The 57,671-nt window shown below is 43.5% G+C and carries 46 protein-coding genes and 2 pseudogenes (1 of these 48 cut by a window edge); 28 read left to right on the top strand and 20 right to left on the bottom strand.

All coding sequences use genetic code 11. The features are described from left to right. Together F6K64_RS16370 and F6K64_RS16365 are read right to left on the bottom strand one after the other, a co-directional pair. Positions 1 to 336 carry the 5' end (the start) of an ABC transporter ATP-binding protein gene (locus F6K64_RS16370; RefSeq protein ID WP_044493623.1) on the bottom strand. Its footprint begins 1,062 nt before the window's first position, so the window shows 336 of its 1,398 coding nt (coding positions 1–336); its start codon is at positions 334 to 336; its stop codon lies off the left edge, out of view. Positions 337 to 370: 34 nt separating this feature from the next. Next, on the bottom strand, positions 371 to 1,525 hold the full coding sequence (locus F6K64_RS16365) for a DMT family transporter (RefSeq protein ID WP_287265833.1): 1,155 nt from the start codon (positions 1,523 to 1,525) through the stop codon (positions 371 to 373). A gap of 51 nt (positions 1,526 to 1,576) precedes the next feature. Between F6K64_RS16365 and cobO the strand changes: the two genes are divergently transcribed. Further along, positions 1,577 to 2,278: a cob(I)yrinic acid a,c-diamide adenosyltransferase gene (cobO, locus tag F6K64_RS16360; RefSeq protein ID WP_287265831.1), complete on the top strand. Its 702-nt coding sequence runs from the start codon at positions 1,577 to 1,579 to the stop codon at positions 2,276 to 2,278. 162 nt (positions 2,279 to 2,440) lie between these two features. Here cobO and F6K64_RS16355 read toward each other — a convergent pair whose 3' ends face one another. Then, positions 2,441 to 2,665, bottom strand: a complete 225-nt coding sequence (locus F6K64_RS16355; protein WP_071986901.1) for a ferredoxin family protein — start codon at positions 2,663 to 2,665, stop codon at positions 2,441 to 2,443. Positions 2,666 to 3,636: 971 nt separating this feature from the next. Here F6K64_RS16355 and F6K64_RS16350 point away from each other — a divergent pair. Further along, the gene (locus F6K64_RS16350) at positions 3,637 to 4,638 is read left to right on the top strand and encodes an RNA polymerase sigma factor, RpoD/SigA family (RefSeq protein WP_008186003.1); all 1,002 of its coding nucleotides are present in this window, start codon (positions 3,637 to 3,639) and stop codon (positions 4,636 to 4,638) included. A gap of 710 nt (positions 4,639 to 5,348) precedes the next feature. Continuing rightward, a complete protein-coding gene (locus tag F6K64_RS16345; RefSeq protein ID WP_287251765.1) occupies positions 5,349 to 5,861 on the top strand; it encodes a hypothetical protein in 513 nt (170 codons plus the stop codon). Positions 5,862 to 6,029: 168 nt separating this feature from the next. Here the strand turns inward: F6K64_RS16345 and F6K64_RS16340 are convergent, their stop codons facing one another. Continuing rightward, positions 6,030 to 6,845, bottom strand: coding sequence for a lysophospholipid acyltransferase family protein (locus tag F6K64_RS16340; protein ID WP_008186000.1), 816 nt, complete (start codon positions 6,843 to 6,845; stop codon positions 6,030 to 6,032). A gap of 162 nt (positions 6,846 to 7,007) precedes the next feature. Then, entirely contained in the window at positions 7,008 to 7,238 is a 231-nt protein-coding gene (locus F6K64_RS16335) for a hypothetical protein (protein ID WP_008185999.1), read from the bottom strand. Positions 7,239 to 7,821: 583 nt separating this feature from the next. Between F6K64_RS16335 and F6K64_RS16330 the strand changes: the two genes are divergently transcribed. Then, positions 7,822 to 8,001 carry a hypothetical protein gene (locus F6K64_RS16330; RefSeq protein WP_154659836.1) on the top strand — a complete coding sequence of 60 codons (180 nt, stop codon included), beginning with the start codon at positions 7,822 to 7,824 and terminating at the stop codon, positions 7,999 to 8,001. 88 nt (positions 8,002 to 8,089) lie between these two features. Here the strand turns inward: F6K64_RS16330 and F6K64_RS16325 are convergent, their stop codons facing one another. Beyond that, positions 8,090 to 9,082, bottom strand: a complete 993-nt coding sequence (locus tag F6K64_RS16325; RefSeq protein ID WP_008185998.1) for a hypothetical protein — start codon at positions 9,080 to 9,082, stop codon at positions 8,090 to 8,092. 116 nt (positions 9,083 to 9,198) lie between these two features. Here F6K64_RS16325 and F6K64_RS16320 point away from each other — a divergent pair, with 116 nt between their 5' ends. Next, the gene (locus tag F6K64_RS16320; RefSeq protein WP_008185997.1) at positions 9,199 to 9,363 is read left to right on the top strand and encodes a ribbon-helix-helix domain-containing protein; all 165 of its coding nucleotides are present in this window, start codon (positions 9,199 to 9,201) and stop codon (positions 9,361 to 9,363) included. A gap of 334 nt (positions 9,364 to 9,697) precedes the next feature. Here the strand turns inward: F6K64_RS16320 and F6K64_RS16315 are convergent, their stop codons facing one another. From F6K64_RS16315 to F6K64_RS16305, 3 genes are all read right to left on the bottom strand, one after another. Next, on the bottom strand, positions 9,698 to 10,354 hold the full coding sequence (locus tag F6K64_RS16315) for a Uma2 family endonuclease (protein WP_008185996.1): 657 nt from the start codon (positions 10,352 to 10,354) through the stop codon (positions 9,698 to 9,700). A gap of 131 nt (positions 10,355 to 10,485) precedes the next feature. Further along, entirely contained in the window at positions 10,486 to 10,707 is a 222-nt protein-coding gene (locus F6K64_RS16310) for a hypothetical protein (RefSeq protein ID WP_131827088.1), read from the bottom strand. 433 nt (positions 10,708 to 11,140) lie between these two features. Continuing rightward, positions 11,141 to 11,662, bottom strand: a complete 522-nt coding sequence (locus F6K64_RS16305; protein ID WP_008185992.1) for a DUF29 family protein — start codon at positions 11,660 to 11,662, stop codon at positions 11,141 to 11,143. A 349-nt stretch (positions 11,663 to 12,011) separates the two neighbouring features. On the opposite strand from F6K64_RS16305, the gene F6K64_RS16300 reads away from it, so the two are divergent. Beyond that, positions 12,012 to 12,182, top strand: a complete 171-nt coding sequence (locus tag F6K64_RS16300) for a hypothetical protein (RefSeq protein WP_287265829.1) — start codon at positions 12,012 to 12,014, stop codon at positions 12,180 to 12,182. Between the two features lie 43 nt (positions 12,183 to 12,225). Here the strand turns inward: F6K64_RS16300 and F6K64_RS16295 are convergent. After that, positions 12,226 to 12,528 (bottom strand): annotated as a pseudogene (locus tag F6K64_RS16295) (Uma2 family endonuclease); the annotation flags it as partial. A 476-nt stretch (positions 12,529 to 13,004) separates the two neighbouring features. Here F6K64_RS16295 and F6K64_RS16290 point away from each other — a divergent pair. From F6K64_RS16290 to sir, 5 genes are all read left to right on the top strand, one after another. Then, positions 13,005 to 13,613 (top strand): hypothetical protein, encoded by a 609-nt coding sequence (locus tag F6K64_RS16290; RefSeq protein WP_008185981.1) that lies wholly within the window; start codon positions 13,005 to 13,007, stop codon positions 13,611 to 13,613. A gap of 218 nt (positions 13,614 to 13,831) precedes the next feature. Then, entirely contained in the window at positions 13,832 to 14,209 is a 378-nt protein-coding gene (locus F6K64_RS16285) for a hypothetical protein (protein WP_131827086.1), read from the top strand. 193 nt (positions 14,210 to 14,402) lie between these two features. Beyond that, complete coding sequence (gene recJ, locus F6K64_RS16280; RefSeq protein ID WP_008185979.1) at positions 14,403 to 17,204, top strand: single-stranded-DNA-specific exonuclease RecJ; 2,802 nt, start codon at positions 14,403 to 14,405, stop codon at positions 17,202 to 17,204. Between the two features lie 503 nt (positions 17,205 to 17,707). Beyond that, positions 17,708 to 18,256: an outer membrane beta-barrel protein gene (locus tag F6K64_RS16275; protein WP_008185975.1), complete on the top strand. Its 549-nt coding sequence runs from the start codon at positions 17,708 to 17,710 to the stop codon at positions 18,254 to 18,256. A 367-nt stretch (positions 18,257 to 18,623) separates the two neighbouring features. Continuing rightward, a complete protein-coding gene (gene sir, locus F6K64_RS16270) occupies positions 18,624 to 20,576 on the top strand; it encodes a sulfite reductase, ferredoxin dependent (RefSeq protein WP_008185973.1) in 1,953 nt (650 codons plus the stop codon). Between the two features lie 367 nt (positions 20,577 to 20,943). Here sir and coaE read toward each other — a convergent pair whose 3' ends face one another. Then, on the bottom strand, positions 20,944 to 21,597 hold the full coding sequence (coaE, locus tag F6K64_RS16265; RefSeq protein WP_008185972.1) for a dephospho-CoA kinase: 654 nt from the start codon (positions 21,595 to 21,597) through the stop codon (positions 20,944 to 20,946). Positions 21,598 to 22,372: 775 nt separating this feature from the next. On the opposite strand from coaE, the gene F6K64_RS16260 reads away from it, so the two are divergent. The 8 genes from F6K64_RS16260 (at position 22,373) to F6K64_RS16225 (ending at position 29,323) form a co-directional block, all read left to right on the top strand. Further along, positions 22,373 to 23,560: a phosphotransferase family protein gene (locus F6K64_RS16260; protein WP_287254510.1), complete on the top strand. Its 1,188-nt coding sequence runs from the start codon at positions 22,373 to 22,375 to the stop codon at positions 23,558 to 23,560. A 134-nt stretch (positions 23,561 to 23,694) separates the two neighbouring features. After that, the gene (locus F6K64_RS16255) at positions 23,695 to 23,955 is read left to right on the top strand and encodes a hypothetical protein (protein ID WP_287254502.1); all 261 of its coding nucleotides are present in this window, start codon (positions 23,695 to 23,697) and stop codon (positions 23,953 to 23,955) included. Beyond that, complete coding sequence (locus F6K64_RS16250; protein WP_287254504.1) at positions 23,886 to 25,010, top strand: T3SS effector HopA1 family protein; 1,125 nt, start codon at positions 23,886 to 23,888, stop codon at positions 25,008 to 25,010. Before F6K64_RS16255 ends, F6K64_RS16250 begins: the two co-directional genes overlap by 70 nt. After that, positions 25,007 to 26,059 (top strand): aldo/keto reductase, encoded by a 1,053-nt coding sequence (locus F6K64_RS16245; protein ID WP_287265828.1) that lies wholly within the window; start codon positions 25,007 to 25,009, stop codon positions 26,057 to 26,059. The genes F6K64_RS16250 and F6K64_RS16245 overlap by 4 nt, the downstream gene beginning before the upstream one ends. Positions 26,060 to 26,204: 145 nt before the next feature. Further along, positions 26,205 to 26,972 (top strand): peptidylprolyl isomerase, encoded by a 768-nt coding sequence (locus F6K64_RS16240; RefSeq protein ID WP_287265827.1) that lies wholly within the window; start codon positions 26,205 to 26,207, stop codon positions 26,970 to 26,972. A 138-nt stretch (positions 26,973 to 27,110) separates the two neighbouring features. Then, positions 27,111 to 27,815, top strand: coding sequence for a head GIN domain-containing protein (locus F6K64_RS16235; RefSeq protein WP_287265826.1), 705 nt, complete (start codon positions 27,111 to 27,113; stop codon positions 27,813 to 27,815). A 241-nt stretch (positions 27,816 to 28,056) separates the two neighbouring features. Then, the gene (locus tag F6K64_RS16230) at positions 28,057 to 28,785 is read left to right on the top strand and encodes a calcium-binding protein (RefSeq protein WP_287256585.1); all 729 of its coding nucleotides are present in this window, start codon (positions 28,057 to 28,059) and stop codon (positions 28,783 to 28,785) included. A gap of 328 nt (positions 28,786 to 29,113) precedes the next feature. Next, positions 29,114 to 29,323 (top strand): hypothetical protein, encoded by a 210-nt coding sequence (locus tag F6K64_RS16225; RefSeq protein WP_071986988.1) that lies wholly within the window; start codon positions 29,114 to 29,116, stop codon positions 29,321 to 29,323. 400 nt (positions 29,324 to 29,723) lie between these two features. Here the strand turns inward: F6K64_RS16225 and F6K64_RS16220 are convergent. Further along, positions 29,724 to 29,996 (bottom strand): annotated as a pseudogene (locus F6K64_RS16220) (Txe/YoeB family addiction module toxin). Continuing rightward, complete coding sequence (locus F6K64_RS16215) at positions 29,977 to 30,249, bottom strand: type II toxin-antitoxin system Phd/YefM family antitoxin (protein ID WP_008191289.1); 273 nt, start codon at positions 30,247 to 30,249, stop codon at positions 29,977 to 29,979. The pseudogene F6K64_RS16220 and the gene F6K64_RS16215 overlap by 20 nt, the downstream one beginning before the upstream one ends. A gap of 739 nt (positions 30,250 to 30,988) precedes the next feature. On the opposite strand from F6K64_RS16215, the gene F6K64_RS16210 reads away from it, so the two are divergent. Continuing rightward, the gene (locus F6K64_RS16210) at positions 30,989 to 33,025 is read left to right on the top strand and encodes a pentapeptide repeat-containing protein (RefSeq protein WP_287265824.1); all 2,037 of its coding nucleotides are present in this window, start codon (positions 30,989 to 30,991) and stop codon (positions 33,023 to 33,025) included. Between the two features lie 34 nt (positions 33,026 to 33,059). Then, complete coding sequence (locus tag F6K64_RS16205) at positions 33,060 to 34,091, top strand: hypothetical protein (protein ID WP_287265822.1); 1,032 nt, start codon at positions 33,060 to 33,062, stop codon at positions 34,089 to 34,091. Positions 34,092 to 34,284: 193 nt separating this feature from the next. Here F6K64_RS16205 and F6K64_RS16200 read toward each other — a convergent pair whose 3' ends face one another. From F6K64_RS16200 to F6K64_RS16190, 3 genes are all read right to left on the bottom strand, one after another. Continuing rightward, the gene (locus tag F6K64_RS16200; RefSeq protein WP_287265820.1) at positions 34,285 to 34,896 is read right to left on the bottom strand and encodes a Uma2 family endonuclease; all 612 of its coding nucleotides are present in this window, start codon (positions 34,894 to 34,896) and stop codon (positions 34,285 to 34,287) included. 69 nt (positions 34,897 to 34,965) lie between these two features. Beyond that, positions 34,966 to 35,148 (bottom strand): hypothetical protein, encoded by a 183-nt coding sequence (locus tag F6K64_RS16195; RefSeq protein ID WP_131826829.1) that lies wholly within the window; start codon positions 35,146 to 35,148, stop codon positions 34,966 to 34,968. Positions 35,149 to 35,433: 285 nt separating this feature from the next. Beyond that, positions 35,434 to 37,065 carry an Hsp70 family protein gene (locus F6K64_RS16190; protein ID WP_287265819.1) on the bottom strand — a complete coding sequence of 544 codons (1,632 nt, stop codon included), beginning with the start codon at positions 37,063 to 37,065 and terminating at the stop codon, positions 35,434 to 35,436. Between the two features lie 53 nt (positions 37,066 to 37,118). On the opposite strand from F6K64_RS16190, the gene F6K64_RS16185 reads away from it, so the two are divergent. Further along, positions 37,119 to 37,253 carry a hypothetical protein gene (locus F6K64_RS16185; RefSeq protein ID WP_008191298.1) on the top strand — a complete coding sequence of 45 codons (135 nt, stop codon included), beginning with the start codon at positions 37,119 to 37,121 and terminating at the stop codon, positions 37,251 to 37,253. Here the strand turns inward: F6K64_RS16185 and F6K64_RS16180 are convergent. The 3 genes from F6K64_RS16180 to F6K64_RS16170 form a co-directional block, all read right to left on the bottom strand. Beyond that, a complete protein-coding gene (locus F6K64_RS16180; RefSeq protein ID WP_287265818.1) occupies positions 37,239 to 38,861 on the bottom strand; it encodes a DUF2079 domain-containing protein in 1,623 nt (540 codons plus the stop codon). The genes F6K64_RS16185 and F6K64_RS16180 overlap by 15 nt on opposite strands. A gap of 416 nt (positions 38,862 to 39,277) precedes the next feature. Continuing rightward, positions 39,278 to 40,840 carry an ATP-binding protein gene (locus tag F6K64_RS16175; protein ID WP_287265817.1) on the bottom strand — a complete coding sequence of 521 codons (1,563 nt, stop codon included), beginning with the start codon at positions 40,838 to 40,840 and terminating at the stop codon, positions 39,278 to 39,280. After that, entirely contained in the window at positions 40,840 to 42,435 is a 1,596-nt protein-coding gene (locus F6K64_RS16170) for a sensor histidine kinase (RefSeq protein ID WP_287265816.1), read from the bottom strand. The genes F6K64_RS16175 and F6K64_RS16170 overlap by 1 nt, the downstream gene beginning before the upstream one ends. Before the next feature lie 89 nt (positions 42,436 to 42,524). On the opposite strand from F6K64_RS16170, the gene dxs reads away from it, so the two are divergent. The 6 genes from dxs to F6K64_RS16140 all read left to right on the top strand — a co-directional run bounded on the left by dxs (position 42,525) and on the right by F6K64_RS16140 (position 49,763). After that, positions 42,525 to 44,432: a 1-deoxy-D-xylulose-5-phosphate synthase gene (gene dxs, locus F6K64_RS16165; RefSeq protein WP_287265815.1), complete on the top strand. Its 1,908-nt coding sequence runs from the start codon at positions 42,525 to 42,527 to the stop codon at positions 44,430 to 44,432. A gap of 123 nt (positions 44,433 to 44,555) precedes the next feature. Further along, a complete protein-coding gene (gene mtnA, locus F6K64_RS16160; protein WP_287265813.1) occupies positions 44,556 to 45,617 on the top strand; it encodes an S-methyl-5-thioribose-1-phosphate isomerase in 1,062 nt (353 codons plus the stop codon). Positions 45,618 to 46,228: 611 nt separating this feature from the next. Beyond that, complete coding sequence (locus F6K64_RS16155; protein ID WP_008191311.1) at positions 46,229 to 46,846, top strand: L,D-transpeptidase; 618 nt, start codon at positions 46,229 to 46,231, stop codon at positions 46,844 to 46,846. A gap of 332 nt (positions 46,847 to 47,178) precedes the next feature. Further along, complete coding sequence (locus F6K64_RS16150) at positions 47,179 to 47,919, top strand: cytochrome c biogenesis protein CcdA (protein WP_287251388.1); 741 nt, start codon at positions 47,179 to 47,181, stop codon at positions 47,917 to 47,919. A gap of 11 nt (positions 47,920 to 47,930) precedes the next feature. Next, a complete protein-coding gene (locus tag F6K64_RS16145; protein WP_008191315.1) occupies positions 47,931 to 48,116 on the top strand; it encodes a hypothetical protein in 186 nt (61 codons plus the stop codon). Positions 48,117 to 48,320: 204 nt separating this feature from the next. Further along, complete coding sequence (locus tag F6K64_RS16140; RefSeq protein ID WP_081431820.1) at positions 48,321 to 49,763, top strand: cytochrome c biogenesis protein; 1,443 nt, start codon at positions 48,321 to 48,323, stop codon at positions 49,761 to 49,763. A 51-nt stretch (positions 49,764 to 49,814) separates the two neighbouring features. Here the strand turns inward: F6K64_RS16140 and F6K64_RS16135 are convergent. Further along, a partial coding sequence (locus F6K64_RS16135) for a non-ribosomal peptide synthetase (protein ID WP_287265812.1) occupies positions 49,815 to 57,671 on the bottom strand: 7,857 nt, incomplete at its 5' end.

The following is a 57,671-nucleotide window of genomic DNA, read 5'->3' as shown; positions in this document are numbered from 1 at the left end:
GTCTCGTTCTTTGGGTGGTAAGTCATTAACTTGTCTGTTCCCCACCCAGATTTTGCCCGCAGTCAATTCCTCTAGTCCAGCAATAATCCGCAATAGAGTACTTTTGCCACAGCCTGAAGGACCAACCAGCACCATAAACTCGCCATCGTTGACTTCCAGATTTATGCGCCGCAAGATATTAAGGGTTTTAGGTGTCTGTCCAGACTTTTCTGCTTCAAGGCTTGGTGACTCTTCGTTGTTTGTCACCTTAGGTTCCGTTGTTACTGGTGCAACAACAGTATCCCCTTTCCGGGCGGGAACACTTTTATAAACGTTTTCCAGAATAACCTGTGCCACGTTGGTCAATATCCAATTACGCTTAATTTTTTCTTTACTGTGATCGTTTCCAACTCTGATGCCGCAATTTTTCCATACTTAGGGTTACCACCCCTAACGTTACCAGAAACAATCCGATAATTTCCTGTAACCGTAAACCTTGTTGAATAATCCCCACGGCTAAGACGGTAGTTAACACTGGTGCTGTTGACCCGATAATCGAAGCTGGACGCCCACCAATGAGCCTGATGGCAAGGTTTTGCACCAGATAGCTCACTAACGTTATCACCCCCAACCCCAGACAGCTTAGGTATACAGCCATTCTGTGGGTGGGTTCAACAAAAAAACGCCAGGATTGATCTAGGGGAAATGATAAGCTCAGGCTAGAAAATACCAAAATTAATGTAAAATTAATAAAGCTATAAGGAATAGGGTTGAGCTTTCTAGCACTGACTTGGGTCAAGATAATGTAAACAGCGAAGGTCAAACCCGCACCAGCTGCAGCTAGAACTCCCAATTCAGAAGAGGGCTGCTTAGCTGCAAGACTAGGTAGGGAAATAAGCAACGCTCCACCCACAACACCAACCATGACTAGACCACGAACTAGATGTGGGCTAAATAGATCCCAGGGAAATAGATGTGTACGATTACCAAACAGCAATCCTGTCAAGATTACCGTCACAATCGGATATATAAAAAAAATCGTGATTGCTACCCCTGGTTGAATAAGACCTAATGATAGGTATAATAGCACTTGGGATAAAAATAAAAAGAAGCTACTCGCCACGATCTGGCTAAATAAAGGCAAGTCTCCCGAGTGAGCACAATGCCTAATATCTCGCCATACCGATGGGTAGAGTAACCTAGCCACAAATGCCATTAGCGGTACTACCACCAGCATCTTTAGCCACAGAACCAGTAGGGAGTTGCCAAAACCAGGAGCCGCAAGGCCTCCGACTTGAACATTCTGTAGACCAAAGAGCCAAGATTGATTAAAGATTACATATATGATTATATTCTGAAACGACAAAATTAGGCAAGACAGTAAGGCCAAAAGCACCCCAATGGAGATTTTATTTGGGATTTTCACACGACTTTTATGCGATCGCGTCAGCTGGTGTGGGATAGCTTGATCAGCAGCACTCCTCTGTTTTGGGGATACCATAAGTTTTTTGGTGTTGGCAGAGATAGCAATATAAGCAATAAGCATCTTTGATGCTGTATGCTAAAGAGTCGCTCAAAATGAATTGATCATAAACCCATGAATACCACAATCAAGTCTGCCAGTGATTCCAACCAAGGTGTAGAATCGGTAAACACTCCTGATTCCTCTGGCACTGGGCTAACGCGGACGCAATATCAACAAAAAATGCAGCGACGCAAAGAGATACAGGAACAACGCCTAGCTAAAGCCTCCAAACAAAAAGGGCTGATTGTGGTTAATACCGGCAATGGCAAAGGTAAGACCACCGCTGGCTTAGGCATGGTCTTGCGTACCCTTGGTCATGGCTACCGAGTTGTGATTGTACAATTTATTAAGGGTGCTTGGGAACCCGCCGAAAAAGCTGCCTTAGAGCACTGGACAGTAGCCACGGATAACAATCCCCCTCAATTAGAGTTCCATGCCATGGGCGAAGGCTTTACCTGGGAGACTCAAGATCGAGAGCGAGACATCGAAAAAGCCCAATCCGCCTGGGATGCCGCCTTAGGGTTTATCCGTAACCCTGACATTAAGCTAGTGCTATTGGATGAGATTAACATAGCCTTGAAACTCAACTATCTAACCATTGAGCAGGTTTTGGCTGGACTAGACGAAAAACCGGCTGATTCCCATGTCATCTTAACCGGTAGGGGAGCACCAGCCGCCCTAATTGAACGAGCTGACTTAGTCACAGAGATGACCTTAGTGAAGCATCCTTTAAAAGAACAGGGGATTAAGGCGCAACCTGGTATCGAGTTTTAATAGTGAGTTTTACTATTAAGTTTTTATTAAGTTTTAATTCTGTTAACCAGGGGAGTAGGGGAGAAATTTTTGAACTATTTCTCAACACTCCACAATCCCCAAGTTTTCTGCTTAATGCTTTGCGATAGTTGTCACACCAATAGCGTGGGTGGTCACAAAAAATTATGGCGTTTTCTGCAAATCAGGTCGCTCTTCTGGTATAATAGCTTTCTCCACTGGACAGACTTCCACGCAAATGCCACAGTCAATGCAGCTAGAAAAGTCAATCCAGTACCAGTCACTCCCGAGGGCATTTTTCCCTGGTCCTGGATGAATGCACGCCACTGGGCAACATTCAACGCAATCAGCAATTCCTTGGCAAGTATCGGTAACAATCGTGTGTGGCACAGTGTTTTCTTTAAGCGCTAGTTGGTCGGATGTGGATCTTTCTTAATTCTATAGTTAGCTAAGTTCCCCCTAGCCAACTCCAACCAATTACTTCCAATTATTGAATTACCAGTGGCAGTTCATGCTGCGTGTCTAGACATCACGACCCCTATCAGTTCGGTTATCTCACTTTGGAGTATCTATCTATTTCCTGATTATTGGGTGATTATTTTAATGGAGGATGTACCTGAGGCTTAATCTCCTAAGCCCCACCAAGGTCCTGTCGTCCCACCAATGTAATCTAGTGACTCTGTCCCTATGATATTGCTATTTTTTCGTCAAAGCAAACAATTGTTGAACCTTTTCACCTTGACCGGGGTCTAAATATGTAATACAATGGAGCTATGTTGAAATCATAATGACTTCGAATTAATCTGATTTAACCATTACTAAAGGGGATTAACCTAAAGACCTCAAACCACCTGCGGGAGGCTGGTTGCTGCCAGGTTAGTAGGAAACTACTACAGGAGTAAGGCTCGATCAGCCAAACCTCCGGACGCTGTGTAAGACCAATCTGTAAATACCTTATATATTATATATAAGTATATATCAAGTATAGATACTTATATAGCTACAGGGGGGCAGCGGCAGATGAAACTGGAATCCATCAACCCCACATCTTCGATTGGGTGGCGGGTACAACACCCACGCTTCAAGAGTAATGAGCTTTAGAGCCTGGTCAACTTGTAGGAGTACCTAAGCTGGGGAAAGCCCCAGACAAAACCTAGAAAAACTTGACTTAGTATAGAGCGTCAATGTTACCCTTAAATCTCTTTCTAACGAAGGAGGTAGGTGGTTAATACCTCTTGTAATAAATGTAAGGCAATCCATGGCGCAATAATCTCAAGGGAAAGAGATTGTAGTTACTTGATGGAGTAAACATCCGCAACAGAATCTACTATACTGCTTGTTTTTGGAGTCACCACTCACCCATGCCCACTTCTAAAACCAAAACCAAAACTACCAAGCCGACCAAGCCGACCAAGCCTACCTTCTCAGCAGATATGGTTCGTACCTATCTTCATGAGATCGGTCGCGTACCTCTGCTGACCCATGAGCAAGAAATTGTTTATGGTAAGCAAGTGCAGCAAATGATGGCACTCTTAGGGGAAAAAGCCACCTTGGCACAGGAGCTAGAGCGCGAACCGACAACTGAAGAGTGGGCTTCGTACGTTAATAAGAGCGAAGCAGAACTGAAAAAAGCCATAGACCAAGGTACTCGTGCCAAGCGCAAGATGATTGAAGCGAATCTGCGCCTAGTAGTAGCGATCGCTAAGAAATATCAAAAGCGCAACATGGAATTCTTGGACTTGATCCAGGAAGGTACCTTGGGCTTAGAGCGAGGGGTTGAGAAATTTGACCCAACCAGGGGCTACAAGTTTTCCACCTACGCCTATTGGTGGATTCGGCAAGCGATTACCCGTGCGATCGCTCAGCAAGCTCGTGCAATTCGGCTGCCTATCCACATTACCGAAAAGCTCAACAAAATTAAGAAAGTACAACGGGAACTATCCCAGACCCTAGGTCGCAATGCTACTCCCACCGAGATTGCTAAAGAGTTGGATTTAGAACCAGCTCAGATTAGGGAATATTTGAGCATTGCTCGTCAGCCCATCTCTCTTGACGTTCGGGTCGGAGATAACCAAGACACAGAGCTGTCTGAGCTGCTAGAAGATGATGGTCTAACACCGGTTAACTACACCACTCAGGAGTCCTTGCGGCAAGACCTAAATCTGCTGTTAGCAGAACTTACCCCCCAACAGCGGGAAGTGCTAGCGCTACGCTTTGGGTTAGAGGATGGCAAAGAGCTGTCTCTGGCTAAAGTTGGTAAGCGACTTAACCTCAGTCGTGAACGGGTACGCCAGTTAGAACATCAAGCCTTAGCACAGCTACGGCGTCGCCATGCTAATTTCCGGGAGTACATCGCTAGCTAGCTAATGGTTGACTGTCTTCCAAGCATGAGTGGTAGCCAGAAACGGTTACCACTTATTTTTTTGTAAAGAAATGTAAAAAACACCGAAATCTCTGTTCTGACCTTTGGAGTATTTCTATAGTCAGAGCAAAATTGACATCACTGTATAAGTTCACCGATAAGTTCACAAAATTTTCACATCAAAACGGGAGAGTGAGGAGGTAAAAAAACCTGGGAGAGCCATTTAAGAAGCAATTTCTAAGTTAACCTGGACGAAAAATTATTCCAAGGGTTGAATAAAAGATGAGTCTGGACTCACCTATTTCAGCAAAAGGTCACCCAGCTATTGCTTGAGCAAGGGTCAACCAATAGCTGGGTGAAAGCTGATAGTCAAGCTTCAGCAAAATTTCAGGCTATGACCAGCGCCAACTGTGACAGTTGATAAACCGATCAACAAAGGAACAAACCAAAGCATAGTTTAGGCTTAAATAGGTTTATAACCTTAAGAGTCAACATAACTCTGGTTTAGGAAAAATTAACTTTTTCTGATTGATTATGGCTTCATCAATTGATGGTCTAAACTCTCAGAATTTTTGCTTAGGGTGTCTTACAGTTTTTTTTTCAAAGGGGGTAAGTATGATGCTTAACCAATTAACTGGATCGTTCTTGTCAGCACGTCAACTGCTAAATCTTAGAAAACTACCCCTGACAAGGCTATTGCTAACGATAGGATTGGTAACTACCTCATCAACTATAGCAACAGCAGCACCTCAACGGCCAGATCAAGCCATTGATACTACAGGTAGAGCGTACACTCAAGCAACGAATCCAAATGCATCAATGCCTGATGATGGCATCTACCTCTATGGTGAATCCTCACAACCAGGACAGATTGGTCAAGAATATCTAGTATTTGAAGCGAATCAGGGCAAGGTGCTTGGTGCGGTATATATGCCTCAGTCAGAGTATAGCTGTTTTTACGGCACCCTAGATTCAAAACAAATGAATTTGACGGTTATTGATCCCTACAACCAAACCGCTTTGTCCCATACCATTTCCCGTGAACAGCGCTCACCCATTGCTATAGTTGGTGAACGGCTAAGCCTTGACCATCGCTATAGCGCTATTACTTATCCTTACCACGTTGGACTAGAAGGATATCAAGCAATTAGTTCTATTAGTGATAGTGACCAGGAAATTTTGAGGGTTTGCCGGGATAACTACCAAGCAAGAGTCACCGAGTGATTAATGCTCCCTAGGACTAATACTAGTTGCTAGGTAATTCAAGGAAAGAATTGACCATTAACAACGTTGGATTAGGTATAAGGCTTCCTGTAGGGAGCATTAAATCAAAAATCCAATCTCTAAAATTTAAATGCTATGCTCATTAAACCCTAAAATTGGAACAGTTACTCATAATCCAGCAACCAAACGATTTAGCTCCGATTGCATTTGATTAGAAACTTGCTGGTAACAAGCATTAACATAATCTTGATCGCGAGCAGCAACACGACCATAACGCTCAAAAACAATCGGAGGGCAAACACGAGTTGTAATAGGTATGGGCAAGGGTATATTGGGTAGAGGACCAATCCCCAATCCCCAAGGCAAACCGAGATAAATTGGGAAAACTTGTGGGTCAAGACCAAATAACCAGGGCATCCCCAACTCGTTTAGTTGTCGTGCCTGTTCATAGCAGTCACCTAAGACAATCAGGGTATCATGGGCACCGTTGGATATAATCGGAACAATGGGAACCTTTTCTCGTAGTGCCAGTTTAATAAAGCCCTTACGTCCAGCCAATTGAATTTGATGACGCTGGCTATGGGGACGGAACACATCTTGGGCACCCCCTGGATAGACTAAGACACTAGCTCCCTTACGAAAAGCAGCGATCGCCATTTGGGGATGAGCCATGATTGCCCCCATCTTTGCCGCTAGCTGCGCCAGGGCTGGATAAATGTGCCAGGCATTGGAATGCATCAGACCATAAACTGGACGCTGGGTGCCAAAGCGGCGAAACCAGTCATACATCATCATCACCATATCAGGGGAAGCTAATCCACCATTGTGGGAACCAACCAACAGCACCTTACTGTCCGGAATGTGCTGCCAGCCATCAGTTTTCACCCGAAAGTAGTAGCGATAAAACCATTCCCACTGGGGCAGATAGGATTTAATTACTTCTGGATCTCGCTCTTCTAAAGACCAACCAAACCGATGCGTCAAGGCTATACTATTGAGTTAACTACAGTTAAATCCTATTCCAAAAAAACCTGAGCTAGAGGTTAAGTTGATCACTAAAAGCTCCTACAAGGGATCCGACTGTATTCGTAAGCATATGCGCGTAGCGCTAATCGCTGTTCGCTGATAGCTTACCTGTATTGTTTATTATACTGTTAATTTAGCGCTTAGTGTATTAATTTCCTCTTGCTCCGGGTCTCGGTCAAAAATGAGTATATATTTCATGTCAGGCATCAGTCTGCGCAGAACTTGTAGATGAGCCTCAGCGTCAGTTCGGCGACGAAAGCGAGCGACAATAATTCGCTGCATTTTAGGAAGTGGCTTGATAATACACCATGGGCTTAGTCGATCGCGGTAGGTCATAACACCCTGCTCCATGATGTTTGATTTATTATTCTGATAAAACTGATAAATAGATTAAATCTTTTTGACTAATACCTACAGTTATAAAACTACAGTTATAGCCGTTAGATCCTTAAGCAGTTGAACGCTTCAAGACAGTGCTTTTAGCGCCTCTACTTTCTAGGGTGATCTGACCACGGTTAGATCACCTAAATAGTCTGCTTGCAGTTGATATGCTTGTATAGATGTCCAACCCTCCGAGGTGCAACTATTGGCCTTATAGCTCTCTAAACCTTGTCAAACATTATCCACTGTTTTATAATCAAATAAGTTAGTAACTTGTTTAACTTCGGAACACTACCGCCCAACGAAGAACTAAAAGCTAAAACAGCTGGTCGTAAGTTAAGCGACGTAAAATAATGGACTGAGTGAAGTTACAGTGCGGTTTGAGAGTAGGCAGCAGAGCCTCCATTAAGAAAATTAGCGCAATGCTTTTGGCATTGCTTTGTCGGCAACAACCATTAGTTTTAACTAATGCTATACCATCGTCCTATCTGCTTGTGAGTAGGTTTGTACAGGTTAAATGTTGCACCCTATCTATAAAAGCAGCTACAGTAGAATGCTGTGTTGCCAAATTGCCGATTTTAATAAAAAAACTTTTGTTATAGCAGTCGCCAGCGATGCAGCGCGGTCTTGGGGAGCCAGTGCGGTCTTGGGGGTTCCCCCCATGAGCAACTGGCGTGGTTTCCCCCACTCGCGCTTTGCATGGCTGACAGGGCAGTTAGGACATCGACATTAGTCTCACACCCTTTGTAAGCGCAAGAGTTTGACTTCTGACTTCTGACTTCTGACTTCTGACTTCTGCTATATCTGTTAGCCATTACCCATTACCCATCCCCAATTTGCTGTTGATGATCAGGACATAGCAAATTCCTAATTACCTGGGGAATCTCCTCAAAATGCTCCAAGAGAAAATCCATCAGGGCAAGATGGCGCAAATCAATTGGCTGGGGGCGGCGATAGTTGTGACCGCTGGAAAACCAGCGCTGAACGGTGGCAGTTGAGCGAGAGCAGATACTAGCGATTTGTTCGTAATTCACATCCCATTTATGATAGAATTGTCTAGGAGTCATACCCAGTTGGCAGTTGCTGTAGAGTTCAATTAGATCTTGCTCTCGTTGAGTTAGAGTCCGGGGAGGGGTTCTATATTGATCATCGAAACGGTATCTCCCAGAGGGAGTTCGTAGCACATTGGGGGATTTCAAATAATTTCTAGGGCCAAGAGCCTCAGTGCAAGTCCAAGAATAGGAATCTTGATAGTTGGTTGTTACCGTACGCTTAGGATGCCGAGGTTCAATGTCTTCTTCCCAAGCGGTGTCAGCAACGATCCAAGCTGCACTAGGGGAGTCTTTGTCAAGCCAGATCAGGTAGCAAATTGCCCATTGGCATTGATGCCTGGCGTAGGCGTAGAAGAATCCAATCACAACACCCCAGTCCATTTGACCGTTTAGAGGTCGCCACCTAATGGGTGAGCCTGTTTGATAACGGGGTGTTGCTTTAGGGTTCCAAGTAGCTGGGGGGTCTATTGATGGTGGCGCGATTTCTGTTTTAATGGGGTCAAACACTATATCTGATTCGACCTCGCGGATGGTATTTAAATAACTGGCTATCAGTTTTCCGGTCAGATTCTGAGTTAGGTGCTGGATGAGGACGGTAGCTAGAGTTTTTAGTTCTGGTTCTTCTATATCCATTGACTCTGCATTGAAGTCGGCATCGCCGTAGTGCTTCAAATGGGACAACAGTTGTGTGATGCCGAATTCGTCTAAGGCTTGCTGATAGGTAGGAGGCTGATCGCTTTTTTCTCTAACTGTTTCTACCATAGGAAACTTGCTGGTAATTACATCAATATTATACTTTTATGTATCAAAAAATACATTTTAAGTACAAATCAGGTAAATTTTGACATCAAATAACAGTTGAACTTATAATAGAGATTATGAGCAAACGTATACAAGTAACCTTACCAGACCGGATTGCAGACGATTTACAGCGATGGGCTGATTACGATGGACGCCCTCTATCGAACCTTGCTGCTTACCTTCTAGAACGTGCTGTTACCGAGGCAAAGAAAGAAGATGTTGAATGGGACAAAGAGTCTTGATCTCCACCAACGGTTGATTACGCCATGAGCCAGAGCGCGCTAATCGTGCTTTATCTTAATAACTAGTATGGCTCTTGTAATCTAAGCTAGAAATATCAGCTTGTAGGGTGGGCAAAAACAGTTTGTTTTTTTGAGTATTCTAGATTAGATTACTTGGCCCACCCTACTTTAATGGGGATTTTTTTTAGACGCAAGTCCCTAATCTAAGCTAGAAATCTCAGTCTGTATAAATTCCAGGATAAGTTTAGGTTGCAACGCCTTAATAATCCTCATTAAGGCGTTGCTGAATACTCTATTCAGCAATGCCTTAAAAGCAAATACTTAAGCCGCAACGTTAATCTTCTGGTAGATTTTCCCTCACCCATTTACGCCAAGCTAAAATCATGGTAGTGTCATCCTGGGTTTCTGCCTGCTGCAAAAACTGATTGATAATCTCTACAGAGAGAATCTCAAAGGTGAAATTGTCCTGACAACGAACATATTCTCCATTTTGCAGCCGGTAAATTTCTACAGTTTGTCCTATATAACGCCAAACTTCAGGCACTCCTATCTGCTTGTAAATCCCAAATCGCCGACTGGATGAACTGGTAATATCGACTTCAATCACCAAGTCTGGTGGAGGATCATTGGCTAAATCTACTGTCCTGCCTTGAATACAGTCAACATTGCCGATGTAGTAGCAAGAGTCAGGTTCTGCACCATGCTCTAAATCCTCCCGATTCAGGGTTGTAGAAGCAAACCCTTTGACCCGAAGATTAAGTTCTTCGGTTAAGGTATTCACCATCCGTTCTAGCAGCTGCTTGTATGTCTCATGGCGATCTGAGGGCATCGTGATTTCTAGCATTCCTTGAGCATAGGCAAGACGCGAGGCTCGATGATCTCCTAAGTCTGCCAATAGCGCCTTGTACGTCTGCCAACTGACGTTTTGTAAGACAATTCTCTGGGTAGTTTTGACAGGTGAATCCTCATCTGAACTAAAAGTACTGGCCATTGATGCAGTGATTGTTGTGAAAATGCGATTGGCCGTAGGCCACGCGGGGCGCGTTCGCACAAATCCTTAACAGCAATGCAGCGCCGACCTGTAGGGGTTTCTCCGATTCGCGACTGCATTAAGACAGCAACTTAATCCAATTGGTCTAGATTAATACCTAACTCACGCAGTCGCGCCGCCAAACGTTCTGCTCGTTGCTTAGCTTGTGCCAACTCCTCGCTTGCTAGAGGAATCAAATTCCCCTTAAGGGTTATCCAGCGTAACCATAATCGAGGGATATCGCGAAAACTGCCACGCCACAAACCTAAACTTAATCCCAACTCCGGCATCAGTAACCTGCCCTGATTTAGCACTGCGGGTTTGTAGTGATCACCAACCAGATCAAACCCTTGTAACTTGTTGGTGTAGCGATGCAGAGGTGCGACCCGTGGCGAATTAAATTACGGGTCAAGGGCACCTAAGCGGTCTTGGGGAGGCAGCGCGGTCTTGGGGAGGCAGCGCCTTCATGCGGGGGTTTCCCCCATGAGCGACTGCCGTGGTCCCCCCCGGAGACGAAACCTTAGACAGGGGAGCCTTTATGGTTGGTAGGTTATGCAAAAAAGGGTTAAAACTTATTGATTAAGGCTCCCCTGTCTTACGGTAACTTCAAACCATGAGCGACTGCCGTGGTTTCCACGGGGCTGAGAAGGTGCGGACGCAGGTTCCTCACACAGAACCAAAACCATGAGCGACTGCATCAAGAAAGGAAGGGAAGTCATAGGTATTGTCGATTGTGAATAACTCGATTTATCGTTGTATATCTTGGTTCCAATAAGAACCTCCTGGTAATTGAGTTAAATAGTCATTAATAAATAAAGGTAAATCCTTTTTTGAATGGAGGTATGTCAAAGCCAGCAAATCTTGAGTTGTTTGCCTGAGCTGAGCTCTATCTACTAGTTTTGAAAGTTGAGCTGGAGTATAGGCACCATTGAGAACCTCCACACTCGCCGTGGAAATTGCTGCCTCCAGTTCATTGTCAATCAATGACTGCCATTGATCAGCATTGATAGTATAGGATTTTTGGTTATCTTTGAGATTCAGTTTTTGGATTTCCCGAATGAAATCACGAATTGAAGCTGCCCAAGAATTTGCCAAACGCTCCTCTACTTGGTTTTTAATCAAGTTAATCAATGCCTTGTTTAAATAGGATTCAATCTGATGCAGAGTTGCGCGTTTAGTCATCTGTTCCAACTCATCTACAATTGCTAAGGCATCTGCGTAGCGTCCCTCTAGGATACTTATTCTGAGATCGATTAATTCTTGAGTCATACCCCAGTCCTCACAGATTTATGGTTCCCTTTAGCCTATCGAAGAAACTGCACAAGTCATCTGGCACGCATATTAACTGAATAAAGTCAATAGCACGGTGCTAGGAAAATAGCTTCGAGGGCAAAAAATAGTTAACGGATCTAAGAGGTTGTCTGAGAAGTCTCATTTGCTACATCCAAGCCCCCGTTGGTCCCCCAATTTTGGGGGACTTCTACCAGCAAATTGATTCTTGTTCCCCCCAGAATTGGGGGGCTAGGGGGGCAAAATTCAGTATCAAAAAACTTGGGAGATATCCTCTAAGCGATGGCAGTATCGGTTAGATGGGTAAAGTGTGGAAAGTGTATAAAACGTGGAAAGTGTGGAAAGTGTGGAAAAATGGGGAGGTGTGAAAAATGTGGAAACTGTGGAAAATGTGGAAAATGTGGGAAAATGGGGAGGTGTGGGAGGTGTGGGGAGATGGGGAGGTGTGGGAGGTGTGGGGAGATGGGGAGATGGGGATAATTTTCAGGGGCTTGTGTAATTAATCCTTGCATCGGCTTTTCCATTAGCCTTTTAGGTATTGGTCAATCCCAAATCCGATGCAAATCCAAGAAAAAACCTGGTAAAACCTCCTGACCAGACAACTCAACAGGATTATCTAATATTTCTACTGTTAAACCCCGTCGATAAACTTCAACTTGGCGTTGTTGGGGATTGATTAACCAGCCTAAATTAGCACCATTTTCGATATACTCAACCATCTTATCTTGCCAAGATTTAAGAGTATCTGAACTAGATCGTAACTCCACTACAAAATCAGGACAAATATTGGGAAAAGTTACTAGCTGTTCATCTGTTAATGTTTGCCAACGTTCTTGACTGATCCAGATTGACGAAAATCTTAACAAGATTATGCTTGATAAAATTCCTAGCAATACAGGTACAGTACGGCAGCAAATCAAATATATACTGATTGGTTCTGCGAGCGCAGTTCCGGTGATAATTTACACACTTTATTCCCTGGGTTACGGGTCGCTGAATGAATGGAGTACACCCCAACCTACTGGAAATTGTGGTGAGGTGATCAGTATGTTGATTCGATATCTGCTACTCGATTAAGATAGCAATTTGCCAGGGATTGAATCCTTGGCTAGAATGGGGGATAATCAGTAAAGTGTAATATTTCTGTGTCCACCACTGGTGGATGTAGATACAGCTAAGCTGTACTGGTGGAATTTTTGTTAATTTATTCGGTCAATGATTGGGGTTAACCAAGACTTGACCGATTTTTTATGAAGGATGAAGGATGAATTTATATTTCCTTGATTTAGAATGGCTATAGGAGACATGATAAATAAAGATCATGGCATATAGTGATTTTACAACCATCTACAAAGTCGAAACGACGTTTAATCTCATTGTTGATGAGGGGAATACTATATTTAATGATATTGCTCCTATCGAGCCCAGTGATCACTTGAAAACGACGCTTAAAGAAAATTTGCCGATCACGAATGCTATAAATACCGAAAAAGCTCGTTCTGAGTTAGTTATTGCTCCGGTTTTACTGGAAGTGCGCCGTCTGCTTGATTTCAAAATCGGTTTTTTTTCTGGCACTGAGTTTAATGTCGATAAAGGAAGTGGATTAAATGGATACTGTGATTATCTTCTTACTGCTTCTAAGGAAATGTATGAAATTCGGACACCAGTTGTCACTCTAGTAGAGGCAAAAAATGAAAATATTAAGGGGGGATTAGGACAGTGCATTGCGGAAATGGTAGCGGCTCAGAGATTTAATCAACAACAGGATCAGGATATTGATGCTATCTATGGAGCTGTGACTACTGGGACGAATTGGAAGTTTCTCAAGTTGGTGAATCAATTGGTGTTTATTGATTTGGATGACTATTATATTAAGGAAATTGATCTGATACTGGGCATATTGGCACATCCTTTTAAGGAGTATCTATAGGATTTTTATAAGAGATGTAAACATAGTCGCGCTTGGGAAAGGCAAGAGGCAAGAAAGTAGCCACTGCATCAAGACATATAGGTATTTTTGGTAATGGAAAGAACTGTCATCGTGTGGAGAAACTATTGTGTTGGTGAGACTGATGGGTTACTCGGCTCTGTTGAGGATTCGCAATAGCTTGCTCTTGGGGTGGAGAAACTATTGTGCTGGTGAGACCGATGGGTTACTCGGCTCTGTTGAGGATTCGCAATAGCTTGCTGTTGGGACAGACAAAACCGACAAAAAAGACTTTTGAGGTGTCAAAAAATCATTTTTGTGGTATACTACACTTCATTGACCATCGTCCTGGACAGACGATGGGGGATTTTTGTTTGGGTAGAAAGTTCTTCTTACCCCATGATTTTTCTTCCTTTATGTGTTGCTTGGGCAGAAGATTTTTCTTCTCCCAGGTTTTTTTATATCTTCTTCACCATTCTTCTACTACCTCAGTTCGATGTCAGAAGTTGGCTGTTTTTTTGAGGAAACAGGAGACAGGAGACTCAATTACAGCAAGTGATCAGAAGACTCCAGAATTTATGGTGATAATCCAGAATTAACCGCAATTGCTGATCAAACTCTGATTAATGACTAATTAACTGGGAAATAATTTATTCTGATTCCTGAGTTCTAGATCAAGTTGGTTATGGGTCGCTCTGATTAAGTTAGTATTCTTGTACTAACTCGACTAACTATAAGCGATCGCAAATCAGCTTCATGTCCGAATCCATGTCAGAATCCATGTCCCAATCCATGTCCCAATCCCAATGGCAAGTCCTAGCGCCACCGGAAATTCCTCAGTGGTTCATCGAAGCTGTCAAATCCCATACTAAGGGCTATTCGGGAGATTATGCTGCTCAACTGCTGTGGCAACGGGGAATACGAGAGGAGAGACAACTAGCTGGTTTCCTCAACCCAGATTTGTATCAACCTACCAGCCCTTTTGATTTTGGACAGGAAATGAAATGGGCAGTAAAACGCCTACTCCAAGCCCGTGAGGCTGGGGCAAAGGTTGCCATATGGGGGGACTTTGATGCTGATGGAATCACGGCTACTAGTGTCCTATGGGAAGGACTGGGACAATTTTTCTGGCAGCACCAACAGCTAAGTTACTACATTCCCAATCGCCTGACGGAATCCCATGGTTTGAATTGTCCAGGAATTGACCAACTGAACGCTTCTGGGGTGAAACTTATCGTTACCTGCGATACTGGCAGCACGAATCTGAGGGAAATTGATTATGCTCACCAGTTGGGAATGGATGTGATTATCACTGACCACCATACTCTACCAGATGACCGTCCGCCAGTAGTTTCTATGATCAATTCTCGCTATTTTGCTGAAACTCACCCTTTATTTCATTTGTCTGGGGTGGCGGTGGCGTATAAGTTAGTGGAAGCGATGTATCAGGTTTTACCTAATATTCCCCAACAACGGTTAGAGGGGTTGCTGGATTTGGTGGCAATTGGTCTAATTGCGGATTTAGTGGAATTATCTGGAGATTGTCGTTACCTGGCACAACGGGGAATTGAACAACTGAAGCAGCAACTGAAAACTCGCTCTCGTCCTGGTATAGCGCGATTGTTACAGTTGTGTAAACGCAGTGGCGATCGCCCGACGGATATTTCTTTTGGACTTGGCCCGAGAATTAATGCTGTAAGTCGGATTCAAGGGGATGCTTCATTTTGTGTTGAGTTACTGACTAGTAAGGATGAGAAACGTTGTGAGCAACTGGCTTTAGAGACGGAACTAGCTAATACCCGCCGTATGTCTTTACAAAAAGATATTACTAAGCAAGTTAAGGATAAACTTGCCCAACTTGATCTGTCTACTACTAATGTGATTGTCCTAGAAGATCCCCAATGGCCAGTTGGTGTTTTAGGCTTAGTGGCAGGTCAAATTGCTCAGGAATATGGACGCCCGACGATTTTGTTAAGTACAGTTTTATTAAGTACTGAAAGTAGCGATAGAGAAAGCAAACTGGTAGAAGCAGGTTTAGAGGATAAACACTCCTATAGTATAGCACGGGGTTCGGCTCGTTCTGTTAATAATATTGATCTTTATGAATTAGTCAATTCCCAAGCTCATTTGTTGCATCGCTTCGGAGGTCATCCTTTTGCGGCTGGGTTGAGTTTGCCAGTGGATAATATTCCTTTATTTAGGGAAGCGATTAACCAGCAGTTGGCACAAAAACTAGGGACGACGGGTGCTTTGATGATGCCAGCCATGGAAGCGGATTTGGTGGTTAAGGTTGCTGAGTTGGGGAAAGCACTATTTGATGAATTGAAACATCTGGAACCTTGTGGGATGGGTAATCCTGTGCCAAAATTGCTGATTAAAAACTGTTGGTTTGAACAGGTTTTGAATCGTAACTCTAAGGATTTGAGAGGGCGAAAAGTACAGTATATCAAAACTAAATTTGAAATTTGGGATGACTCTACGAGTATGGGTTTTCCTGGAATTTGGTGGGGACATTATCAGGATGAAGTCCCTAAAGTTAGATGTAATGCTGTTGTGGAATTAGACTATAATAATTATGAAAAACGTCCAGAAGTGCGCCTCGTTGCTGTGCAACCTTGCCAAGAAAATGATTTTTTCCAATCTTGTTTCCAGGTCTCTAATCAGCTGGATTGGATTTTAGATTGGCGGGGACAAGAGTTAGAGGTTGGCCGGTTGAAGGGTGTTGGCTCTCAAGAGTTACATGTTGGCAAGTTGAAGGTTGAATGTTCTCAAGAGTTACATGTTGGCAGGTTGAAGGTTGTTCGCGAACAACCTACTAACCTTCAACCTCCTAACCTTCAACCTACTAACCTTCAACCTCCTAACCTTCAACCTACTAACCTTCAACCTGATAACTTTCAACCTCCTAACCTTCAACCTCCTAACCTTCAACCTCCTAACCTTCAACCTGATAACTTTCAACCTCCTAACCTTCAACCTCCTAACCTTCAACCTGATAACTTTCAACCTGATAACCTTCAACCTCCTAACCTTCAACCTCCTAACCTTCAACCTCCTAACCGGCAAGGTTTAAGTCCTCTAATGGTTTATGAGTGTCCGACGAGTTGGGATGAGTTACAAGTATGGTGTAGGAGAGCGATACAGGCAGAACGACAATTAGCGATCGCATATCCACGGCCTCAACAACTATCTGCCCAAGACACCTGGAAAAAGTTGCTAGGAATTGCTAAGTTCCTAAGTCGCACCGGTCAATGGGCTACTTTGGTGCAATTGCAGGAGAAGTTGGATTTAAGCGATCGCACTGTTGAGTTAGGACTGAATGCTCTATCAGTGATTGGTTTTGAGGTTTCTTACCAGGACTCGGGGGTACAAATAAGCTGCCATCCAAAAGAGTGGTCTTCCGATTGGCCGTTGGCCACGCTACGCGAGCGGACGAATGTTGCTGGGAATGATGCGATTGCGCTACGCGCACGCTGCGCGAACGCAATATTTTTTGCTGCCATTGAGGAAGAACAGTTCCGACGTCAATATTTTTACCAGGTGCCTCTGTCTACCATTGCCGGATATAGCATGGTTGGTATCAAACAAGATTAGACGTAAGCATTCAGCAATCAGCAATCAGCAGTCAGCAGTCAGCCTTGGCCTTTGGCCACGCTACGGGAATGGCCACGCTATGGGAATGGCTGATCGCTGATCCCTGATCCCTGAGGGCTGATCGCTGATCGCTGATCCCTGATCGCTGATCCCTGATCCCTGATCCCTGAGGGCTGATCCCTGAGGGCTGATCGCTGATCGCTGATAACTGATAGCTGATAGCTAAATGCTTACAATCTGTGACACCTGCTAAACAGTCCACTAAGAAAACACAGACATTCAATTAATTGATACAACCGACTCTCTTTTAAAGAGTATCAACTAATTAAGCCGTCTAAAACTAAGCCAAATTTTTTATAGTTATATCCGGATTAGCCAGATTCAAGTCATCTCAAGGCTTTCAAGTATTTAGATTTTTTTTTAGAACCTGAGGAACCTTTTGTTTATTCCCAACGACTTGTAGAGAAAGGAACAAAAAATTAACGAATTTGAGGAAATAAACAATGCAAGGTTTACTGAAATCTATTTTCACCATTTCTACTTTGGCCGCTACAACAATTGCTCCCGTTTTACTAGGAAATAGTATGGCTTCAGCTAATCCAGGAGCAGATGATCTCAGCGTCAAAGGTACAGATGCTAGCTACATTGGCGTTGGTCTGGCCGCCGGTGTAACTAGTGATGGACAAGGGAATGACCAAAATATTGGTGGTAATATTACAACTCGTCTGACAACTTCAAAGCTTCCCGTTTCTCTACGTGGTGATGTTATTTTCAATGATGATAATACCGCGATTATTCCTAGTGTTTCTTTTGACCTAGGCGTAGCCAAAAATACTAATGTTTTTGCTAGTGTTGGTTACTCTTTTGTGGAAGATGACGGAGACAATACACCCATAGGTAATCAAGATGCTTGGGTGCTTGGCTTGGGTGCTGAAAGCCAAATTGCTAAGGATGTTTTGGTTTACGGTAATACTAAGGTAGGTCTTAACGCTTACGAAAATAGTTCAGGTGAGTCTGTCAGTGTTCAATTGGGTGCAGGCTATCGTTTCTAAACTTAGTATGTCCATTGTCAAAGGGAAAGGATGAAGGATGAAGGATGAAGGATGAAGGATGAAGGATGAAGGATGAAGTATAAAGGATGAAGTATAAAGTGTCAAATACTTCAACTGAGGTGACAACAATCCTCTTGTGCATCTACTCGCTTGAGCGAATCTACTCGCTTCAACCTTCCTTCAACTCTTCCCTTTCCTCTTTCCCGGTATCTGCTTCAATCACACTGAGTGGGTTTAGATAAATTTTAGGATTTATAAAGTTATCGATCCAATGGGCAACGGTAGTATTAGGATCTAATCATTAACCGTAATCCCGAGCGATTTATCGGGAATTATACTTATTCATCTTTTTAGATCCGTCGAACCAATGGTTGTATCTCAGACTCCTAAAGCCCGCAAACCCTCTAAGATTGAAGGAATTAAAGAACGCAGTAACTTCTTGCGTGAGCCGGTGGCAACTGAATTGCTACAGGATACTACTCATTTTACAGAAGACGCTATTCAAGTTCTTAAGTTTCACGGGTCTTACCAGCAAGACAACCGAGATAACCGGGTCAAGGGTCAGGAAAAAGACTATCAGTTCATGCTGCGCACTCGAAATCCTGGAGGATTTATTCCACCAGAGCTTTATCTGACTCTAGAGCAGTTGTCAGAAGAGTATGGTAACCATACCCTACGAGTAACTACCCGTCAGGGTTTTCAGATTCATGGCATTCTCAAAAAGAATTTGAAAGCGACAATTGCGGCAATTGTCCGCAATATGGGGTCAACCTTGGGTGCTTGTGGAGACCTCAACCGCAATGTTATGGCTGCACCAGCACCATATAAAAATCGACCAGAGTATCAGTATGCTTGGGAGTATGCTGATCGGATTGCTGACTTACTTACCCCTCAAACCGGTGCCTATTACGAGATTTGGCTGGATGGGGAAAAGGTAATTAGTGCTGAGGAAGCTCCGGAGGTGAAAGCAGCACGGCAGCGCAATGGTAATGGTACTATTTTCCAGGACAAAGAGGAACCAATCTACGGGGAACACTATATGCCCCGGAAGTTTAAGTGTTCCGTAACGGTTCCCGGGGATAACTCGATTGATATCTATACCCAAGATGTGGGGTTGGTGGTAATTACCAACGACCAGGGAGAACTGGAGGGATTTAATGTTCTGGCTGGTGGGGGTATGGGTCGTACCCACAATAAGGAAGAAACCTTTGCTCGTCTAGCTGACCACATCTGCTATGTGGAGAAAGAGGATATCTACGACTTGGTTAAGGCAATTGTGGCAACTCAACGGGATTATGGCGATCGCGTAAACCGCCGTCATGCCAGAATGAAGTACCTAATCAATGATTGGGGTGTCGAGAGGTTTCGGGAAAAAGTAGAAAGCTACTTCGGTAAAACCCTGGCACCGTTTAAGCCCTTACCCCCATTTAAGTACGAAGATTATTTGGGTTGGAACGAACAAGGAGACGGAAAGCTATTCCTGGGGATATCGATTGAGAATGGTCGGGTCAAAGATGAAGGGGATTTCCGACTCAAAACAGCTCTGCGGGAAATTACTGAGAAATTTGCCCTACCGATGCGGCTGACTGCTAACCACAATATAATTCTCTATGAGATTGACCCCACCCACCAGCAAACCCTGAATCAGATTCTCGAACAGCACGGTATTCAAGTTACTCCAGAAGGAATTGAACCGTTAGTGCGCTACTCCATGGCTTGTCCAGCTTTACCTACTTGTGGTTTAGCGATTACCGAATCAGAACGGGCGCTCCCTGGCATGGTTGAGCGGATTCGGTTACTGCTGGACAAATTGGGGTTAGAGAAGGAATATTTTGTGATCCGAATGACCGGTTGTCCCAATGGCTGTGCTAGACCGTATATCGCAGAGTTGGGATTTGTCGGTAGTGCACCAAAGGCTTATCAAGTGTGGCTGGGAGCTTCACCAGATCAAACTCGGTTATCACGAGCCTATGTCCAGAAAATGCCAGAAAGTGAGCTGGAATCTTTCTTTGAACCAATTTTTGTGCAGTTTCGGCAAGAGCGCAAACCAGAAGAGAGTTTTGGGGATTTTTGCGATCGCATTGGCTTTGATGCCCTTCGGGAATTTTCTGCTAACTATGAGCTAGGTAGCGGTATAGTTAATCCAGATGCCAAGCTAGCAAGTAAGAAATCCTCAGCTAAGAAATCTTCTACTGCTAAAAATCGCCGTCGAATTAGCATTCCCGAAGAAGTCCATGCTCGTCTTAAGGAAGCTGCTGCTAACCAAGGGAAAAGTATGACGGAGTTGGCAGCAGAGGCTCTGAAAGCTTATTTGCCATAACTAGGTTAGCAGGTTTAAGGCTGTCTGTCAGAATGTAGAATGCATAATTTAGAATGTAGAATGTAGAATGTAGAATGCATAATTTAGAATGTAGAATGTAGAATGCAGAATGCAGAATGTAGAATGCAGAATGTAGAATGTAGAATGTAGAATGTAAGCAGGTACACAAAATTAATTACACATTTCAAAAAACTCAAAGGCTTACAATGTAAGGGTTACAGAGATGGCGAGTAGGTAATTAATCCTGCGATCGGTGCTTATAATTCTAAATTCTAAATTCTAAATTCTAAATTCTAAATTCTAAATTCTAAATTCTAAATTCTAAATTCTGAATTCTAATAAATTCTAAATTCTAAATTCTAAATAGTTAGGGATGATATGAATTGGTAGCAAGAGCAGTAGATACTTGTTGGATTAGAGCTTCTTGGGTAGAGGAGTTATCTAAAACTAGATCAGCAAGTTCTATTTTTTGCTGGAGGGGGAGTTGGCTGTTGATCCGGGCTTGAGCTTGTTCTTTAGAGATGCGATCGCGTTTCTGGATCCGTCTGAGCTGTTGTTCTGGTGAGCAGCTGACTACCCAGATTTCTGTCACTAAGTCTGTCATCTTAGCTTCAAATAGTAGAGGGATGACTAATATCACTGTCGGAGCAACTAGCGATGCAGCGCGGTCTTGGGGGTTTCCCCCACTCGCTATTGCATCAAGAAAGGTATCGAGTTCAGATCGGAAGCGATCGCGTACATAAGGATGGATTTGTTGCTCTAACCACTGTCGCTCAGTTGGGTTACTAAAAATTATCTCTCCTAAGCGTTTACGGTTCAGGGTACTGTCACTGTGCTGCACTTGTAAACCGTAGCGCTGATAAATCTGTTTCAGGATTGGTGAATCTGGTTGTACTGCTTCTCTGGCATAGATATCCGCATCTAAAATTGGTAGCCTGTAGGTATCAGCCAGGTAATTCGATACGGTGGTTTTTCCCGTAGCGATACCACCGGTTAGACCAATGATGCGTTTTTGATTCATGGGCGTTAAGTGTAGAATCAGTGGTTAGATCAGGGATGCGATCGCACCTGTTGGTCACAAATCCGTGCTACCAGGTGGTGGGTTACCACCCAATTCCCTTCCCCTAACTTACCCTAAAGTAGCTGAGGGCTGATATCAGATCAGGATGATTACCCTTAATCAAAATCTCCCCCATCTCCCACACTCCCCGCGCCCGGGCCCCACACTCCCCACACTTCCCGCGCCCGGGCCCCTAGATTATAGACCTCTCCAAAAACTTGAAACTTTCTCAGGCACTGCTTTTCAGCGATCAAATTGACCAAGTCAATTTTACGTTGAATTAACGCTATAATAAGCTTAAGAAGCTATTGATGTTAATTTAGCACTAACTCCTAGGCCGGGGAACCCGGCCTAGGAGGCGCGCACCTTCGGGTCGCACCTGAAGATGCAGCGCATCCCTATTACCTATTACCTATTACCTAAAATCCCGAAATTGTGTACCTCATAGCTATGAGAATTGCTATAAGCTGATAGCTGATAGCTGAATGCTTACCCAAGATATCAGTTCAATCGGAGTCCTTGTGGCTCCGATTGATTATTTGCAAAAATCCCCAACCATAAGACCTTAATCAAGACGTTATGTCCAAAAATTAAAGCTGATTCTATTGACTTTTTGGGCTGAATAACTAAAGATAAATAATTAAGGATGGTATCAGCTATCAGCTATCAGCTATCAGCTGTCAGCCGTCAGCTGTCAGCCATTATTTTTTTTGTTAATTTTTTCTTTAAAATAACTATGCCATTTTTATTAAGTTTTAAAAATGTTTTCGAGTACCTGATTGACCAGGGAATCTGTACTGAACAGGAAAAAAGTCTGGGTAAAATTGAACCAAAGCCTGCGAAGAACTTTAATTTGCTCCTGACCTTACCAGAAGGTCGTAAGCTCCTAGTTAAACAAGAGCCTTACCACCAAGACGGTGAAACCGTAGGTGAGTTTTTGAAGGAATGGCGCTCTCAAGAGTTTTTACGACAATTTCCAGAGGTGAGTCACCTGGGGTCTTGGCTACCTGAGGTTCTCCATTTCGATCCAGATAATTCCATTATTGTTTTTAACTACCTGAGTGACTATCAAGACCTAAGCGAGTTCTACGGTAAGGAGAATGTCTTTCCGAAAGCGATCGCTAGCTCAATTGGAGCCATGGTAGCTAGTATTCATCGTGCAACCTTGGGTGGTCAGGACTATCAGGACTTTTTCTCGGAAAAATCAGCAGAGCCATCCCCTGATCAGGCTCAGAATCTGAGTAAGGATTTGGAACGGATTGGTCCGGAAATATTTAGTCAAGTACCCGTAGATGGTCTGAAATTCTTTGCCCTGTATCAGCGCTACGATAGCCTCGGAAAAGCGATCGCTAAACTGAGTAATAGTTTCGATGCTTGTTGTCTGGTTCACAATGACCTGAAGTTGAACAATATCCTTTTACCCAACGATTGGGAGCAAGCAACGTCAGCCCCAGAGTCAGATGGCATCGTTCGACTTAGACTAATTGACTGGGAGCGCTCTAGTTGGGGAGACCCAGCCTTTGATTTAGGCTCAATTATCACCAGTTACCTGACCATCTGGCTAAGTAGTCTGGCGGTTAGTAAGTCGATTGATATTGAAGAAGCATTGAATCTAGCTATGACTCCCCTGGAACAGATCCAACCTTCCATAGCTGCCCTGATTCGGACTTATTGCGATCGCTTTCCAGAAATTTTAGAGCGCTATCCTAATTTTTTGCAGCGGGTGATGCAATTTTCTGGTCTAGCCTTGATTCAAACCATCCAGTCCATAATTGAGTACCAGAAATCCTTTGGCAATACAGGGATCTGTATGCTTCAAGTAGCTAAGAGCTTGTTATGCCGTCCAGAAGCATCGATCCGAACAGTTTTTGGTATCGAGGAATCAGAACTGATTGGTCTTAATCAGATCTTGCACCAAGTTTAAAATTGGTAGGGAATAGGGAATAGGGAATAGGGAATAGGCAATAGGGAATAGGCAATAGGCAATAGGCAATAGAGAACAGGTAAAAAAAACATGTGTGCCTCTTTTGGCTAGAAACCGCTAGATAGGGTACCTAAATGAATTGTGATAATTTTTGTTACCGACTGCCGACTGCCGACTGCCGACTCCCTACTCCCTACTCCCTACTCCCTACTCCCTTTGCTATAACAAATAGACATCTCCAAAAATTAACCTCAAACCCTTGCACTGCCTGGGTCAAAACCGAGTTTCTGGAGATGTCTAATAACAATTTTCAAACCACAAAACTATGCAATTACTTGAATCACTACCAAATCAACTGCCAGATGCTGTACCGGAGCAGCTGCGAACTGCACTAGAAGACATTGTCAACCAGCTTGAGATTCAGAAGTCCAACTTCTCTATTCGCCATCGAGATTACAAACCCTTGGAACTTCCAGCTGAGGTAGTAGAACGCTTTGGGCAATTGCCCTTAGATTTGCAAAAAAAGTATCTGAGTTTGCAACTGCGGAGTTTTCTCTACGGGCTTTACTACAACGGTTCGCTAAAAGATGGTCTAGCCCTCAATGGCGATTCAGATGACCTGACCCTGCACCAAAATTTAGAAAACAATACTTACCTGGGGATAGACCTAAAATTCTACCAGCGATTGGATGAAAGCAATACCGGTGAAGGCTACTTTGACCCGGATTGGTTGGTGCTAAGGCAAGAAAGTGATGGCACTCTGGCAGTAAATAAGGGGGGTTTAACTCTACATATCGAGCCGGAGGAGCATTTACAACCAGAAGCACAATCTCCCGCAGTTGGGGACGACGTTGCGGTGTTGCTACCTCCGAATCTAGTACAAAACGGATTCTATATGGCAGTGGGTAATCTCGGTACCTATGACTATGGGCATCCAGATAGTGAAGGGGAAATTGTCCGCATCTACTTCAACTTAACCGCTGAAGGTGCAGTGGCGGTAATGGGTAGCCTGACGCAACAGTTAAATCAAATCTCGGTGCCATTCTCTTTTAAGGTTCTCTATAATCCTGAGGATTACAACCGCTACGACTCAGGAGTACTCTACTTTGACAACAACGACTATGAAGCAGTGCGGTTAGTGCTTCGGAAGGTTTATACAGAACACCAATCCCATTTTAAGCCAGAAGTACCCCTGTTCACCAAATTCCTAGCGCCAGGATTGGGGTTAGCGGAAGAACCAGACCAGAAATTTGCTGACCAAGAAAGTTTTGGCATGAACCGCTGTCAAATTGTTGCTAATGGCTTATTGGAAGCTCACCACAAAGGAGACGATTCTCCAGAAGCTCGCATGGCAGCAATTCTGCAAGAATTTTCTCTGTTGGAGATTGAATTGCAGCACTGCTACCTAAATGCCAAATCTGAAGACATCTATACTCCGTTAGAGTTATGAAGCTAACTGATCTGACAAGCACCCTGACCGCATCCCCTGCTCAAGACACGGTTTCTGCTAGAGTTAAATCTAGAGTTAAATTCCCAAAATCAAATTTACCTTTTTACCGCAAACTAGGACGCACTGACTTAACCGTGAGCTGCCTGGGATTAGGTGGTGGGGGACACATTTCTAGTGAGGATACTCTCTACGCCTTTGACCAAGGAATCAACTACTTTTTCTACTCCAGCGATCTACATCACTATCTCTACAGTTCTATGGCTGGGGCGCTGCGCCAGCTGTGTGGAAGGGGTTCCTCAGTTCGAGAGCAGGTAGTTCTGGCAACGGTAACTTACATGACCAGGAGTCCCGATGCCATATTGACTTATCTATACGATCAGTTTGTAGACTTGGGAATTGACTACATTGATATATTTTTTTGGGGCTGGATTGATGCTGACAATGGGGATAATTTCGAGAAATGTTTGAATATTTCTAACGATCTGCGCGGTCCAAATACAGTTTATCAGCGCACCATAGAAAGAGTATTTGAAACCTCAGAACGTCTCAAAAAAATGGGTGCTGTGCGCTATATTGGTGCGTCATTCCACGACCACGATCTTGCCCGAAAGTGGCTAAATAGCCCTTTATTAGATGTGGTCATGGTTCGCCATAATGTTGCTCACCGCACTGCTCAGCAAAAGGTCTTTGCGGATCTAGCTCCCGAAGACCCCCAGCGACCGGGTATTGTGACGTTTAAGTCAGCTGGAATGCAGACTGTTCTTTGGACTCCCCCGGAGGATCTACCAGAAGACTGCTGGACACCTTCAGTACCAGATTTATATCGCTACTCTTTAAGTCAGAACTGTGTGGATGTTGCCTTGGCAGGTTTGACTTGTCGTGAAGAAGTTGATGCAGCGATCAAAGGCATTCAGAAAGGAAAACTAACCCAGGCTGAAGTAGACTATCTCAATCTCTATGGCGATTTACATCGCAATCGGATCAATATCGAAGAAATTCCACCTGAACACTTGATTTACCAACCTGAACCTGTTGTTATTTATAGATGAGAGGTCAGCTATCAGCCGTCAGCTGTCAGCCGTTGGTCTTTTGCTGATAGCTGATACGCGACACGCTGATACGCGACACGCTAATAGCTGATAGCTTACAGAATTTATACTGTTAAACTACACAATTGATTAATCACAAAAAGCCATGACACAAACGACAGAAACCTTAGAAAAACCGGTAGTAGTAGAAACTTCCCCAGTCACGGATGCAGATATTATTGCTTACCTGCGCCGTTCCAGGAAATTTGGTGAAATTGCTAGCTTAGCTGAACAAGATGCCTTGATTTTGGATGTGTGTGAGGAACTTAGTATTACAGTTTCCGATCAGGAATGGCAAGCGGCTGGAGATGCTTTTCGTTTAGAGCACAAGTTGCTAGGGGTTACTGAAACCAATACTTGGTTTTATGAGCAAAAGATTACTGTAGAAGAGTGGTCTGAAGGCATTAAAGTCGAGCTGTTGACGAAGAAATTAAAAGAGCATCTGTTTGGAGGAGCTGTCGATGGTGATTATATTAGCAATCGCGAAAACTATAGACGAGTCGCCCTCTCTCAAATTCTTGTGGTTGACCTAGCCCAGGCTTTGAAAATAGTTAAAGCACTCCGCTATGACAACGCTTCTTTCTGTGCTTTAGCACTGGAACACTCGAAGGGCAAACAGTCCCAAGAAAATGGCGGTTTTGTGGGGATTCGCTTTTTAGTAGAACTTTCCCAAGACATTGCTAAAGGGATTTATGACGCTAAAGAAGGGGAAGTGATCGGACCGATTCAAACTAAACTTGGCTATCATATCCTCAGAGTTGAGAAGTGGTTTCCAACGGAACTAAATGAATCAGTTAGAGAGGCAATTTTAGAATCTCTATTTCAGAATTGGTTACAGGAGCAAAGCCAGACTAATCCTGTAGAAAATTCGTAAGCATTCAGCCGTCAGTTATCAGCAGTCAGTAGTCAGCTGATACCTGATTACTTACAAATAAAGCACATGAATCCTGGCAATTAAGGAGTAGCTAAGGAGTAGCTGAAGTTAAGCAAAAGGGGGTTAGTAAAAAAAACAATGTTATCTAAGATACCTGTTTTCCTAGCATTAGCTGTTAGTGGGTTTAACTTAGTTAGTGGGTTAGATACTATTTGGCTTGAGCCAGTTAAAGCACCAGTTGTTAGTCAGCTTAATACCATGAGTGTTCAAGGTAGTAGTGTTTTGAAAACGGAAAGCAGAAAACTTAGCCCCTTTACTGGGATTGACGTTAGTGGTAGTTATGACATTGAAATTGTTATTCAGCCAACTACCAATCTTGAAATTAGCGGTGATGATAATATTTTGCCCCTAATTATTACAGAAGTCAGGGATAATACCCTATTCATTTATCCTGAAAAAAGTATTTCTCCTAAAACCCTCTTAACAATTAAAGCATCTAGCCAAAATATCGAGCAACTATCTAGCCATGGCGCTAATTATGTGAAAATTTACAATGTCAATAATCAGCGGTTAGAGATTGAGAAAAATGGTAGCGGCAAGACTGAACTATATGGCAATACGAAAGAGCTATATCTAAAGGTATATGGAGCCGTTGATGTCAATGGTAAAAATCTTTCCTCTACAAAAGCTAAGGTTGACCTATTTGGTGCTTCCCAAGTAGATGTTTATGCAACTGAAAAGCTTACTGCTAATGTATTTGGGTTAGGAAATATCAATTATTACGGCAATCCTAAAAACGTCATTAGAAACATATTAGGATTAGGTTCGATTACTAAAAAATAAGTACGTAAGCATTCAGCCGTCAGTGGTCAGCCGTGAACTAAAAGCTCACGCTACGCGAACAGCTTAAAATAAACCTCCTTCGTGGCACAGGCTTCGACGCTGGGACTTAACTCAGATTAAACGAATGCTTACCTCTTTTATTCCATAGCTGATACGCGACACGCTAATAGCTAATAGCTAATAGCTGATACGCGACACGCTGATAGCTGATAGCTTACATAAGTACTAAGGAGTAAAAACGATGATTTTATCTAGAATTAGTTTCTTTGATGGCAGTGACGATAGCTTTTTTTCTGGATCTGAGTCTGGCATCAAGCTAGAGGAATTTAATCCTCTTTCCTTTTTGGAACCTAGAGTCGGCATTTCTTCGTTGAATAGGAGCTTTAATCGAAATCAGATTTCTGAAGAGAGAAGCAATGACATTCTGACTAGCACGAGTGGTAATAATTCCTTTTCTGGAGGAGAAGGTGATGACATTCTTGTAGGTGGAACAGGAAATGATACTCTTGATGGTGGAGAAGGTAACGACATTATCGCTGGCCTGAGTGGAGATGACTCGATTTCTGGCGGGTTAGGGGATGACACTCTCACAGGTGGAGGTATTTCCTTGTCTCAAGACGGTAACTCTACTACTATCAAGGTCATTGATACCAGTGGTATTGATACTCTTAGTGGTGGGGAGGGAGCCGATAGATTAGTGCTAGGGGGAAAGTCTCAATTTTTCCCTGAAAGTACTGTGATTCAGTATGATGAAGCAGGGAATGATGACTATGCTCTGATTACGGATTTTGATACTGGCGAGGATGTTATTCAACTTGGTGGTTCTAAAAGTGATTATCGCTTGGATTCATCGCCGATTGGTTTACCGTCAGGTACAGGGATATTCCTAGGAAATGAGCTGATTGCTATTGTCCAAGGGAGTTTAGAGCTGGATCTTAGTGCTAGCTATTTTGAAGGTTCGGAAGTTTAGGTAGAATTAAGAATTAAGAATGTAGAATTTAGAAGGCAGAAGCCAGAAGCCAGAATGTAGAATGTAGAATTTAGAAGGCAGAATTTAGAAGGCAGAAGCCAGAAGCCAGAAGCCAGAATGTAGAATTTAGAAGGCAGAAGGCCGAATGTATAATTCTTAATTCTCAATTCTCAATTCTTAATTCTCAATTCTTAATTCTTAATTCTTAATTCTTAATTCTTAATTCTACATTCTTAATTCTACATTCTTAATTTTTTTTCAAAACCCTTGACAATCATTTTTATAATCATTACAATAATCATTGTAAACGTAATTAAGTTTTTTAGCCATGTCTACAGAATTTATTCCGAATCACAACAATAATCCCAAGAAACAACGTATTAAGTACATTAAGGGCTCTCCTGAAGCAGTAACCAAAACTATTTACGGCCTTTGCGCACTCGGGTATGGGTCGGTTTCCGACTGGAGCCCTTTGCAACCGACGGGCATTCCGGGGCAAGTAATTAGTTTTGCAACCAAGTATCAAACTTGGCGTTAATAGGTTAAATTTATGGGGGGGTTTCCCCCCCGGTCTGGTCCGGTAGGATCACATCCGGATTGATTCGGAAACTGATAGACAAGACAATTGCGTTTACAGTATTGAAATAGCCGTGGATAGTATTTCTACGGCTATTTTTTTTTGTAAGCTATCAGCTTAAGCGCTACGCGCACGCTACGCGAACAGCTATCAGCTATCAGCTATCAGCTTAAGCGCTACGCGCACGCTACGCGAACAGCTATCAGCTATCAGCTATCAGCTTAAGCGCTACGCGCACGCTACGCGAACAGCTATCAGCTATCAGCTTATGATTGGGGCTACACCTATGGTGGGCAGTGCCTAGTAACGGGCTTTGTCAGCTGATTTGTATCAAGCACTGCCCACCCTACATGAACTAAAATCAATTAAATTGATCGTAATGACCACCTATTGCAAAAATATAAACATAGTTATCATCAAATTTGTAAATAAGGCGATCTTTTTGAGAAATTATTCTTGACCACAACCCCGATAAATTATGTTTTAACGGTTCAGGTTTTCCCATTCCTTTAGCGGGATCGTCTCTCAGCATTTCTTTGATGATTTTACAAAGGGTTTGATGGAGTTTTTTGTCTTTTTTACGAAGTTCTTCGTAATTTTACCAAGTTTTGCCCTCAAATACTAAGGATATCATCTAGTTCTTCCTGATTGGGAGAGTAGCCTTTATTTTGGGTATGGGTAGCTTGAGAATGGTTAATCTGTTCCATTAAATGGCTATTTTGTAATACATACAAGGTTTCTTGTTGTTGTTCCAAATCTTCGGCACTAATAATAATAAAGTATCCCTGATTGGGATCGGTTATTTTGAGGGTAGTATGGTGATTGATGACTTGTTTAATAAAGTCTTGGATGTTAGTTTTAAATTGCTTGATAGGGATAGAGTTCACTGTTTTTTCCTCATTTATACTTAAGTATAGCAGGTTAATATAGCGGTTTTAAATTAGGTGAGGTAAAAATTTGTTGGTGTTAGGGAGTAGGGAGCAGTAAAGTCAGAAGAGGGAAGAGAGAAAAAATTATGTGTACCTGATTAGGTAACAAAGCGCTATATTTCCTTGAGTTGCTTGTAAGCATTCATATCAAGTCCGGTTGAATATCCATAATAAAAGTTTATCGAAGGCAGCTATGCTGAAGTAAAAGAGTAAGGTTTCAAGGTAATGGTGCGATGCGCTACGCGCAGCCAAAGGCGATTGACCTTAGGTCACGCTTCGCTTCATCGCAACGGTAGAAATCGGTTTCAGCTACAACAACCTATTCCTGGATGTCTTTCTGAAACAGTTTGTAGGTTAATAAACACTGCTTTATTGTGTTTATTAAGAAATATTGCTAGTTTATTGACAAAAACTGCTTATTGTAGTTTTTTACTAAAACTAAACTTCCCTAGTATAGATGCAATCGCTTTTAGCGCAGCAAAGCTGATTGCAAGGGCAGGACGGTAGCAGGGTTGTGAGGGAGCCTATGTGCCATAGCTTATTTATTCACACGTAAATATTTCCGGAATCCTGATTTATTGACTGTAATCTGTACTAAGAAGCGATGCAACATTCACTTCAACATCAAATGAATTGTGATAATTTTTGTTCCCTACTCCTTACTCCCTGTTCCCTTTCGTATATATGATGATCGCTGATGAAAGCTAAAGAAGTTCTGAGACTATATACAGCAGGAGAAAGGGATTTCCGTAGGAAAAATCTTAGAGGTGAGTCATTCCAGGGGGAAGACCTTTCAGGTGCAGATTTTAGTGAAGCTGATATTAGAGGGGCTAATTTTAAGAATGCTATTTTAAGGGAAACTCAGTTCTGTAAGGCGAAGGCCGGATTACAAAAACGGTGGGTAATTGTTCTTCTATTGCTTTCATGGGTAATCTCAGGAGTATCAGGAATTACCAGCGTATTTGGTGGGGAATTAGTAGAGCCAATATTTAGCTCTAACGACGTGGCAGAGCAAGGTTACAGTTGGATGATTTTATTTGTAATAATTGTCTTATTTGCTATTATCATTCGTCAAGGTATCCGAGGATCCTTAGCCGTAGCCTTAGCCTTAGCCGGAATCTTCGCCGGAGCCGGAGCCTTAACCGGAGCCGAAGACTTAGCCGGAGCCCTAGCCTTAGCCGTAGTCGTAGTTTTCGCCGGAGCCATACTCTTCGCCGGAGCCGTAGCCGGAGCCAGAGCCGTAGCCGGAGACGTAGCCGGAGCCGTAACCTTTCAGGTAGCCGTACTTTTAGCCGGAGCCTTAGCCGGAGCCGGAGCCTTAGCTGTAGCTGTAGCTGTAGGTTTACTTGGTACTTATCTGGGCTGGCGTGCTCTAAAAGGGGATCCCCGAGATGCCTCGATTCTGAGTATTGCTATTGATTTGGCTGCTATAAAAGGTACCAGTTTTTACAATGCGGACCTAACCGATGCCGATTTTACGGGAGCCATCCTCAAAAGTACAGATTTAACAAAGGCTACTCTCACTCGTACGTGTTGGCAAAATACTGCTAAGCTTGACCGAGCTAGACTAGGAACAAGCTACCTTCAAGATCAAAAAGTTAGACAATTGCTGATAACTGGAGAGGGACAAGATAAAAACTGGGATGGCCTCGACTTAAGAGGTATTAATTTAAAGGGAGCTAATCTACAAGATGCTAGCTTCATTGGAACAGACTTAAACCGAGCTAACTTAGAAAATGCTAATTTATCCAGAGCTAAGTTAGTTCAAACGTTACTAGAAGGAGCAGATTTAACCGGAGCCACCTTAACGGGAGCGTATATCGAAGATTGGGGAATCAGCAATACTACTAAACTACTTGAAATTGATTGCGATTATATTTTCCTGAAACTACCTAGTAAAAATGATCCAGACCCTAAACGTCGTCCTGCTGACCAAGAGAGAAACTTTGAACCAGGGGAATTTGCTAAATTAGCTCATAAAATTCCTAATACTGTTGATTTAATTTTTAAAGATGGTATCGACTGGCAGACTTTTCTGAAAACTTTTCAGGAGCTTCGAGTGGAAAGCGATACAAGCCATACAGAAGAGCTACCAGTCATACAGACAATGGAAAATAAAGGTGACGGTGCTTTTGTTATTCGTGTCAAAGTCCCTGACAAAGTTGATGAAGCTGAATACGAGCGAAAATTTTGGGCAAAATACAAGCCAATGTTAGAGGCTAAAGATATAGAGATAAAGTTTTTATATGAACAAATCAAAGATAAACGTCAAGAAATCAAAGATAAACGTGAAGAAAATACTGAATTACTAGGAATTGTTAAAACAATGGCAGATAAAGAAACTACTAGAATTGATAATATTGACATGCGTAATCAGTCTAATGCCAAGTTTAACATTGGTGCTAACTATGTCGAAAAAGGTGAATATGTTAGTAGTCAGGAAAGCAATGCTAAGCAAAATAACTACGAAGCACCTGACAAAAATCTAACGGAAGCAGCAGCAGAAATCCAGCAACTTCTGGAGCAACTATCTCAGAGTAATCCCACTAGTACTGAGATTGAGAAGTTAACAGTTGTAGCGAGGGCTGCTGAGGAAATAAAGAATAACCCTACCCTCAAAGCTAAGGTTATCAATGCTCTTAAATCAGGAGGAGTAGAAGCTTTAAAGGAAGCCATAGACCATCCCTTAGTTAACATTTTGATGGCTATGATTGAGGGATGGATAGAGGCTTAGCTATAAAAAACTAAATATAAGGTCAATAAAGCAGATGAGCAAAAATACCTTAACCCAAGAGCAATGCCAAGAATTAATACAACTGCTTTCCAAACGGAAAGATAAGCTGGACGGAAGAATTACCAAAAATAATAGCTTAACCCAAGAGCAATTAGAAGAATTAGTAAAACGGCTTTCCAAACGTAAAAATGAGCTGCATGGAAGAATCCCCATTACAGCGGTGATGGATAGTTTAAGGGACTTAGAACTATCTGATCTACTTCTTGAAAGTGATATTTATGAGGTGTGTGAACCAATGGATAGAGAATCGAAAATCAAGACATGGAAAAACTATTTTAATTTTGCCTTAATACTAATCATTTTGACAGCACCATTATTTACATTTGGAGGGTATAAAATCCGAGAATTTATTGTGGCTAATTTTCCGGAATTAGTAGGAATAACAAGCAATAATAGTGATTTTAATATACAAGTCAATAATCTACAAAATGAACTAAAAAAACTAGAAATCGAAAATGATAAACTAGAGAAAATAAATCAAGAACTAAATGCTAAAATCGAAAACGTTCAACCTCTTGTTGTTCCTTCTCCAGTAATTTCACCAACTCCGACAGTCGCAACCACTATACTTACTCAAAATCCAGCAAAATCAGTTAAACTTGAAGGTATTATATATAAATTTAAAAATTGCCAAAAATCCTTAAATGTAAATTCAAGTACTCAATCCATAAGTTGTGCTATATTAATTACAAGCACTAAAGAAAATGTTCAGTTGCGTTTATATTCCAATCGCACTTCTTCTCAAAGAAGTAGACTATTGGATCAAGGTAAAGAATATGTAGCCACAAAAGTTGAATTTGGTACATACAGTAGTAATCGCATAGGTTATGTAAAAAATAGCTTGATTAAGGATGTACCGATAGAAGCCATTATTGATTTTGATGGAGTTCCACTAGAATTAAACCAGATAGATATCCTGCAATTTACATCCTATTTAGAGAGTTCTTATTACAAAGGTAAACTCAATACTGAATTACGTAATTTGCCGGTTATTCCGGAAAAATAGAAATTATCTAATTTACAAATAGGTTATAGCGGTTTTTAATTAGGTGAGGTACAAATTTTAGGGTTTTAGGGAACAGTGGCGTAGGGTGCGTGATAAGACGGGCTCCCCTTGATTTTCCCCCTGTTGACATCGGTTGAGATAGCCCGGCCCGTAACGCACCACTGGATCAAACTAGAGATCCTTCCCCCTTGCCTCAGCGCAGCCCTATAAATAATTTGTCTGTAGATAACTTAAGGTTAGGAAAAAGATAAGATTTGAGACAATCCCCTCTACGAAACATTACGTTCTGATATTGATCATTTACCAAACAACAGACCGTTACCGTCGGTTGCTTGGGGCTACCAATAAAGTATTTTCCGCCAATACCGAGATAATCCACAATCCAGTATTCTGGAATCCCCAAAGCTTCGTAATCTTCATACTTACGAGCATAATCATTCTGCCAATTTGTACTAACGACTTCAACCACAAGTTTTACTGTAGTACCCAGAGTTATCACTGGTTCCCTTGCCCAAAGTGGTTCGTTTACCAATTCTCCCTCATCAAGGACAACAAGATCTGGTCTGAAAGCGTTGAAGGTTCCCAAGGGCTGAATTAAGCAACGGTGTGGGATAAAATAAGGTACATCTAAACGATCTATTTCTACGTTAAGCTTTCGGCTAATCAACGCAACTACTTGCTCGTGGGGGCCAGTTGGTTCCATCTCAATTAGCTCTCCATCAATGAGTTCGTAGCGTTCATCATCTCCATACTGAGCAATAAATTCTTCTGGACTGATACCGGTTGTGGTTGCTGATAAAATCATAGAGCGGTCTCCTACTAAAACCTTACTGTTATCAACACCTAACTAAAATGTAAGCTATCAGCTTATGCGCTACTTGAGGTGCTTTTGAATAAAACAGGTAAGCATTGCTTTAATCTGAGTTAAGCCACAGCATCGTTCGCACAGCGTGGCCGTTCGCGTAGCGTGGCCAAAAGGCCAAAAGGCCAAGGCCAAAGCCTGTGCCACGGCTGACAGCTGAACACTGACAGCATGAACATTTGGATTGATGCCCAACTGCCTCCAACATTAGCAACAAGCCCTTGGGTGGTGCGTTACGGGACGGGCTATTTCAATACTAGCGCTAGGTTTTAACATGAGGGCAAGCCCGCCCCTAACTCACCCTACGCACGACGCACGACTGCCTCCAACATTAGCAGCGAGCCCTTGGGTGGTGCGTTACGGGACGGGCTATTTCAACACTAGCGCTAGGTTTTAACATGAGGGCAAGCCCGCCCCTAACTCACCCTACGCACTATCACCTACTATTTATAAGTGTTCAACGGAACATGATCTGACCAATTAACTTAACTGAGCTACTACCTGATTTGCCAATAAGGTTTCTTTGGTCAGTAAATCATCTACAGTAACTCTCAAGTAACGTTCACCATCAACTTGAAACTGAAGTTTAATGCGATCGCTTCCGGGATTGCCCAGGGGTGTTAATTTAGCCACACTTCTTGCCCCATCCCTATCATTGAGGGGTTGCACAGCGTTTTCGCCCTGGCCTAACTGACGAGTAATTAAGCGATCGCCTTCAAAATAAATCTCTGTGCCACCAGTTTGGGAGCCTAACTCTCCTAAAATTAGCTCTATACTCGGTTGATTCTCTACCGATGCTCCTAAGAATAGTTCTACTGGCTCACTCATGGGGTAAGGCTGTCCTTCTCTAATGATTGAGTGCCAGTTGTGACGCTTTAACCGTCTATCCCAATAGCGAATTCCGTAGCTATGGTAGAGGAAATCTTGGACTTCGATACCTTGGCTGAGCTGAAGTGCGCCAGTTGCGATCGCTTCAAAAGGTTTTTGGCAACGAACCTTGCTTGAATCGAAATACCGGTTTACCCATGCCTGAACTGCTGGGATCTTCACCGTCCCACCCACTAACAAGACACCATCTATATCTGGCACTTCTATACCGCTGCGTCTTGCCTGTTGCAGCACTTCCGTCATCTTATCATCAAGGGTATCAAAAAACTGGTGTTCTTTGAGAATAGTTTCAAAAGTCTCCCGGTCTAGTTTTAGTTCGTAACTCTCAAAGGTTTCATCATTAAAATAGACTTCTGTAGCTTCAGACTGCTCAGATAGTTGAATTTTCAGGCGTTCTGCTAGTCGAGTAGTCAAAGGCGATCGCATTAACCCTTGAGTTTCCACAAAATAATCCACCAGCCAGTTATCAATATCTGTCCCACCCAAATTTTGTCCCACTTTCGCCAGCACACGGGCAATTTTCACCTTCTGGCTAGACCCTTCACCAAATGACTTTTGCCCCCACTTAAGAATAAACCCGATAGGTTTTTTATTCCCTTGAGCCTCCTGATTCAGCTGCACCAGAGATAAATCCAGAGTGCCACCACCAAAGTCTATAACTAGTAGAGTATCCCCTTCCGCAATACCATAGCCCAAAGCAGCCGCTGTCGGTTCATCCAGCATCCTCACCTGTTCCACTGGCAAGGATTGGCAGATTGCACTAAGCCAATGGCGGTAGGCTTCAAAGCTATCCACAGGCACAGTCAGAATCACCGATTCAATGGCAGAATCCCCCGCCTCGGACTGGAGGGCTGATAGGTCTTCAATAATTTGGTTGAGGAACCATTCCCCAACTTGTTCAAAGGTGATCACGGTGCCATCCAGTTCTGGCAGAAATCCCTGAACCTCAGCACCAATCCCCCGTTTGAAGCTGCGGAAGAATCGAGGGTCACTGCTGAGATCCAATCCGCGATCGCGTACTGCCTGTCCAACCATAACCTTACCCTGAGCCGCATCTTCCACATACACCAAACTCGGAATTAAGGGAGGATTTTGACTAAGTTGCAGTGCAAGTCCTGGTAAAGTGATGGTTTCTGGCGTTTCGGTGACTGGGTTCCAGCGAGTGATTACCGTATTGCTCGTGCCAAAGTCAATAGCGTAGGACGTAGTACTGGTGCTAGGCATCAATATTGATTCAACTTATCTTATTAATATTATTTATTAATAAATATCAGTTTATGGACGAACTACTCAATAGCCAGGACACCTGTACCCAGGAAGACAGTTTAGCAATCCGTGTCGGAATTGTGATAATTTTTGATGCCATATTCCCGATTCCCTTTGCTATTGCACTACAGTTATCCCGTAGTTGAAACATCTAACTCTTGCCTAAAGCTTAGCCATGCTCTCATAGCCTCTGGATTAGATGCTACTCCTTTTTGCATCAAAATCACACCATCTTTAAAACCAATGATGCCATACTCGTTAGTCTTGGTGACCCGGTCAATCATGTTAACTAAAGAGCGCAACCGCTGACCATCATGCTTAAAGGCAATTTGATAGCGTTGTAACCGCCATAAATCTGCGATCGCATAATCCACCTTCACGACCTCGCCATTATCATTGCGCAACTGTAAGTCAGCTAAGCGGATGACTTCCCGACGTCCTGACAGATGAGGCACTAGATAGGTAGTAGCTGAGACACTAGCATTTGGGGGAATCTGAGCCAGTAATGACCGGATCGACCCCACACGAGACCACTGTTGGGTTAAGGGCACATAGACGAAGGGTTGGTAGGAATCCGGAAGGAGGAAATAAAAGGTTCGATTTGGGCTAGAGGTAATGGTCAACACTACCGCAAGGGTTAGACAAAAAATCCAAAAGCGCCGAAACTTAGACCTAGCCGAGATCACAGCTTGACTAAATTGGGGATGAGCTGACCACCAAAGTATCGCGCCATAGAATAGCCCAGGTACTACGGTCATCGCATAACGGATATTAATCGCAAGCACTGATTGACCTTTACCCAACAGAAGTTTTAGCAAGGGAAATGCTGCGATAGACCAAGAAGCGGGAGCAATAGCTGGTATAAATGCTAATGGTAACCATTGACCTAATAAATACTGAATGGTGCCAAAAAAGGGAGTAAACAGTTCTACTAGTAAACGCCAAGGATTAGTCAGCATACCCTTAATAATTTCCAGAGTAGACGCCTCATCCCCATCAGCGTACTGACCAAAACGTTCGATCATGAACCGTTGAGAAATATCTTCCGAAAATAGGGGCATAATTAGATTGGTCAAGACAAGTATGTAACCGAAACTGAGGGTACAAACTGCCAGACCAATGCGAGGGTAGCGCCGACTAACAATTAAATAGAATCCCACACCAAACAAACCTATCCCGGAATCTTCCCGTACAGCTAAAATCAAAATTGCCAGCAACCAAAACAGCCACCACCAGCGTTTTTCCATAGCTAGCAGTAGCCCAAATACAAATAGCGGAATTTGGCAGATGTCATGGAAATTGGCTAAGGTCGGACCGAGAATAGCATTAGCACAGTAAAAGCTAACCGTAATCATTGCTGCTAACATCGGTTGCAGATACTGTCTAGCCAGGATATACAAAACTACACCAGCAGCTGTTACCAACGTTACCTGCAAAACGGTTAGGGTAGCGGGAAATGGAAACAAAGCATATAACGGTAACCAAAGTAACAGGGCGGGAGTAAAATGTTGCCCTAATCGGTGGTAATAGACATTTGGAACTTCCCCATTATGAACTACATTAGTAGACAGCTGGGATGAAAGAGTACTCTGAAAGAAGCGACCGTGAATTCCATTCCAGAAGACTTGATTAAAAATTCCTTGATCGTAGGAAGAATAAAAAGTATAGTGTCGATGTAGAGTAAAAATTAAGGTGAATAAAAAAAATGCGATCGCCGCAGTAATAACAAGTTTTAACCCAGGTTTTTTTGTCATTTTTCCTTTGTCATTTGTCCTTGGTATTAAGCTCCAGAAAGTTTCGCTTTTTTAAAACTACTCTTGTTTTCAACACACCCTCACGCTTATCGGGAAAAAGATCTAGCGTTTCTCATAGCTATGAGGTACAAATATTTTTTTACCTCTTGCCTCTTGCCTTCCCCTCCTGGGAGGGGTTAGGGGTGGGTTCCTCTTGCCTTCCCCTCCTGGGAGGGGTTAGGGGTGGGTTGCTCTTGCCTTCCCCTCCTGGGAGGGGTTAGGGGTGGGTTGCTCTTGCCTTCCCCTCCTGGGAGGGGTTAGGGGTGGGTTGCTCTTGCCTTCCCCTCCTGGGAGGGGTTAGGGGTGGGTTCCTCTTGTCTGCTCCCTGCTCCCTAAAGCCCATAATTTTGACCTCATTAGTTTGAGAATTGCTATAGCTAATTGCGACTACTCCCGAGCCATTCCGAATCAGAACTTCTCACCTCAGACCTCTGACCTCTGACTTCCCCATTACTTACTATGGGAATTTTAATCGTAAATGTTGTCCCAACGCCCACTTCGCTAGTCAGTTCAATCTCTCCCTGATGCTGTTCCACACAGCGTTTCACAATCGATAGTCCCAGACCAGTCCCTTGAATTGTCCCCACATTTTTGGCTCGATAAAAAGACTCGAAAATTTTCTTTTGGTCTGCTTCAGCAATCCCAATTCCTTTATCCTGGATGCGGAACACAACCAACTGCTGTTTCAGATCACAAGTTAGGTTAAAGGTCACGATTTCATGAGAAGGAGAATACTTCAAAGCATTGGTAAGCAGATTAGTTATAATGTAATGTATAAGTTTATCATCCATACAGACTTCTGTATAGACCCCGTCAGAGGTAAAAACAATCCGGTTGCGGCTGGCTTGATCTAGGCATAGTTCTGCAATTAAATCCTGGCAGAATTGCTCTAAGTTCATCGGAGTTGGAATAAATTCTAGCCGACCTACTTCAGCTTGACCGATTAGCAACACCTCTTCCATCAACTCAGTCATGCGCTCTACTGAAATAGTAATTCGTTTTAGATAACGCTGCTTTTGCTCCTGAGTGGCCAGATTACCATAGCGCTTAAGTAATTCAGCGGCAGTTAGGATCACACTGAGGGGATTACGGAATTCGTGGCAAACGGTGGAGACGAACTGGGAGCGGAAATCTTGGATTTCTTGCTCTTTTGCCAACACCTGCTCTAACATTTCTGTCTGAGGATCCTCGCTGATATCCCAAAACGCGAGCACTACTCCATTCACGTTTCCCAGTTGGTCTTTTAGGGGTGAAGCACTATTACCAACAGGAATTCGACCACCGTCCTTTGCGATCAAAGCGTTATGCTCGCCCAGATAGACAACTTGTCCGGTCTTGATCACTTTATCTAGGGGATACTTGACTAGATTACCGGTCAGGTCATTAACAATTGGGAACACTGAGGTCACATCTCGCCCCCATACCTCCGATGCCTTCCAACCAGTCAGAGCTTCAGCGGGAGCATTCATAAAGGTAATGGTACCTTGGGTCGTGGTAGCAATAACTGCATCATCGATAGAGTTTAAAATGGATGCCAACTGAGCTTGGCTGTTCTGCAACGACTGCTCCATCTGGTATTGCTGGAGAGCCATTTCAATGGCAACCCGCAAGTCTCTCTCGTTAAACGGTTTGGTAACATAGCCAAAGGGTTGGGTAACCTTAGCCCGTTGCAAGGTATCTTCATCCCCATAGGCAGTTAAATAGACGATAGGAATACGTAAATGTTCACGAATTTGCCTAGCAGCAGTAATACCATCCATCTTGCCTTTGAGGAAAATGTCCATCAGCACTAAGTCAGGCTTAGTTTGAGCGGCTTTGGTAATGGCTTGAGAGCCAGATGAAGCAGTAGCTGATACCATATAACCCAGTTGCTTAAGCTGGCTAGCAATTGTCTTAGCAACAATAACTTCGTCTTCTACAACTAACACCCTGGTAACCACTATTGTTGTCCTATTGCTTCTACAATTGTTGCTGTTGAGAATACTATTCTGAAAGCTGTGCCCTCGCTATGGCCCTGAAACATACTCCCGTCTAGTTGCTCCGTTGCCAGGTCATAAACTAACGATAATCCTAAAGACTGGGTATTACGCCAATCTAACTCTTCTGGTAAACCAACCCCATTATCTCGGACAATCAATTCAACCTGATCGTCCCCGCTATGGTGCAATTCAATGTGAATCTCACCATAGCGTCCATTGGGAAACCCGTACTTCAGGGAATTGGATACCAGTTCATTGATGATTAGACCGCAAGGGATGGCCTGATCAATACTGAGGGAAATGGGTTCAATAGTCGTGTGCAACTGAATCCTATCGCTAGTTACTTGATAAGCTACCAGTAAGTTCACCGCTAGGTTCTGGATATAATCCACTACATCCAGGTTGCCTATCACTGAGGCACCATAAAGTTTCTTGTGAATGAGAGCCATGGCTTCAAGGCGATGGCGAGCTTCCGACAGGTGTACTCGGGTTTGGGGTTGATCTACTGTCAGAGATGGCAAGTGTAGTAAGCTAGAAACAATTTGTAAGTTGTTTTTGACCCGATGGTGAATTTCTTTGAGCAGCACCTCTTTCTCAACTAGGGTAGCTTTGAGGTTTTCCTCGACCTGTTTGAGCTGTGTGATGTCGATGGCTATGTTATGGATCCGAATTGGAGTGTTATTAGCATCTGTGAGGAGGTGAGCACGATGGCGAATCCAACTCACAGCTCCATCCGGTCGCAAAATTCTGTAGTCAATATCTTTGGCACCAGTTGACAGCAGGGTTTGGTGTGCCAGTTCATAGGTTTCGAGATCCTCTGGGTGAACCACTGATTCCCACAGGCGTAAGTTTCCGAAGAACTCAGTGATACTGCGACCATAGACTTGCTCGGTAGCACTGTTAAGATAAAGCAGTTTGTCAATCGAAGGATCAAAAGACCATACCACTGCTTCTAGGGAAGTCAGAATACTCTCAAGACGTTCTTGGCTCAACTGCCAGGCATGTTCATTTTCCCCCAATTCTTCTTCAAACTGCTGATTGACAGCAACTTCCTGCTGCCATCGCTGATTAGCTGCCACTAATTCCCCTTCTTTTTGACTCAACTGTTGGTGTAAGTCTTCGACCTTAGTAACAATAGCAGAGAGGATGGCTGGCATGGTGTGGGGGGTCACCACACGCACTACTTGACCTTGTTCATCCACTAGGGGTAGGTGACGAATCTGGTGTTGACGTAATCGGGACTCTACCAAAAAAATGTCCGGTTTCGCTATGATGGGCAAGGTAATTAACTCTTGAGTCATCAGATCAGCGATGGAAACCCCTGAGTTGACCATTCCGGCTGATGCTACTTTGACCACATCCCGTTCTGTAAAAATGCCTACCAATTGCTGCTGCTGTACTACCAGCACATAACTCCTTCGAGTTTGATTCATCGTAGCGATCGCTTCCGTTACTGGAGTATCGGGAGCAATGGTGATCGGCTGCTGGTCGCAAGGAAAATTTACAATGGAAAGTTGACCAGAAATGCCATTTTTCAGGTAATCTTTAGCTTCCATATAACCCTTGAAGCGCCAAATTATTGGATACTTTTAGGGAGTCGAAAGATAAACATTAACACAATCCAGTAGCAATTCAAAGAGACGGTATGCATCTCAGTGAAATTACTCATCCAAATCAGTTGCACGGTCTATCGATTCGTCAACTAGAGGAAATTGCCCGTCAAATTCGCGAGAAACATCTCCAAACCATAGCTACTAGTGGTGGTCACTTAGGACCAGGCTTGGGAGTGGTAGAATTAACCTTAGGTCTGTATCAAACACTTGACCTTGACTATGATAAGGTAGTCTGGGACGTTGGACACCAAGCTTATCCCCACAAAATGCTCACGGGGCGCTATAACCGATTCCATACCCTACGGCAGAAAGATGGTATTGCTGGTTATCTAAAGCGCTGCGAGAATAAGTTTGATCACTTTGGAGCCGGTCATGCGTCCACCAGTATTTCTTCTGCTTTGGGTATGGCGATCGCCCGAGACCGCAGAGGGGAAAACTTCAAAGTGGCAGCAGTTATTGGTGATGGTGCTCTGACCGGTGGCATGGCATTGGAAGCCATCAATCATGCAGGACATTTACCCCATACTAAACTACTGGTGGTTCTCAATGACAATGAGATGTCCATCTCCCCTAATGTCGGGGCTATTCCCCGTTACCTCAACAAAGTGCGGCTTTCTGAGCCGATGCAGTTTATTACTGACAATTTAGAGGAACAGTTCAAAAATCTCCCCTTTGTCGGTGAGTCTTTATCCCCAGACTTGCAACGGCTCAAGGAAGGGATGAAGCGTTTAGCCGTACCTAAGGTCGGAGCAGTATTTGAAGAACTTGGCTTTACTTACATCGGACCGGTAGATGGTCACAATCTAGAGGAGTTAATTTCCACCTTTACCAACGCCCACAAGCTAGATGGACCAGTGCTGGTGCATGTGGCAACTACGAAAGGCAAGGGGTATGCGATCGCAGAAGCGGACAAAGTGGGTTACCATGCCCAAAGTCCCTTCAACCTAGCTACGGGTAAAGCCCTTCCAGCTAAAAAACCCAAACCCCCCGGCTATTCCAAAGTTTTTGCCCACACCCTAGTCACACTAGCTCAGAATAATCCCAAAATCATTGGCATCACGGCAGCTATGGCTACCGGGACAGGGTTGAATAAATTGCAAGAAAAACTCCCTGACCAATACATAGATGTGGGGATTGCGGAACAACACGCCGTCACCCTAGCGGCTGGCCTAGCCTGTGAAGGAATGCGACCGGTTGCAGCTATTTACTCCACCTTCTTACAACGGGCTTACGACCAAATCATTCACGACGTTTGTATCCAAAACCTACCCGTCTTCTTCTGCCTCGACCGTGCGGGAATTGTGGGTGCTGATGGCCCTACTCACCAAGGGATGTATGATATCGCTTATTTGCGATGCATTCCTAATATGGTAATTATGGCTCCCAAAGACGAAGCTGAACTGCAACGTATGGTAGTTACAGGAGTAAACCACACCGATGGTCCGATTGCCATGCGCTATCCTCGGGGTAGTGGTTATGGCGTTCCTCTGATGGAAGATGGTTGGGAACCCCTACCCATTGGTAAAGCAGAACTATTGCGTAATGGTGACGACCTGTTAATGGTAGGGTATGGCACTATGGTTTACACCGCCATGCAAACCGCTGAAATTCTTAGCGAGCATGGTATTGAAGCAACGGTGATTAATGCTCGTTTTGTCAAGCCCCTGGATACAGAATTAATCTTCCCCTTGGCTCAGAAAATTGGTCGTGTAGTTACCCTAGAAGAAGGGTGCTTAATCGGTGGCTTTGGTTCAGCGGTGGCAGAAGCACTGATGGATAATGATATATTAGTTCCCCTGAAGCGCTTTGGTGTACCGGATAAATTAGTCGATCATGCCAAGCCCGATGAATCAAAAGCTGATTTGGGGCTGACTGGCTCTCAAATTGCTGAACAGATCAGGGAAGCGTTCTTTACTAGACAGCCATCTGCTGTTAGTTAATTTATCAATGTTAACAGTTGACAGTTGACGGTTGAAATTTAACGGTTAACTGTTAACCGTCAACCGTTAACAAAATAGCAATTAACAATTAACAATTAACAATTAAGAATATACCGAACTTAGATGAACTCATCCACATACCAAGTGTATCCCGTTGTTTGGGAAAACGACCGAGTTATCCTCATTGACCAAAACCGCTTACCCAGCAAATATTCCATTGTAGAAATCAGCCGCTGTGAAGATATGGTTGAGGCGATTAAAACTATGATTGTTCGGGGAGCGCCAGCGATTGGAATCGCAGCGGCTTATGGCATTTACCTTGGCGCAAGAGAGATTAAAACTAAAGAACGCAAGGCTTTCCTCGAACAGCTTGAAGTTGTAGCGCAGCAGTTGCGGCAAACTCGTCCTACAGCGGTTAATTTGTTTTGGGCAATCATGCGGATGCTTAAAAATGCCTATGAAACGATCGGGACAGTAGAAGAGATTAAAGCTTCCTTACTTGAAACAGCTCAACAAATTCAGCTGGAGGATTTACAAACCTGTCAAGCCATAGGCGATCGCGGATTAGAAGTATTACCGACAACCCCCGACAAACTCTGTCTTCTGACCCATTGTAATGCAGGAGCGTTGGCAACAGCTGGGTATGGTACTGCCTTGGGAGTGGTGCGTTCGGCGTGGCGGGATGGGCGATTAGCCAGATTATATGCTGACGAAACCCGCCCCCGCTTGCAAGGTGCTAGGTTAACGACCTGGGAATGCGTCGAAGAAGGTATTCCCGTTACTTTAATTACCGATAGCATGGCCGCCCATTGTATGAAACAAGGGCTAATTGATGCGGTTGTAGTGGGAGCTGATCGCATTGCTGCCAATGGGGATACGGCTAACAAAATTGGTACCTATAGTGTAGCTCTGATTGCTCAAGCTCATCAGATACCTTTCTTTGTGGCTGCTCCGATCTCAACCATTGATTTTCAGCTATCTACTGGCGAAGAGATTCCCATTGAAGAACGTCACCCCTCAGAAATTTATCAGATTGGGGAGACAGTGATTTGTCCTCCTAAAGTGGAATTTTATAACCCAGCTTTTGATGTAACTCCAGCGGAGTTAATCACTGCCATTATTACTGAAAAAGGCGCATTAGCCCCCAGTGAGCTGTCACAACTTAACATTAAGCAGTCAGTTTGAAATCTATCTTGGTTTTAGGGATTAGGGATTAGGGAGTAGGGAGCGGTGCGACCCGTGGCGAATTTAATTACGGGTCAAGCGCACCGAGGGAGTGGGGAGTCGGGGTAATAAAATTGAATGTACCTGATAAGGAGTGAGAAACGCTATAACTGACCCAACTATGTTTGAGTCAGTTCCTTAGTTCAGCAACCTCTAAAGGATAAAGTCCGATAGCTATGGGTGTTTAGATCATGGGTGTTTAGATCATGGGTGTTTATAGCAATTATCATAGCTATGAGGTACACAATTTCGGGATTTTAGGTAATAGGTAATAGGTAATAGGTAATAGGTAATAGTAATAGGTAATAGTAATAGGGATGCGCTGCATCAAGAGGTGCGACCCGTGGCGAATTTAATTCTTAATGGTAAGAGCGCACCTAACAGGGAATCAGCTTCAAAGAATACTGTACCTCATAACTGTGAGAAACGCTATAGATCATGGGTGTTTAGATCATGGGTGTTTAGATCAAAGCCCTGCAGCTGTAGAACCGTCAACAGTCAACGCTCAACAGTGAACAAAACATGATCAATTAAAATATGCACATAAAATATCAAATAGCTAAGAGGAAATCGTGAACGGAAAACTTTCCACCCAACACTTAATTGTGTGCGGCTTAGGTGTAGCTATCCCGTTATTATACGCAGAGGTAGCCACCGCCGCCGCTGATCTAACCAATACTAGTGTAACTAACTGGAAAAAAATTCAGTATGAAAGCTTTCTGCCAAGGCTTGAAACACCAGAATTGTCCCCTCTCGAAGAAGTCAATCACTATCTGCGGCAAGAAGAAGATTTCTTTAATAATACCCCTCGTTTAGTGATTAAACTAAGTGAGCGTCGTCTTTATGTTTATCGAGGAGATAAACTCGAAGCCAGTTATCCAGTTGCCATCGGTCAGCCTGGTTGGGAAACCCCTACAGGCAATTTCCAAGTGACACAGATGGTTCAAAATCCAGTTTGGAAGCATCCTCTAACTGGTGAAGTCGTTGCTCCAGGACCAGAAAACCCTCTTGGTCCAAGGTGGATGGCATTTTGGAGTGATGGAACAAACTACATCGGGTTTCATGGTACCAATGATGAGGAACTGGTGGGACAAGCAGTGTCTCACGGTTGCATCCGGATGCGTAATGATGATGTCAAAGCTTTGTATAACAGAGTGGCTTTGGGAACATCTGTAACAGTACAGGAATAGTTATTGTTGACAGCTGCCCCTAGCTAAAGCTAGGGGATTGAGGCAGCTTGATCAGGGTGGGCACAAGATGGTGATTCAAGCTTTTTGGTATATATAGCAGAAGTCAGAAGTCATTTGTCAGAAGTCATTTGTCAGAAGTAAAACTCTTGCGCTTCTTGATGCAGTCGCTCATGGGGGAAACCCCCAAGACCGCGCTGCATCGCTTACAAAGGGTGTGAGACTTTTGTCATGTCCTAACTGCCCTGGCGACTGCTATATCCCTGGGATTTGGCCACTCTACTTGAGGGGTTCAATACGCTAAAATTCAAGCAAACTGGGTGTTAAAATTCCCTATGCTTGACACATTCTCGACTCAACTCTATCAACTCCAACAATTCGCTAATAACCTGGTTGACAGCCAACTGACTCACCTGAGCCTAGTCAGCATAGCCATCATCTTTGCTGCTGGGTTGCTGACTAGCCTAACCCCCTGTATGCTATCAATGCTACCGATCACGATTGGCTACATCGGTGGTTATGAAAATCAAGGACGGCTGCAAGCTGCTACCCAATCGGTATGGTTTTCCTTAGGCTTAGCCACAACCTTAGCTGCATTAGGAATTATCGCAGCATCTATCGGGCGAGTCTATGGTCAAATCGGTGTTGGCTTACCGATTATTGTGAGCCTAATCGCCATTATTATGGGGTTGAATTTACTAGAAGCACTACCGCTACAGTTTCCAAGTTGGGGTGGTATGGATTGGATTTCCCAGGAATGGCCGAAAGGGTTACGCTCTTATCTCATTGGTTTGACCTTCGGTTTAGTTGCGTCTCCTTGCAGTACACCGGTATTAGCAACGTTACTGGCTTGGGTTGTCTCAACTAAAGATTTAGTGTTAGGTGGTGCCTTGCTGTTGTCTTATACAGCTGGTTATGTGGCACCCTTGATCTTGGCAGGTACGTTTACTGCTTCAATTAAACGATTATTAGAATTGCGACAGTGGTCGAGTTGGATTACACCAGTAAGTGGTGCGCTATTGGTGGCATTTGGTGTGTTTTCGTTGTTGTCTCGGATTCCTGTGGGAATTTTTTGACTGAGTACTGAGTGCGTCGTAAGCTATCAGCTATCAGCTATCAGCTATCAGCTATCAGTTATCAGCTATCAGCTATCAGTTATCAGCTATCAGCTATCAGCTATCAGCTATCAGCTATCAGTTATCAGCTATCAGCTATCAGTTATCAGCTATCAGCTATCAGCTTATGCGCTACGCGCAATGGACTTTTCTGGTGACTTTCAATTATCATAAATCTCGAACTATTAAATTCTCTCGTTTGCGCACGCTACGGGAACGGCGCACGCTACGCTGGGTTTATTTTAAGCTGACCGCTGACCGCTGACCGCTGACCGCTGACTGCTGACCGCTGAATGCTACTGAGATTCTTTTCATAAATCTGCTCATCCTATTCAGAAAACAAGTAATTAACTAGACTGAATATGACTTTAGAAAACTCATCAGATAACTCATCAGATAACTCATCAAATAACTCATCAGATAACTCATCAAATAACTCATCAAATAACTCATCATTGAATAGTAGCAGTCGGTTGTGGCGTCGGTTAGTATCAGTGCTGGCTAACTTACGGTTAGCGATTATCTTGCTGCTTGCGATCGCATTCTTTAGCATCAGCGGTACAGTTATTGAACAGGGTGAATCTCTGGCATTTTACCAAGCTAATTATCCTGAAGACCCAGCGTTGTTTGGTTTCCTGAGCTGGAAGGTGTTGTTGCTGCTAGGGTTAGATCATGTCTACCGGACTTGGTGGTTTTTGTCCTTATTAGTGTTATTCGGTAGTAGTCTGACCGCCTGTACCTTCACTCGTCAATTTCCAGCTTTAAAAGCAGCCCGGAATTGGAAGTTTTACAAAGAACCCCGCCAGTTTGGGAAACTTGCTTTGAGTGTAGAGTTGGACAAGGGGTCTTTTACTTCCCTCACTGAGTTGTTAGAGAAGCGGCGTTACAAGGTATTCCAAGAGGGGGATACTATCTACGCCCGTAAAGGAATTATCGGACGGATTGGTCCAATTGTAGTACATGCCAGTATGTTGATTATCCTGGGAGGGTCAATTTGGGGCTCAATGACAGGATTTACGGCTCAGGAAATGGTTACCAGTGGCAATACATTCCAAGTTAGAAACATTATTGATGCCGGTCCGTTTGCTTGGCCCCAAATCCCCAAAGATTTGTCAGTGCGGGTGAATCGTTTCTGGATTGATTACACTCCATCCGGGGATATTGATCAATTTTACTCCAATCTGTCAGTTTTGGATAGTCAAGGTGAGGACATTGACCAAGAGACTATCTATGTGAATAAGCCCCTAAGATATCGAGGTGTCACCTTTTACCAAACGGATTGGGGGATTGCTGGGGTTCAGGTGCAGTTGAATAATAGTCCAATTTTCCAGCTTCCCATGGCACAACTTCCCACTAATGGTGAGGGACGGATTTGGGGCACTTGGGTTCCCACAAAACCTGATTTAAGTGAAGGGGTATCCCTTTTAGCTAGGGATTTGCAGGGAACCCTGTTTGTTTATGATGGAACGGGTAATCTCGTTTCAAGTGTTCGTTCTGGTATGGGGATTAAGGTCAATGGGGTGATACTTAAAATTAAAGATGTCATCGGCAGCACTGGCTTACAAATTAAAGCTGACCCGGGTATTCCCTTTGTTTACACTGGCTTTGGTTTACTGATGTTAGGGGTACTGATGAGTTATGTCTCCCACTCTCAGATTTGGGCATTACAAAAAGGCGATCGCTTTTATATTGGTGGGAAAACCAATCGTGCTTTGGTCACCTTTGAACGGGAATTGATTGAGATTTTAGAGCAGGTGGGTGAATCATCCCAGACCGTAGAACCTTTACTAGCTAAATCTGCTTAGTATGACCGCGATCCAGCTTCCGAACAGGGGAGCCAGTGCCGCCAAGACGTGCTAGTTGTTCAATAGATACTTGTTCAATTCTGCAGTTAGACCCTCAACTTGAGGGGCTTTCATAATAGTGAAATGGTCTCCAGTAATAGTGTGAGTTTGGATATTACCTAGAACTAGAGAACCCCAGCCGTGGGTTGGGTCTTCAATTACTGCTGGGGAAGTTTGACTAGCATTTAGAAGGAGAACTGAACCTGGATAAGCTTGTGGTTGATAATAAGAGTTTGCTGCTAGATTTGCTTGAAAAACTTCCCATAAAGAACGCATTTGCTCTATTTCTAGGTCTGATGGGAATATCCCTTGCTGTTTGGCTTGCTCAAATAGATGCAAAACTTGCTGGGATGCTTCAAGTTGTCTAAGTGTTTCATGGGATATATCTAACTCTTGACCATAAAGACCTCCCAAATCTTGAGCCAATAGATTTACTATCATGGCTTGATCTATTTCTGAAGGTTTCCGAATTAAAGTGGGTGCATAACTGTCTATTAACGTTAGAAGAGCCACTGGCTCATTTTTAGCCTGTAATTGTTGTGCCATCTCATAAGCAATTACACCTCCAAAAGACCAGCCTATTAGGTGTAATGGTCCTTGGGAATGAATTGGCTTTATTGCCTCAATATAATGGGATGCCATCTCCTCAACAGAAGTTAAGGGTTGCTGTTGTCCATCTAAACCAAGAGATTGTAAACCATATACTGGATAATCTTGATCTAAATGACGAGCTAACTCTGCATAACACAGGACATTACCACCACCAGGGTGAATAAAAAACAAGGGGGGTTGGTTTCCACTGGTTTTAATGGGAACTAATATGGAGTGAGATGTATCTACTGAACAATCCAGAAAGCTGGCTAACTGTTCAATGGTTGGACTTTGGAAAAGGGTTGCTAAAGGCAAATTGATTTGGAATTGTTGTTTAATCTGGGACATTAAACGGACAGCCAGTAGAGAATGTCCTCCGATTTCAAAGAAGTTGTCATGTATTCCTACATCTGGCACTCCTAGAACATTGGCGAAGATGTTGGCGATTATTTCTTCGGTTGGAGTACATGGAGCTACATATTCCTCCACCCTGCTGAAAACCCCATCAGGTGCAGGTAGGGATTTGCGGTCTACTTTGCCGTTTGGTGTTAAGGGCAGGGTGTCTAAGGTAACGAAGGCACTGGGCACCATATAGTCTGGTAGTTTCTGAAAGAGGAATTCTCGTAGTTGCTTGGTGCTTAGTGATTCGGACTGACTGACATAATAGGCGACTAGGCGTTTGTGACCAGGAACATCTTCTGTTACAATTACTGCGGTTTGTTGGATGTGGGGATGGGTGGACAGTACTGATTCTATTTCCCCTAGTTCGATGCGGAAACCCCTGATTTTGACTTGGTTATCGATCCGACCGAGAAATTCAATGTTACCGTCTCGTCGGTATCTCGCCAGGTCTCCGGTTTTGTAGAGTCGTTCTGAAAAGGAACTACACAAGGGATTTGGGATGAATTTTTCTGATGTTAGTTCTGGGCGATTTAGGTATCCTCTGGCTAGTCCATCACCTCCTAGGTATAATTCTCCGGGTACGCCTATGGGTACTGGTTCCAGGTTTTTGTCTAGGATATAGATTTGGGTGTTGGCGATGGGGCGACCTATGGGGGGAAGTGATGACCAATCACTGGGAAAACCATTTAATTTAAAAGCACTGACCACATGAGTTTCTGTTGGTCCATACTGATTTTCTAGACGGCAATTAGACAGTTTTTCAAAAAAGTTCCTGAGGGTGGGAGTAATTTGTAACTGTTCTCCTGCGGTAATCAATTCACACAGTGTAGAGGGTAGACATTCCGGACTAGTCAAAGCACTAGTCGCTAAGTATTCTAGAGCCACAAACGGTAGAAAGAGTCTTTCGATACCTTGTTGTTTGAGCAATTGCAATAAGGCAGTTCCATCTCTTCGTACATCTTCTGGTATCAATACTAATGTTCCACCTGAACACCAAGTAGATAAGATTTCTTGGAAGGAGACATCAAAGCTTATCGGTGTAAATTGCCCAGTTTTTGTGCCGTATTTGGCAGAGGAGTTTTTCAACTGCCACAGGATAAGATTAACCAGAGGACTATGGTTCATGGCAACCCCCTTAGGTTGACCAGTAGAACCAGAAGTATAAATCACATAAGCCAAATTATGTGAATGAACCCCAACATCAAGATTCTCCCCACTATATTGCTCTATGGCACCCCAATCACTATCCAAGCAAACCACCTGGGCTTGATTTTGTGGCAAAGATTCTAGTAACGACTGTTGAGTCAACAACACTTCAACACCCGAATCGCCCAACATATAACTCAGTCGTTGGTGAGGATAATTAGAGTCCAGGGGTACATAAGCACCACCCGCCTTGAGTATCGCCAACAGTCCTACCACCATCTGTACAGAACGTTCCACACAAATACCCACCAATACTTCTGGTCCTACTCCTAAGTTTTGTAGGTGATGTGCTAGTTGATTCGCCTTTTGATTTAATTGATGGTAAGTCAACTGCTCTTGTTCAAACACCACGGCCACAGCATCTGGTGTTTTCTCTACCTGCTCTTCAAATAACTGATGAATACATTTTTCTTTTGAGTATTCCGTTGCAGTATCATTCCACTCCACCAACAGTTGATGACGTTCCTCTGCACTCAATAAAGGTAACTCACCCACCACTAGTTGGGGATTTTCCACAATTGCTGACAACAAGTTCTGGAAATGAGTGGCCATGCGAGCAATGGTAGACCGATCAAATAAGTCCGTGTTGTACTCCCATTCACCTATCAATCCCATGTCTGTTTCCGTCATTGACACGAGCAAATCAAACTTAGAGGTAGTACTTTGTTGATTGAACTCACTCAAACTCACACCGGGTAAGTCTAATTTCCCCATCGGTGCATTCTGTAGCACAAACATCACCTGGAACAGGGGGGCATGACTCAAAGACCGTTGGGGTTGCAATGCGGATACTACCTGTTCAAACGGTACATCCTGATGTTCATAAGCGAGTAGTGTGGTTTCCCTGACTTGTGTAAGCAACTGCGAAAAACTGGGATTATCTTCAAAACGGGTTCTCAACACCAAAGTATTGACAAAGAACCCAATTAGCGGCTCAATTTCATGGCGGTTGCGATTGGCTATGGGTGAACCAATTAAAATATCAAATTGCCCACTGTAACGAGACAGTAAGGTGGCAAAAGCTGCCTGTAGCGTCATAAATAAGGTACTACCCGAGTTCCTGGACAACTGTTGCAACTTCTGGGTTAATTCAGTGCTTAAACTAAAACTTTCACTACTGCCGTGGTAACTCATTACATGGGGACGAGGACGGTCTGTGGGTAATTGTAATAATTCTGGAGCACCCTCTAATTCCTGTTTCCAGTAATTGAGTTGGTTTTCATTGATTTCCCCACTTAACCATTGTCTTTGCCAAAGAGCAAAGTCAGCATATTGAATCGCTAATTCGGGTAAGGGGGATGGTTCTGATGCAACAAAAGCTTGATATAAACGTGATAGTTCTTCGATTAATATCCCCATTGACCAACCATCAGAGACTATATGGTGCATGGTCAGCACTAACACATACTCGGTAGTGTCTAGTTGCCATAATTTAGATCGGATTAATGGTGCTACCTCTAGGTCAAAGGGGGTTGTGGCTTCCTGTTGTATTTGTTGGTGTAAGATAGTTTCCCGTTCTGCTTCTGGGTATTGTTGTAGGTCTACTACATTGATGTTGATGGTGCTGTGGGGGTGAATTACCTGTATTGGTGTGCCATTGATAGTCCGGAAACTTGTCCGTAGTACTTCGTGACGATGGATTATTTCTGATAAGGCTTGTTCTAGGGCGTTAATCACCAAGTTTCCAGTGATGCTCAGGGCTGCTGGCATGTTGTAAGTGGCGCTAATTCCTTCTAGTTGGTTGAGGAACCATAGTCTTTCTTGAGCTGAGGATAGGGGTAGTTGTTCACTATCGGTTCTTGGTTGAATCGGAGGAAGACTTAATTGGTTTTCTGTGGTCAGTAATTGGCTTAATTTCGGCGAAATAAGAGCGATTGTAGGGCTTTGAAATACTTCCCTTAGGGAGATTTCTCTGTTGAAGGTCACTCGCAGTTGGGAAATTAATTGAGTGGCGAGTAGGGAATGTCCTCCGATTTCAAAGAAGTTGTCATGTATTCCTACATCTTTCACTCCTAGAACCAGAGCGAAGATGTTGGCGATTATTTCTTCGGTTGGGGTACGTGGCGCTACATATTCCTGTTCTCGGGTGAAGACCCCATCTGGTGCTGGTAATGCTTTTGTGTCTACTTTGCCATTGGGTGTTAAGGGCAGGGTGTCTAAGGTAACGAAGGCACTGGGCACCATATAGTCTGGTAGTTTCTGCTTGAGGAATTCTCGTAGTTGGTTGGTGCTTAGTGATTCGTTCTCACTGACTATGTAGGCGACTAGGCGTTTGTTACCAGGAAGATCTTCTGTTGCAATTACTACGGTTTGTTGGATGTGGGGGTGGGTGGACAGGACTGCTTCGATTTCTCCTAGTTCGATGCGGAAACCCCTGATTTTAACTTGGTTATCGATGCGACCAATAAATTCGATGTTACCGTCTGGTAGATATCTCGCGAGATCTCCGGTTTTGTAGAGTCGTTCTGAAAAGGAACTAGAGAAGGGATTTTGGATGAATTTTTCCGATGTTAGTTTTGGGCGGTTGAGGTATTCTCGGGCTAGTCCATCACCACCTAGGTATAATTCTCCTGGTACTCCTATGGGTAATGGTTGCAAATTTGGATCGAGAATATAGCTTTGAGTATTAACAATTGGACGACCAATAGGAATGGTTTTTTTGCTCATTCTTTCGTGGCAGGTGTAAAAATGCGTATCAATACAAGCCTCTGTTGGCCCATACAGATTGTGTAAAGTAGCTTGGCTTTGTTGTTTGAAAAGACAGTATAGTTCAACAGGCAAAGGTTCGCCCCCACAAAATACTCGCTTTAAATATTTACAAATGGCTAAATTTCTTGTCTCTAAAAGCATTCTTAGTAACGAGGGAACCAATTGAAGCACGGTAATTTTTTGTTGGTTAATTACCTCAATTAGATAATCACTATCTTGATGTCCCTCTGGTTTGGCGATTACTAATTGTGCTCCTACCAATAATGGGGCATAAAATTCCCAAATTGAAGCATCAAAGCTAAATGGAGTCTTTTGCAAAACTTTATCAAGTTTAGTTAAAGGAAAGGTTTGCCCCATCCAGCGCATATGGTTGGCTAACGCTTGATGAGAGATTGCCACACCTTTGGGAACTCCTGTAGAACCAGAAGTATAAATCACATAAGCCAAATTATGTGAATGAACCCCAACATCAAGATTCTCCCCACTATATTGCTCTATGGCACCCCAATCACTATCCAAGCAAACCACCTGGGCTTGATTTTGTGGCAAAGATTCTAGTAACGACTGTTGAGTCAACAACACTTCAACACCCGAATCGCCCAACATATAACTCAGTCGTTGGTGAGGATAATTAGAGTCCAGGGGTACATAAGCACCACCCGCCTTGAGTATCGCCAACAGTCCTACCACCATCTGTACAGAACGTTCCACACAAATACCCACCAATACTTCTGGTCCTACTCCTAAGTTTTGTAGGTGATGTGCTAGTTGATTCGCCTTTTGATTTAATTGATGGTAAGTCAACTGCTCTTGTTCAAACACCACGGCCACAGCATCTGGTGTTTTCTCTACCTGCTCTTCAAATAACTGATGAATACATTTTTCTTTTGAGTATTCCGTTGCAGTATCATTCCACTCCACCAACAGTTGATGACGTTCCTCTGCACTCAATAAAGGTAACTCACCCACCACTAGTTGGGGATTTTCCACAATTGCTGACAACAAGTTCTGGAAATGAGTGGCCATGCGAGCAATGGTAGACCGATCAAATAAGTCCGTGTTGTACTCCCATTCACCTATCAATCCCATGTCTGTTTCCGTCATTGACACGAGCAAATCAAACTTAGAGGTAGTACTTTGTTGATTGAACTCACTCAAACTCACACCGGGTAAGTCTAATTTCCCCATCGGTGCATTCTGTAGCACAAACATCACCTGGAACAGGGGGGCATGACTCAAAGACCGTTGGGGTTGCAATGCGGATACTACCTGTTCAAACGGTACATCCTGATGTTCATAAGCGAGTAGTGTGGTTTCCCTGACTTGTGTAAGCAACTGCGAAAAACTGGGATTATCTTCAAAACGGGTTCTCAACACCAAAGTATTGACAAAGAACCCAATTAGCGGCTCAATTTCATGGCGGTTGCGATTGGCTATGGGTGAACCAATTAAAATATCAAATTGCCCACTGTAACGAGACAGTAAGGTGGCAAAAGCTGCCTGTAGCGTCATAAATAAGGTACTACCCGAGTTCCTGGACAACTGTTGCAACTTCTGGGTTAATTCAGTGCTTAAACTAAAACTTTCACTACTGCCGTGGTAACTCATTACATGGGGACGAGGACGGTCTGTGGGTAATTGTAATAATTCTGGAGCACCCTCTAATTCCTGTTTCCAGTAATTGAGTTGGTTTTCATTGATTTCCCCACTTAACCATTGTCTTTGCCAAAGAGCAAAGTCAGCATATTGAATCGCTAATTCGGGTAAGGGGGATGGTTCTGATGCAACAAAAGCTTGATATAAACGTGATAGTTCTTCGATTAATATCCCCATTGACCAACCATCAGAGACTATATGGTGCATGGTCAGCACTAACACATACTCGGTAGTGTCTAGTTGCCATAATTTAGATCGGATTAATGGTGCTACCTCTAGGTCAAAGGGGGTTGTGGCTTCCTGTTGTATTTGTTGGTGTAAGATAGTTTCCCGTTCTGCTTCTGGGTATTGTTGTAGGTCTACTACATTGATGTTGATGGTGCTGTGGGGGTGAATTACCTGTATTGGTGTGCCATTGATAGTCCGGAAACTTGTCCGTAGTACTTCGTGACGATGGATTATTTCTGATAAGGCTTGTTCTAGGGCGTTAATCACCAAGTTTCCAGTGATGCTCAGGGCTGCTGGCATGTTGTAAGTGGCGCTAATTCCTTCTAGTTGGTTGAGGAACCATAGTCTTTCTTGAGCTGAGGATAGGGGTAGTTGTTCACTATCGGTTCTTGGTTGAATCGGAGGAAGACTTAATTGGTTTTCTGTGGTCAGTAATTGGCTTAATTTCGGCGAAATAAGAGCGATTGTAGGGCTTTGAAATACTTCCCTTAGGGAGATTTCTCTGTTGAAGGTCACTCGCAGTTGGGAAATTAATTGAGTGGCGAGTAGGGAATGTCCTCCGATTTCAAAGAAGTTGTCATGTATTCCTACATCTTTCACTCCTAGAACCAGAGCGAAGATGTTGGCGATTATTTCTTCGGTTGGGGTACGTGGCGCTACATATTCCTGTTCTCGGGTGAAGACCCCATCTGGTGCTGGTAATGCTTTTGTGTCTACTTTGCCATTGGGTGTTAAGGGCAGGGTGTCTAAGGTAACGAAGGCACTGGGCACCATATAGTCTGGTAGTTTCTGCTTGAGGAATTCTCGTAGTTGGTTGGTGCTTAGTGATTCGTTCTCACTGACTATGTAGGCGACTAGGCGTTTGTTACCAGGAAGATCTTCTGTTGCAATTACTACGGTTTGTTGGATGTGGGGGTGGGTGGACAGGACTGCTTCGATTTCTCCTAGTTCGATGCGGAAACCCCTGATTTTAACTTGGTTATCGATGCGACCAATAAATTCGATGTTACCGTCTGGTAGATATCTCGCGAGATCTCCGGTTTTGTAGAGTCGTTCTGAAAAGGAACTAGAGAAGGG

The organism is Moorena sp. SIO3A2 (genome assembly GCF_010672265.1).
Lineage (GTDB): Bacteria > Cyanobacteriota > Cyanobacteriia > Cyanobacteriales > Coleofasciculaceae > Moorena > Moorena producens.
Note: the sequence above shows the minus strand (reverse complement) of the source record. Positions and strands in the feature narration are given on the sequence as shown.

Coding starts and splice junctions, on each gene's coding strand:
- F6K64_RS16210 (WP_287265824.1), top strand. CDS start 30,989: ATGAAAGCTAAAGAAGTTCTGAGACTATATACAGCAGGAGAAAGGGAT.
- dxs (WP_287265815.1), top strand. CDS start 42,525: ATGCATCTCAGTGAAATTACTCATCCAAATCAGTTGCACGGTCTATCG.
- F6K64_RS16365 (WP_287265833.1), bottom strand. CDS start 1,525: ATGCTTATTGCTTATATTGCTATCTCTGCCAACACCAAAAAACTTATG.
- F6K64_RS16205 (WP_287265822.1), top strand. CDS start 33,060: ATGAGCAAAAATACCTTAACCCAAGAGCAATGCCAAGAATTAATACAA.
- F6K64_RS16250 (WP_287254504.1), top strand. CDS start 23,886: ATGCAATTACTTGAATCACTACCAAATCAACTGCCAGATGCTGTACCG.
- coaE (WP_008185972.1), bottom strand. CDS start 21,597: ATGAATCAAAAACGCATCATTGGTCTAACCGGTGGTATCGCTACGGGA.
- F6K64_RS16275 (WP_008185975.1), top strand. CDS start 17,708: ATGCAAGGTTTACTGAAATCTATTTTCACCATTTCTACTTTGGCCGCT.
- F6K64_RS16330 (WP_154659836.1), top strand. CDS start 7,822: ATGCTGTGTTGCCAAATTGCCGATTTTAATAAAAAAACTTTTGTTATA.
- mtnA (WP_287265813.1), top strand. CDS start 44,556: ATGAACTCATCCACATACCAAGTGTATCCCGTTGTTTGGGAAAACGAC.
- F6K64_RS16225 (WP_071986988.1), top strand. CDS start 29,114: ATGTCTACAGAATTTATTCCGAATCACAACAATAATCCCAAGAAACAA.
- F6K64_RS16335 (WP_008185999.1), bottom strand. CDS start 7,238: ATGGAGCAGGGTGTTATGACCTACCGCGATCGACTAAGCCCATGGTGT.
- F6K64_RS16230 (WP_287256585.1), top strand. CDS start 28,057: ATGATTTTATCTAGAATTAGTTTCTTTGATGGCAGTGACGATAGCTTT.
- F6K64_RS16190 (WP_287265819.1), bottom strand. CDS start 37,065: ATGCCTAGCACCAGTACTACGTCCTACGCTATTGACTTTGGCACGAGC.
- F6K64_RS16350 (WP_008186003.1), top strand. CDS start 3,637: ATGCCCACTTCTAAAACCAAAACCAAAACTACCAAGCCGACCAAGCCG.
- F6K64_RS16140 (WP_081431820.1), top strand. CDS start 48,321: ATGACTTTAGAAAACTCATCAGATAACTCATCAGATAACTCATCAAAT.
- F6K64_RS16245 (WP_287265828.1), top strand. CDS start 25,007: ATGAAGCTAACTGATCTGACAAGCACCCTGACCGCATCCCCTGCTCAA.
- F6K64_RS16260 (WP_287254510.1), top strand. CDS start 22,373: ATGCCATTTTTATTAAGTTTTAAAAATGTTTTCGAGTACCTGATTGAC.
- F6K64_RS16320 (WP_008185997.1), top strand. CDS start 9,199: ATGAGCAAACGTATACAAGTAACCTTACCAGACCGGATTGCAGACGAT.
- F6K64_RS16150 (WP_287251388.1), top strand. CDS start 47,179: ATGCTTGACACATTCTCGACTCAACTCTATCAACTCCAACAATTCGCT.
- cobO (WP_287265831.1), top strand. CDS start 1,577: ATGAATACCACAATCAAGTCTGCCAGTGATTCCAACCAAGGTGTAGAA.
- F6K64_RS16240 (WP_287265827.1), top strand. CDS start 26,205: ATGACACAAACGACAGAAACCTTAGAAAAACCGGTAGTAGTAGAAACT.
- F6K64_RS16255 (WP_287254502.1), top strand. CDS start 23,695: ATGAATTGTGATAATTTTTGTTACCGACTGCCGACTGCCGACTGCCGA.
- F6K64_RS16235 (WP_287265826.1), top strand. CDS start 27,111: ATGTTATCTAAGATACCTGTTTTCCTAGCATTAGCTGTTAGTGGGTTT.
- F6K64_RS16185 (WP_008191298.1), top strand. CDS start 37,119: ATGGACGAACTACTCAATAGCCAGGACACCTGTACCCAGGAAGACAGT.
- F6K64_RS16180 (WP_287265818.1), bottom strand. CDS start 38,861: ATGACAAAAAAACCTGGGTTAAAACTTGTTATTACTGCGGCGATCGCA.
- F6K64_RS16315 (WP_008185996.1), bottom strand. CDS start 10,354: ATGGCCAGTACTTTTAGTTCAGATGAGGATTCACCTGTCAAAACTACC.
- recJ (WP_008185979.1), top strand. CDS start 14,403: ATGTCCCAATCCCAATGGCAAGTCCTAGCGCCACCGGAAATTCCTCAG.
- sir (WP_008185973.1), top strand. CDS start 18,624: ATGGTTGTATCTCAGACTCCTAAAGCCCGCAAACCCTCTAAGATTGAA.
- F6K64_RS16285 (WP_131827086.1), top strand. CDS start 13,832: ATGGGTTACTCGGCTCTGTTGAGGATTCGCAATAGCTTGCTGTTGGGA.
- F6K64_RS16325 (WP_008185998.1), bottom strand. CDS start 9,082: ATGGTAGAAACAGTTAGAGAAAAAAGCGATCAGCCTCCTACCTATCAG.
- F6K64_RS16290 (WP_008185981.1), top strand. CDS start 13,005: ATGGCATATAGTGATTTTACAACCATCTACAAAGTCGAAACGACGTTT.
- F6K64_RS16170 (WP_287265816.1), bottom strand. CDS start 42,435: ATGGAAGCTAAAGATTACCTGAAAAATGGCATTTCTGGTCAACTTTCC.
- F6K64_RS16200 (WP_287265820.1), bottom strand. CDS start 34,896: ATGATTTTATCAGCAACCACAACCGGTATCAGTCCAGAAGAATTTATT.
- F6K64_RS16305 (WP_008185992.1), bottom strand. CDS start 11,662: ATGACTCAAGAATTAATCGATCTCAGAATAAGTATCCTAGAGGGACGC.